The sequence below is a fragment of the Lysobacter claricitrinus genome (genome assembly GCF_045866565.1).
In the GTDB taxonomy this organism is placed as follows: Bacteria; Pseudomonadota; Gammaproteobacteria; order Xanthomonadales; family Xanthomonadaceae; genus Cognatilysobacter; species Cognatilysobacter claricitrinus.
Map to the genome: position 1 here is coordinate 162330 of NZ_BAAFZV010000002.1, position 55036 is coordinate 217365.

General features: G+C 68.1%; 53 protein-coding genes and 9 tRNA genes (2 of these 62 only partly in view). 32 read left to right on the forward strand and 30 right to left on the reverse strand.

What is annotated here, in order from left to right:
* The 8 genes in view from ACKTTN_RS05430 to ACKTTN_RS05465 are tightly spaced (at most 48 nt apart) and all read right to left on the reverse strand, a layout consistent with a single transcriptional unit that may run on beyond the window.
* Positions 1–273, reverse strand: partial view of an HAD-IA family hydrolase gene (locus tag ACKTTN_RS05430; protein WP_407908872.1) — the start only. Its footprint begins 375 nt before the window's first position; the window shows 273 of its 648 coding nt (coding positions 1–273); it begins with the start codon at positions 271–273; the stop codon falls past the left edge of the window.
* Positions 274–310: 37 nt separating this feature from the next.
* Positions 311–1102, reverse strand: a complete 792-nt coding sequence (locus ACKTTN_RS05435) for a M15 family metallopeptidase (protein ID WP_407908873.1) — start codon at positions 1100–1102, stop codon at positions 311–313.
* 9 nt (positions 1103–1111) lie between these two features.
* The gene (locus ACKTTN_RS05440; RefSeq protein WP_407908874.1) at positions 1112–2449 is read right to left on the reverse strand and encodes an alpha/beta hydrolase; all 1338 of its coding nucleotides are present in this window, start codon (positions 2447–2449) and stop codon (positions 1112–1114) included.
* A gap of 1 nt (position 2450) precedes the next feature.
* Positions 2451–2624 carry a DUF4177 domain-containing protein gene (locus ACKTTN_RS05445; RefSeq protein ID WP_407908875.1) on the reverse strand — a complete coding sequence of 58 codons (174 nt, stop codon included), beginning with the start codon at positions 2622–2624 and terminating at the stop codon, positions 2451–2453.
* Positions 2621–2809, reverse strand: a complete 189-nt coding sequence (locus ACKTTN_RS05450; protein WP_407908876.1) for an Arc family DNA binding domain-containing protein — start codon at positions 2807–2809, stop codon at positions 2621–2623. The genes ACKTTN_RS05445 and ACKTTN_RS05450 overlap by 4 nt, the downstream gene beginning before the upstream one ends.
* Positions 2806–3108 (reverse strand): hypothetical protein, encoded by a 303-nt coding sequence (locus ACKTTN_RS05455; protein ID WP_407908877.1) that lies wholly within the window; start codon positions 3106–3108, stop codon positions 2806–2808. The genes ACKTTN_RS05450 and ACKTTN_RS05455 overlap by 4 nt, the downstream gene beginning before the upstream one ends.
* Positions 3108–3971: an SPFH domain-containing protein gene (locus ACKTTN_RS05460; RefSeq protein ID WP_407908878.1), complete on the reverse strand. Its 864-nt coding sequence runs from the start codon at positions 3969–3971 to the stop codon at positions 3108–3110. The genes ACKTTN_RS05455 and ACKTTN_RS05460 overlap by 1 nt, the downstream gene beginning before the upstream one ends.
* A gap of 48 nt (positions 3972–4019) precedes the next feature.
* Positions 4020–5024, reverse strand: coding sequence for a hypothetical protein (locus tag ACKTTN_RS05465; RefSeq protein WP_407908879.1), 1005 nt, complete (start codon positions 5022–5024; stop codon positions 4020–4022).
* A gap of 54 nt (positions 5025–5078) precedes the next feature.
* On the opposite strand from ACKTTN_RS05465, the gene purT reads away from it, so the two are divergent.
* Complete coding sequence (purT, locus tag ACKTTN_RS05470) at positions 5079–6278, forward strand: formate-dependent phosphoribosylglycinamide formyltransferase (RefSeq protein ID WP_407908880.1); 1200 nt, start codon at positions 5079–5081, stop codon at positions 6276–6278.
* A 10-nt stretch (positions 6279–6288) separates the two neighbouring features.
* Positions 6289–6708: a hypothetical protein gene (locus ACKTTN_RS05475; RefSeq protein WP_407908881.1), complete on the forward strand. Its 420-nt coding sequence runs from the start codon at positions 6289–6291 to the stop codon at positions 6706–6708.
* Positions 6709–6720: 12 nt separating this feature from the next.
* On the opposite strand, the gene ACKTTN_RS05480 is transcribed toward ACKTTN_RS05475, so the two are convergent.
* Both ACKTTN_RS05480 and ACKTTN_RS05485 read right to left on the reverse strand, forming a co-directional pair.
* The gene (locus ACKTTN_RS05480; protein WP_407908882.1) at positions 6721–7950 is read right to left on the reverse strand and encodes an endonuclease/exonuclease/phosphatase family protein; all 1230 of its coding nucleotides are present in this window, start codon (positions 7948–7950) and stop codon (positions 6721–6723) included.
* Positions 7947–8690: an arginyltransferase gene (locus ACKTTN_RS05485; protein WP_407908883.1), complete on the reverse strand. Its 744-nt coding sequence runs from the start codon at positions 8688–8690 to the stop codon at positions 7947–7949. Before ACKTTN_RS05485 ends, ACKTTN_RS05480 begins: the two co-directional genes overlap by 4 nt.
* A gap of 125 nt (positions 8691–8815) precedes the next feature.
* On the opposite strand from ACKTTN_RS05485, the gene ACKTTN_RS05490 reads away from it, so the two are divergent.
* Complete coding sequence (locus ACKTTN_RS05490) at positions 8816–9616, forward strand: hypothetical protein (RefSeq protein WP_407908884.1); 801 nt, start codon at positions 8816–8818, stop codon at positions 9614–9616.
* Positions 9617–9730: 114 nt separating this feature from the next.
* Here ACKTTN_RS05490 and ACKTTN_RS05495 read toward each other — a convergent pair whose 3' ends face one another.
* Genes ACKTTN_RS05495 through ACKTTN_RS05505 form a run of 3 tightly spaced genes read right to left on the reverse strand, consistent with a single transcriptional unit; the run spans position 9731 to position 12090 of the window.
* The gene (locus ACKTTN_RS05495) at positions 9731–10555 is read right to left on the reverse strand and encodes a putative signal transducing protein (RefSeq protein ID WP_407908885.1); all 825 of its coding nucleotides are present in this window, start codon (positions 10553–10555) and stop codon (positions 9731–9733) included.
* Positions 10555–11454, reverse strand: coding sequence for an acyl-CoA thioesterase (locus ACKTTN_RS05500; protein WP_407908886.1), 900 nt, complete (start codon positions 11452–11454; stop codon positions 10555–10557). Before ACKTTN_RS05500 ends, ACKTTN_RS05495 begins: the two co-directional genes overlap by 1 nt.
* A 48-nt stretch (positions 11455–11502) precedes the next feature.
* Positions 11503–12090: an N-acetylmuramoyl-L-alanine amidase gene (locus ACKTTN_RS05505; RefSeq protein WP_407910017.1), complete on the reverse strand. Its 588-nt coding sequence runs from the start codon at positions 12088–12090 to the stop codon at positions 11503–11505.
* A gap of 78 nt (positions 12091–12168) precedes the next feature.
* Here ACKTTN_RS05505 and ACKTTN_RS05510 point away from each other — a divergent pair, with 78 nt between their 5' ends.
* The 4 genes from ACKTTN_RS05510 (at position 12169) to ACKTTN_RS05525 (ending at position 16341) form a co-directional block, all read left to right on the forward strand.
* Entirely contained in the window at positions 12169–12666 is a 498-nt protein-coding gene (locus ACKTTN_RS05510; RefSeq protein ID WP_407908887.1) for an MOSC domain-containing protein, read from the forward strand.
* Between the two features lie 55 nt (positions 12667–12721).
* A complete protein-coding gene (locus tag ACKTTN_RS05515; RefSeq protein ID WP_407908888.1) occupies positions 12722–13246 on the forward strand; it encodes a YqiA/YcfP family alpha/beta fold hydrolase in 525 nt (174 codons plus the stop codon).
* Positions 13247–13249: 3 nt separating this feature from the next.
* Positions 13250–15409, forward strand: coding sequence for a bifunctional 23S rRNA (guanine(2069)-N(7))-methyltransferase RlmK/23S rRNA (guanine(2445)-N(2))-methyltransferase RlmL (gene rlmKL, locus ACKTTN_RS05520; protein WP_407908889.1), 2160 nt, complete (start codon positions 13250–13252; stop codon positions 15407–15409).
* A gap of 104 nt (positions 15410–15513) precedes the next feature.
* Positions 15514–16341: a pirin family protein gene (locus tag ACKTTN_RS05525; protein ID WP_407908890.1), complete on the forward strand. Its 828-nt coding sequence runs from the start codon at positions 15514–15516 to the stop codon at positions 16339–16341.
* Positions 16342–16374: 33 nt separating this feature from the next.
* Here ACKTTN_RS05525 and ACKTTN_RS05530 read toward each other — a convergent pair whose 3' ends face one another.
* From ACKTTN_RS05530 to ACKTTN_RS05550, 5 genes are all read right to left on the reverse strand, one after another.
* Positions 16375–16845 carry a hypothetical protein gene (locus ACKTTN_RS05530; protein WP_407908891.1) on the reverse strand — a complete coding sequence of 157 codons (471 nt, stop codon included), beginning with the start codon at positions 16843–16845 and terminating at the stop codon, positions 16375–16377.
* A gap of 171 nt (positions 16846–17016) precedes the next feature.
* Positions 17017–17397, reverse strand: a complete 381-nt coding sequence (locus tag ACKTTN_RS05535; RefSeq protein WP_407908892.1) for a hypothetical protein — start codon at positions 17395–17397, stop codon at positions 17017–17019.
* A 58-nt stretch (positions 17398–17455) separates the two neighbouring features.
* The gene (locus tag ACKTTN_RS05540) at positions 17456–17977 is read right to left on the reverse strand and encodes a SixA phosphatase family protein (protein ID WP_407908893.1); all 522 of its coding nucleotides are present in this window, start codon (positions 17975–17977) and stop codon (positions 17456–17458) included.
* A 75-nt stretch (positions 17978–18052) separates the two neighbouring features.
* On the reverse strand, positions 18053–21550 hold the full coding sequence (gene mfd, locus ACKTTN_RS05545) for a transcription-repair coupling factor (protein WP_407908894.1): 3498 nt from the start codon (positions 21548–21550) through the stop codon (positions 18053–18055).
* A gap of 45 nt (positions 21551–21595) precedes the next feature.
* A complete protein-coding gene (locus tag ACKTTN_RS05550; RefSeq protein ID WP_407908895.1) occupies positions 21596–22135 on the reverse strand; it encodes a GNAT family N-acetyltransferase in 540 nt (179 codons plus the stop codon).
* A gap of 139 nt (positions 22136–22274) precedes the next feature.
* On the opposite strand from ACKTTN_RS05550, the gene chrA reads away from it, so the two are divergent.
* Entirely contained in the window at positions 22275–23528 is a 1254-nt protein-coding gene (chrA, locus tag ACKTTN_RS05555) for a chromate efflux transporter (protein WP_407908896.1), read from the forward strand.
* A gap of 60 nt (positions 23529–23588) precedes the next feature.
* Positions 23589–24518 carry a cation diffusion facilitator family transporter gene (locus tag ACKTTN_RS05560; RefSeq protein ID WP_407908897.1) on the forward strand — a complete coding sequence of 310 codons (930 nt, stop codon included), beginning with the start codon at positions 23589–23591 and terminating at the stop codon, positions 24516–24518.
* Here the strand turns inward: ACKTTN_RS05560 and ACKTTN_RS05565 are convergent, their stop codons facing one another.
* A complete protein-coding gene (locus ACKTTN_RS05565) occupies positions 24519–25385 on the reverse strand; it encodes a 23S rRNA (adenine(2030)-N(6))-methyltransferase RlmJ (RefSeq protein ID WP_407908898.1) in 867 nt (288 codons plus the stop codon).
* A gap of 57 nt (positions 25386–25442) precedes the next feature.
* Between ACKTTN_RS05565 and creB the strand changes: the two genes are divergently transcribed.
* The 3 genes from creB to creD all read left to right on the forward strand — a co-directional run bounded on the left by creB (position 25443) and on the right by creD (position 28963).
* The gene (gene creB / locus ACKTTN_RS05570) at positions 25443–26105 is read left to right on the forward strand and encodes a two-component system response regulator CreB (RefSeq protein ID WP_407908899.1); all 663 of its coding nucleotides are present in this window, start codon (positions 25443–25445) and stop codon (positions 26103–26105) included.
* A gap of 1 nt (position 26106) precedes the next feature.
* Positions 26107–27534 (forward strand): two-component system sensor histidine kinase CreC, encoded by a 1428-nt coding sequence (gene creC, locus ACKTTN_RS05575; protein WP_407908900.1) that lies wholly within the window; start codon positions 26107–26109, stop codon positions 27532–27534.
* An 82-nt stretch (positions 27535–27616) separates the two neighbouring features.
* Positions 27617–28963, forward strand: a complete 1347-nt coding sequence (gene creD / locus ACKTTN_RS05580) for a cell envelope integrity protein CreD (RefSeq protein ID WP_407908901.1) — start codon at positions 27617–27619, stop codon at positions 28961–28963.
* 47 nt (positions 28964–29010) lie between these two features.
* On the opposite strand, the gene ppx is transcribed toward creD, so the two are convergent.
* The 5 genes from ppx to ACKTTN_RS05605 all read right to left on the reverse strand — a co-directional run bounded on the left by ppx (position 29011) and on the right by ACKTTN_RS05605 (position 36376).
* A complete protein-coding gene (gene ppx / locus ACKTTN_RS05585) occupies positions 29011–30540 on the reverse strand; it encodes an exopolyphosphatase (protein ID WP_407908902.1) in 1530 nt (509 codons plus the stop codon).
* Positions 30541–30547: 7 nt separating this feature from the next.
* A complete protein-coding gene (gene ppk1 / locus ACKTTN_RS05590) occupies positions 30548–32626 on the reverse strand; it encodes a polyphosphate kinase 1 (RefSeq protein ID WP_407908903.1) in 2079 nt (692 codons plus the stop codon).
* A complete protein-coding gene (gene phoR / locus ACKTTN_RS05595; RefSeq protein ID WP_407908904.1) occupies positions 32623–33957 on the reverse strand; it encodes a phosphate regulon sensor histidine kinase PhoR in 1335 nt (444 codons plus the stop codon). Before phoR ends, ppk1 begins: the two co-directional genes overlap by 4 nt.
* Before the next feature lie 65 nt (positions 33958–34022).
* On the reverse strand, positions 34023–34730 hold the full coding sequence (gene phoB, locus ACKTTN_RS05600; protein WP_407908905.1) for a phosphate regulon transcriptional regulator PhoB: 708 nt from the start codon (positions 34728–34730) through the stop codon (positions 34023–34025).
* Between the two features lie 71 nt (positions 34731–34801).
* On the reverse strand, positions 34802–36376 hold the full coding sequence (locus ACKTTN_RS05605) for a M48 family metalloprotease (RefSeq protein ID WP_456237282.1): 1575 nt from the start codon (positions 36374–36376) through the stop codon (positions 34802–34804).
* 203 nt (positions 36377–36579) lie between these two features.
* On the opposite strand from ACKTTN_RS05605, the gene grxC reads away from it, so the two are divergent.
* From grxC to ACKTTN_RS05690, 17 genes are all read left to right on the forward strand, one after another.
* Complete coding sequence (grxC, locus tag ACKTTN_RS05610; RefSeq protein WP_407908906.1) at positions 36580–36846, forward strand: glutaredoxin 3; 267 nt, start codon at positions 36580–36582, stop codon at positions 36844–36846.
* Positions 36843–37232, forward strand: a complete 390-nt coding sequence (locus ACKTTN_RS05615; RefSeq protein WP_407908907.1) for a carboxymuconolactone decarboxylase family protein — start codon at positions 36843–36845, stop codon at positions 37230–37232. The genes grxC and ACKTTN_RS05615 overlap by 4 nt, the downstream gene beginning before the upstream one ends.
* Positions 37233–37354: 122 nt before the next feature.
* Positions 37355–38362 carry an isocitrate dehydrogenase gene (locus ACKTTN_RS05620; RefSeq protein ID WP_407908908.1) on the forward strand — a complete coding sequence of 336 codons (1008 nt, stop codon included), beginning with the start codon at positions 37355–37357 and terminating at the stop codon, positions 38360–38362.
* A gap of 121 nt (positions 38363–38483) precedes the next feature.
* A tRNA-Pro gene (locus tag ACKTTN_RS05625) sits at positions 38484–38560 on the forward strand.
* A 42-nt stretch (positions 38561–38602) separates the two neighbouring features.
* Positions 38603–38679: transfer RNA gene (locus ACKTTN_RS05630), tRNA-Arg, on the forward strand.
* A gap of 109 nt (positions 38680–38788) precedes the next feature.
* Positions 38789–38865, forward strand: a tRNA-His gene (locus ACKTTN_RS05635).
* Between the two features lie 50 nt (positions 38866–38915).
* Positions 38916–38991 (forward strand) — tRNA-Lys (locus ACKTTN_RS05640).
* 63 nt (positions 38992–39054) lie between these two features.
* Positions 39055–39139 (forward strand) — tRNA-Leu (locus ACKTTN_RS05645).
* A gap of 327 nt (positions 39140–39466) precedes the next feature.
* Positions 39467–40765 (forward strand): trigger factor, encoded by a 1299-nt coding sequence (gene tig, locus ACKTTN_RS05650; RefSeq protein ID WP_407908909.1) that lies wholly within the window; start codon positions 39467–39469, stop codon positions 40763–40765.
* Between the two features lie 72 nt (positions 40766–40837).
* Complete coding sequence (gene clpP, locus ACKTTN_RS05655; RefSeq protein WP_407908910.1) at positions 40838–41464, forward strand: ATP-dependent Clp endopeptidase proteolytic subunit ClpP; 627 nt, start codon at positions 40838–40840, stop codon at positions 41462–41464.
* 151 nt (positions 41465–41615) lie between these two features.
* Positions 41616–42905, forward strand: a complete 1290-nt coding sequence (gene clpX / locus ACKTTN_RS05660) for an ATP-dependent Clp protease ATP-binding subunit ClpX (RefSeq protein WP_407908911.1) — start codon at positions 41616–41618, stop codon at positions 42903–42905.
* Positions 42906–43247: 342 nt separating this feature from the next.
* Positions 43248–45677, forward strand: a complete 2430-nt coding sequence (gene lon / locus ACKTTN_RS05665; RefSeq protein WP_407908912.1) for an endopeptidase La — start codon at positions 43248–43250, stop codon at positions 45675–45677.
* A 216-nt stretch (positions 45678–45893) separates the two neighbouring features.
* Positions 45894–46166 carry an HU family DNA-binding protein gene (locus ACKTTN_RS05670; RefSeq protein ID WP_407908913.1) on the forward strand — a complete coding sequence of 91 codons (273 nt, stop codon included), beginning with the start codon at positions 45894–45896 and terminating at the stop codon, positions 46164–46166.
* A gap of 38 nt (positions 46167–46204) precedes the next feature.
* Positions 46205–46279 (forward strand) — tRNA-Val (locus ACKTTN_RS05675).
* 33 nt (positions 46280–46312) lie between these two features.
* Positions 46313–46389 (forward strand) — tRNA-Asp (locus tag ACKTTN_RS05680).
* A gap of 101 nt (positions 46390–46490) precedes the next feature.
* Positions 46491–46567, forward strand: a tRNA-Asp gene (locus ACKTTN_RS05685).
* Positions 46568–46691: 124 nt separating this feature from the next.
* Entirely contained in the window at positions 46692–48665 is a 1974-nt protein-coding gene (locus ACKTTN_RS05690; protein ID WP_407908914.1) for a peptidyl-prolyl cis-trans isomerase, read from the forward strand.
* A gap of 146 nt (positions 48666–48811) precedes the next feature.
* On the opposite strand, the gene ACKTTN_RS05695 is transcribed toward ACKTTN_RS05690, so the two are convergent.
* From ACKTTN_RS05695 to gloB, 3 genes are all read right to left on the reverse strand, one after another.
* Positions 48812–49606 carry an enoyl-ACP reductase FabI gene (locus tag ACKTTN_RS05695; RefSeq protein WP_407908915.1) on the reverse strand — a complete coding sequence of 265 codons (795 nt, stop codon included), beginning with the start codon at positions 49604–49606 and terminating at the stop codon, positions 48812–48814.
* Positions 49607–49676: 70 nt separating this feature from the next.
* Positions 49677–50837, reverse strand: coding sequence for a lytic transglycosylase domain-containing protein (locus ACKTTN_RS05700; protein ID WP_407908916.1), 1161 nt, complete (start codon positions 50835–50837; stop codon positions 49677–49679).
* Positions 50834–51616, reverse strand: coding sequence for a hydroxyacylglutathione hydrolase (gene gloB, locus ACKTTN_RS05705; protein ID WP_407908917.1), 783 nt, complete (start codon positions 51614–51616; stop codon positions 50834–50836). The genes ACKTTN_RS05700 and gloB overlap by 4 nt, the downstream gene beginning before the upstream one ends.
* Positions 51617–51912: 296 nt before the next feature.
* On the opposite strand from gloB, the gene rnhA reads away from it, so the two are divergent.
* Entirely contained in the window at positions 51913–52383 is a 471-nt protein-coding gene (rnhA, locus tag ACKTTN_RS05710) for a ribonuclease HI (RefSeq protein ID WP_407908918.1), read from the forward strand.
* A 76-nt stretch (positions 52384–52459) separates the two neighbouring features.
* Entirely contained in the window at positions 52460–53200 is a 741-nt protein-coding gene (gene dnaQ / locus ACKTTN_RS05715; protein WP_407908919.1) for a DNA polymerase III subunit epsilon, read from the forward strand.
* 1 nt (position 53201) lies between these two features.
* On the opposite strand, the gene ACKTTN_RS05720 is transcribed toward dnaQ, so the two are convergent.
* Together ACKTTN_RS05720 and ACKTTN_RS05725 are read right to left on the reverse strand one after the other, a co-directional pair.
* Complete coding sequence (locus ACKTTN_RS05720) at positions 53202–53906, reverse strand: PP2C family protein-serine/threonine phosphatase (RefSeq protein ID WP_407908920.1); 705 nt, start codon at positions 53904–53906, stop codon at positions 53202–53204.
* A gap of 324 nt (positions 53907–54230) precedes the next feature.
* Positions 54231–54321 (reverse strand) — tRNA-Ser (locus tag ACKTTN_RS05725).
* A gap of 114 nt (positions 54322–54435) precedes the next feature.
* Here ACKTTN_RS05725 and ACKTTN_RS05730 point away from each other — a divergent pair.
* On the forward strand, positions 54436–54840 hold the full coding sequence (locus ACKTTN_RS05730; protein WP_407908921.1) for a DUF6165 family protein: 405 nt from the start codon (positions 54436–54438) through the stop codon (positions 54838–54840).
* A gap of 6 nt (positions 54841–54846) precedes the next feature.
* Here the strand turns inward: ACKTTN_RS05730 and ACKTTN_RS05735 are convergent, their stop codons facing one another.
* Positions 54847–55036 carry the 3' end of a glycosyltransferase family 9 protein gene (locus ACKTTN_RS05735; protein WP_407908922.1) on the reverse strand. Its footprint extends 866 nt past the window's final position, so 190 of the gene's 1056 nt are visible here — the last part of the coding sequence; its start codon lies beyond the right edge, outside the window — the gene reads right to left on this strand; its stop codon occupies positions 54847–54849.

Sequence of the window (55036 nt, forward strand, 5' to 3'; positions counted from 1 at the left end):
CGCGAACATCGGCGCGTTAATCGGCGTGCTGTCGAACGCGTCGATCAGCAGGCGGATGTCGACATCGCGGCCGAGGCGTTCGCACACCGCAGGCCAGACCGATGCATGCGTCGCGCGTCCGTAGAGCAGGTCGTCGTTGAACGGTGCAAACGCGGCCCAGATCTCCGCGGCCGGCAGCGCGAGCGCCGCTGACAGCGACGCGACGGTGGTGAACGATCCGGACGGATGCGTCGTCAGTACGCCGTCGAAATCGAACAGCACGGCGCGGATCATGCTGCGGGTTTCGCGGTCTGCCCCGAAATCACGCGCATCAGCCGCGATGACGCCAGTGCCACGGCTCGTAGACGATGCCGTGCGGGTTGTCGCGCGGATAGCTCATGACGAACCCGTACGCGCCGGCGTTGCGTTGCAGCCAGTCGAAGGCGGCGCTGCGTTCGAACGATTCTTCGGCTGGTGGCTCACCGGGCGCGGAAATGTCGAGCGCGCGGCCCGAGTGATGCTCGCTGTAGCCCGGGGCCGCGTTGACGGTGAGGATCTCGTCGACCGTCTGGCCGCGCGCGAGTTTGCGATCGAAGATGCCGAGCTGGTAGTCGTGGCTGCGATAGCCCGAGATCGCCTCGAGCACGATGCCGTCGCGTTGCGCGGCGTCGTGCAGGTTGCGCCACGCGCGCGCCGCTGCCGGCCGCAGCCAGAGCGCGCGGCGGTAGCGGTCGAACCCTGCGAACGACAGCGCGGCGGGTTCGGCGACCAACTCCAGGCCTGTGCGTTCGCCGTAGGCGTCGGCGTCGAGGCCGAGCGCCTCCAGTCGATGTGCGATACGCGCGAGCGGCAGGTCGCGATCGTCGACATGGTGCGTGCGGGCCGACGACGCGAGGGCCTGCAACGCGGCGTCGACACCTGCTTCGCGTCGCCAGTTCCATGCGAGCGGCGCGATGCCGGCTGCGGACGATGCGGCGAGGAAGCGGCCGTCGCGCTTGCGGCGCAGCACGTGCGTCGCGCCCGCCAGCGCACGCGCATCGGCGTTCGAGCGCGCGCGCAGCAGGTGCGCGGGCCAGACCTCGATGTCGGGCGTGTTGACGAGGACGTTCGGCCGCGTGCGCATGTGGGCAGGTTAGCGGGCCGTGGCCGCCGCCGTCACCGCGTGCCGCGCGGCGATCCACGCGGCGACGTCGGCCAGCAGCTGCGCGTCGACGTGCCCCGCCGTCTGGTAATCCTGCGGGGTCGCCGCGCCGCTGCCGGCGATGGCGAGGTGGTTGAGCGCGGGATAGAAGTGCAGCGTGGCGCGCGGATCCGCGCCGAATGCCGATTGCCACAACGACCAGTCGGTGGCGGTCACCTGGAAGTCCCGGCCGCCCTGCAACAGCAGCATCGGCAGCTTCGAGGCGCGCGCATCGGCCAGCGGATCGATCGCGTCGATGGAGCGCCAGTACGCGGCGGGCAAGCCGAGCGGGGTGTCCTCGGCTGCGAGCGCGCCGCCCGATCGTACCGTGGCGATCAGCGCGTCGATGCGTGCGATCGCCGCCTTGTCGTCGTCGCTGAGAACGCCGTCGAGACTGGCGAGGTAGCGGTTCTGTTCGGGCAGCAGGTCGAGCAGGCGTCGCGCCGGCGAGGCCAGCATGATCACGCCGGCCGCCTGCCCCGAGCGCGCGGCGATGCGCGGCGCGAGCATCGCGCCCTGGCTGTGGCCGAGCACGAACACGCGCGACGGATCGATTCCCGGCTGCGCGCGCAGCATGGCGATCGCAGCGACGGCGTCGTCGGTCGTTTCGTCGTCGACGCTGAAGTCGTGGCCCGCGAACGCTTCGGGATGCGCATGCGTGCGCTTCTCGTAGCGCAGCACGGCGACGCCTCGCGCGGCGAGGCCGCGGGCGAGGTCGAGGAACGGGCGGTTCGCGCCGATCGTCTCGTCGCGGTCCTGCGGCCCGGAGCCATGCACCAGCACGACGGCGGGGAACGGGCCCGCACCGCGCGGCATCGCCAGCGTCGCGGGCAGCGCGCTCGCGCCCGTGCCGATCGCCGCTTCGCGCTCGACGTACGGCGCGTCGGCAGGCGGGGCGGCCGCCGGCGCGGGCGCTGCCGGCTGCACGAAGAAGCCCTTGACCTCGCCGTCGGCGCCGACCGCGACCTGCGCGAGCATTTCCGCGCCATCGCGATGCAGCGGGATGGTCACGACGGTGGCGCCTTCGACGGCGCGCACCTGCGGAACGCCGCGTCCGCGCGCGGCCGGCAGCGACTGCCAGACGCCGGCCAGGCGGTCGACCGGCACCGCCTGCCGCATCGCCGCGTCGAAGAACGCCTCGGCGGATTCATAGCTGCCGGCGTCGAGGCGGTCGAGCAGCTGCAGGGCCACGTCGGTGGGCGGCGGCGCGGCGCGCGCACCGGTTGCGGCGGTGGCGGCGATCAGCAGCACGATGGCCACGGCAGCGAAGGATTTCGTCGACGTCCGCATGTCAGATTTCCCTCTTGAGGTAGAGCCAGCAGTAGATGCCGACCTGCACGGCGTTGACGAGCTCCCAGCCCGCCTGTCCGTGTTGCGCGAGTGCTGCTTCCACGTCGGCTGTGCGCGCGCCGAACAATCTCGGCTTCACCTGCACGACCTTGTACGACCAGCGTCGACCGCTCATGTCTCGTCGCCCTCCGCGGGCGTGGAATCGCCGGGCTTGGGCAGCCGGCCGGCCTTGCGCAGGGCGTCGCGCAGCACGTATTCGATCTGGGCGTTGAGGCTGCGCAGCTCGTCGTCGGACCAGCGCTGCACCGCCGCCAGCACCTCGGCGTTGATGCGCAGCGGGTAGGCCTTTTTCTCGCTCACCGGCGACGCCCGCGCAGCACGGCGACCAGCATCGCGATCGCCAGTGCGTTGACTGCGAGCGCGATGCCGAGCGCCACGATGACGATGCGGTTGACGTCGCTGCGGGCCCACAACATCGCGGCGGCGCCGACCAGCATCGTGCAGCCGACGACGCGCATGAATCGCACGAGCACCGCGGCCAGGTGCGACTCGCGCTCGTCCGGATCGCGCCGCTGCGCACTGCGCGCCAGCGATTGCGCGATCAGGAATGCCGGCACGCTGGTCAGCGCGAAAGCGAGCGCGATGGCCGAGCCGTCCATCAGTAGATCGAGCCCGCATTGACGATCGGCTGCGTGCCGCGTTCACCGCACAGCACGACCAGCAGGTTGCTGACCATCTGCGCCTTGCGCTCCTCGTCCAGGTGCACGACGCCGTTCTTCTCGAGCTCGGCGAGCGCCATCTGCACCATGCCTACCGCACCGGCGACGATGCGCGTGCGTGCCGCGATGATCGCGTTCGCCTGCTGGCGCTGCAGCATGGCCTGGGCGATTTCCGGCGCGTAGGCGAGGTGGCTGATGCGCGCGTCGACCACCTGCACACCGGCATCGGCGAGGCGTTCGGCCAGTTCCTCGGCAAGGTGCTTGCTGATCTCCGCGGCGTGGCTGCGCAGCGCGAGCTGCCCTTCCTCGTGCTGGTCGTACGGATAGCTCGTCGCCATCGCACGCAGTGCCGATTCGGCCTGGATGTGCACGAAGCTTTCGTAGTCGTTGACGTTGAACACGGCTTCGGCGGTGTCGGCGACCTGCCAGACGATCACCGCCGCGATCTCGATGGGCGAACCATCGAGTTCGTTGACCTTGAGCTTGCCGCTCTCGAAGTTGCGAACGCGCAGGCTCACCTTCTTCTTCGAATAGAAGGGGTTGTTCCAGCGCAGGCCGTTCTTGTGGTCGCTGCCGACGTAACGGCCGAACAGGCTCAGCACCGCGGCCTGGTTGGGCTCGAGCATGTAGAGGCCGAACAGGCAGAGGAACAGCACGGCGCCGATCAGCACGGCGATCATGACGCGCGTGGGCGGGCCCTCGGCGGCGGCCTGCAGGAAGAACGCACCGTCGGCGAGGCCGGCAACCAGCAGCGCGAGCAGGACCGGGATACCGGGCAGCGAACGGGCTTGGATCTCTTTCATGGATGTTCCCTCAGTGGTGAGGAAACGATATCAGATCGATATCACACGCTAACGCCGCTCGTCGGCATCCGCGTCGACGTCGATCCGGTACAGCGGCGCGGGCACGAATTCGCCCGTGGTGAAGACATGGCGGCCGTCGCGGTCCCAGCCCATGGCCTCGGCCTGCGGCAGCCAGGGGAGAGTCAGCACCCGCGGCGGATGCGCGACCGCGCGCGCCCAGTCCTCGTCGGGGGCGCGCTTGTAGACCAGCAGGTAGCGGTAGGTCAGCACCGCAAGCCGAAGTCCGTCGGGCGAGACGCTGGCCGCGGTGACCTGCGCCGACAGCGGCGCGCGCTCGTCAGTGCCGCTCTGCGGCGCGAGCGCGGCGGGCATGCGCAGGCGGGCGATGCGTTCGGCGACGGCGGGCGGGTCGACCTGCGGATGCAACGGCAGGCGGAACAACTCGGGCGGCTGGCGACGCTTGGAGATCAGCAGCACCTCGCCGCGGCTCACGTCGACCGCCACGGCCTCGCAGTCGCGTGGACCGTCGGGCCAGCGGAACACGATCGACCACGCCGGCTTCAGCCGCGCGTTCTCGAGCTTCGCCGGCTCCTCGATCACGTGCAGCTGCAGGGTGCGACGTAGGCCGCCGTTGTCGCCGGTGTCGGCCAGCATCAGGTAGTCGCGGCCCTGCTGGCGGAACGCAGCGATGTCTTCCCAGTCGGTCTTGGGCACGCCTTCCACGCGGAACGTGGCCTTGCGCCCGCCGTCGCGATCCACCGCGAACAGGCGCGGCGGATTGCCGCCGTCGTCGTGCATCCACAGCGTGTCGGCATGGCGGTTCGACACCGCGAGCCCGCTGATCTCGCTCAGCTGCGAGTCCAGCATCAGCCCGCTCACGCGCGCATCGCCGTCGACGGGCGCCCGCGAGCAGCTCGCAAGCACGATCGCCAGCGCGCAGGCGAGGCCGCCGCGCAGTCGGATGGGCAGCCCCGGTCGACGCATGCGCACAGGATCGCATGCGCGTCGCCGGTGATCGACCATGCGACGCGCACGCAGTGGTGCGTGGGTCATGCCGTCGATGCGGTCGACGCCTAGACTGTGCACCTTCCGCAGGACGCACCCGCCATGCCCACGATCGGAACACCGCTGTCTCCCTACGCCACGCGCGTGCTGCTGCTGGGCTCGGGCGAGCTGGGCAAGGAGGTCGCGATCGAGCTGCAGCGCCTGGGCTGCGAGGTCATCGCCGCCGACCGCTATGCCGATGCGCCGGCGATGCAGGTGGCGCATCGCAGCCATGTGCTGGACATGCTCGACGCCGACGCCATCCGCGCGCTGATCGATCTCGAGAAGCCGCACCTGGTGGTGCCGGAGATCGAGGCGATCCACACGCCGACGCTGGTCGAGCTGGAGCTGCATTACCAGCAGGACGGCACGCCCACGCGCATCATCCCGACCGCGCGCGCGGCATGGCTGACGATGGATCGCGAGGGCATCCGCCGCCTCGCCGCCGAAACGCTGGAGCTGCCGACCTCGCCGTACCGCTTCGTCGACACCTACGAGGAGTACGTCGACGCGATCGCGGCGGTCGGCCTGCCGTGCGTGGTGAAGCCGGTGATGTCGTCGTCAGGCAAGGGCCAGTCGACGGTGCACGTCGAGGGCGAGGTCGAGAAGGCGTGGGAGTACGCGCAGACCGGCGGCCGCGCCGGCGCGGGACGCGTCATCGTCGAGGGCTTCGTCGACTTCGACTACGAGATCACGCTGCTCACTGTGCGCCACGTGGGCGGCACCACGTTCTGCGCGCCGGTCGGCCACCTGCAGCGCGATGGCGACTATCGCGAAAGCTGGATGCCGCAGGCGATGAGCACGCGCGCGCTGGCGACGGCGCAGCGCATCGCGCGTGCGATCACCGACGAACTCGGCGGCTGGGGCCTGTTCGGCGTCGAGCTGTTCGTGCGCGGCGACGATGTGTGGTTCAGCGAGGTATCGCCACGCCCGCACGACACCGGCCTGGTGACGCTGATCTCGCAGGATCTCTCCGAGTTCGCGCTGCATGCCCGCGCGATCCTCGGCCTGCCGATTCCCGCGATCCGCGAATACGGTGCCGCGGCGTCGTGCGCGGTGCTCGCGGAAGGGCACGGCGTTCCCGTGTTCTCGAACCTCGGCGACGCGTTGTCGCATCCTGATACCGCGCTTCGACTGTTCGGCAAGCCGCGCGTGGCCGGACAGCGCCGCGTAGCCGTCACGCTGGCTCTCGGCGCCGACGTGGAGGATGCGCGCGAACGTGCGCGGCAGTCGGCCGCGGCGTTGAACATCGACCTGAAATGAGGACGCCTGCATGACCGAGCACACCAGCGGCTACGCCGTTTTTCTCTTCGAGCAGGCGTGGGAAGCGCTCGGCGACGGCATCAAGCCCTACGTGCAGGACGGCCCGGCGGGAAAGCACATCCGCTGCCACGTGGTCGACACCGGCGGCGCGTTCGTCGAGATGACGCTGCCTGCGAAGAACGAGCGTGGCGACGATGCCGAGATGGAGCTCATGATCCCGATGTCGATGGTGCGCATGATCGTGTCCATCCACAGCGACATCGCGTTCGGATTCGCGCGTGATCGCGAACCGCGCGCGAATGCGTTGCCGGTGGTCGGCCCGGACGCGCCGGCGCCGAAGGAGCCCTCGACCGCGATGCCGCACGCCGCGCAGCCGTCGGGTGCGAACGCGTCGGTCGACGACGATCGCCGGCGCCCGCCGGAAGGCTGAGGCGTTCGCGGGTCAGCGCGGCGCGAGGTCGAGCCAGACGAGATGGTGGTCGCTGGCGTCGAGCAGTTCGCTGCCCGGCGCGCCGGCCTTCGGCCAGAACATGCCGCCACCGCGCACGGGCAGGTCGTTCGACGGCAGCACGTAGTCCAGGCGCAGCGTGCCGGCCTCGGGGCCGAAGTCGCCGGTGTGGGTGGTCGTATCGCCCTTGCGTGCGAAGCCGTAGTGCGCCGCGCGTTCGGGGCCGCCTTCGCTGGTCGGCGGCACGCGGCCGTTGACGCGCGCATGGTTCACCAGCTGCAGGATCGCGCCGGGTTCGCCGTCGCCATCGACCGGATCGGCGTTGTGGTCGCCGAGGATCACGAACGAGGCGTTTTGCGCGAGCCCGCCGCAATGGCCGCGGTCGTCGCAGAGCCATGGTTTGTCGCCGGGCGACACGTAGTCCGCCCATAAGCGGATCTCGTCGTAGTTGCGCAGGCCGTTGCGGTTCTCGGGGCCGTCGAACACCGGTGGCGTCGGGTGCGCGGCGAGCACGTGGATGCGACCGAGCGGCGTGCGGATCGGCACGTCCCAATGCGACTTCGACGACAGCGGGAACTTCGCCCACGCGGCTGCCGAATACCACGGCTCGCCCGTCTTCGGATCACGCGGTGCGCGTGCGTCCGGCAGGTTCTTCCAGAGGAAATGCTGGAAGGTGCGGACGTCATTCGTATCGATCGGGTAGCGCGACAGCACGAGCATGCCGTACTGGCCCGGGTGCAGTCCGAAGCCCCACGAATCGTTGCCTGCGCTGCGCCCTTCGCCCCCCACGACGCCGTTGCGGTCGAGATCGAATCCGCTCGGCACGCCCGTGTTGACGGGTGCGAGATAGCGATAGGTATACGTCAGTGCGTCGCCACCACCGGGCTGCGCGACGCCGAGATACCGTTGCTGGAACAGGTCGGCCGCGCGATACGCATCGTCGTAGTCGAACTCGTTGAGCAGCACGATGTCGGGCCGCACGCGTTGCAGCACCGCGGCGACCTTGCGCGCATTCGCGTCACCGCTCTCGAGTCGCTCGATGAGCCCGTTTGCGCGGTCGTCATTGAGCGACGTGTTGTACGTGGCGATGCGCAGCGCGGCGGCGCCGTTCGCACGGATGTCGTGCGCCCACTGGTCGCGGTCTCCCTGCACACGGACGCGCACGCAGGAGGCAAGCACAAGCAGCGCCGCGATCAGCAGCGCGGCAGTCAGGAGTCGGGTCATGGCGTCTCGTCGGGAAAGGCCAGCCACTGGCGGCCGTCGAAGGCTTCGAGCGGGCGGAAGTGCTGCTTGTAATCCATCTTGCGATGGCCCGCGATCCAGTAGCCGAGATACAGGTGCGCGCGGCCTTCCTCGGCCGCCCACTGCAGCTGGCGCAGGATCGCGTAGTTGCCGAGCCCGCGATCGGCATGCGCGGGGTCGTAGAAGGTGTAGACCGCCGACAACGCATCGGGCGTCATGTCGGTGACGGCGACGGCGAGCAATGTGTGGTCGGGCGTCGACGTGCGGAATTCCAGGAAACGCGTGCGGCTCCAGCGGCCGACGAGGAACTGGTCGAACTCCGGTGCGCCGTGGCCGTCCATGCCGCCGCCGGCGTGGCGCGTCGACAGGTAGGCGCGATACAGGTCGAGATGTTCCTCGGTGCGCTCGGCCGGGCAGATGCGCATGACGAGATCGGCGTTGCGACGGAGCGTCTTGCGCTGCGTGCGGTTGCGATGGAAGCCGGCCACCGGGATTCGCACCGGCGTGCAGGCGCGGCACGACGCGCAATGCGGGCGGTAGACGATGTCGCCGGAGCGGCGGAAGCCCCAGCCGAGCGCGAGTGCGTACCAGTCGGGAAGGCGGGGGTCGCGCGGATCGAGCACGAGGTCGCGCGCCTGCCGGTCCGGCCAGTAGCCGCAGTCGTGCAGGCCTGTGTGGAACAGGCGGAGATCCTCGCCCTCGCGCGCCGGGGTGTTGCCCATGGCCGCAGCATACCGCCCGTTGCGGCTGGCCCGCGGCTGAACACGCGCGCGTTCACGTCAACCGCGTCCGCGGCCGGGCGTTTCCCCTGCATCGGCGGCAACGCCTGGCACCCGGAGTAACGCACGTGAAGCACACCCAGATCCTCGCCCTCGCTGTCGCCTCGGTCCTCGCCGCCGGTGCGGCGTACGCAGCCCAGCCGACGACCGCGTCGACGACCGCCACCGCCGGCGCGCGCACCCATGCCCGCATCGACGCCAACGGCGATGGCGTGATCGATCGCACCGAAGCCGCCGCGCGCCCGGGCTTCGCGGCCAGATTCGATCAGCTCGACAAGAACAAGGACGGTCGCATCGACGCCTCCGAGCGCCCGCAGCATGACGGCATGCGCGGTGGCCATGAGGGCGGCTGGAAGAGGATCGACGCCAACAACGACGGCGTGATCGATCGCGCCGAAGCGGCCAAGATGCCGCGCTTCGCCGAGCACTTCGACCAGCTCGACAAGAACAAGGACGGCCGGATCGACGCGTCCGAGCGTCCGCAGCGCGATGGCATGCGCGAAGGTCACGGGGACGGCTGGAAGCGGCTCGACGCCAACAGCGACGGCGCGATCGACCGCACCGAAGCGGCCAAGATCCCGCAGCTGTCGCAGAAGTTCGACCAGCTCGACGCCAACCACGACGGCCGCATCGACGCGAACGAGCGCCCGAAGCACGAAGGTCGCGGCGGCCTCGCGAAGCTCGACGCCGACAAGGACGGCCGACTGAGCCGCGCCGAAGCCGGCAGCTCGCCGTTCGCGTCGAAGTTCGACGAGATGGACGCCAACCACGACGGCTTCGTCGACCGCAACGAGATGCGCGGCGCGTTCAAGCGCATGCATCCGGAGCGCGCGAACGGCGTCGGCTCGGGCGGCACCGGCAAGTCCTGATTTCCCCAACCTGCACGACTTGGCCCGCGTTCTCCGACGCGGGCCAATTTTTTTCGGCGTTTGCGAGAGCGATCGGCGCAATGTCGGGATGCGACGTCGCGCGGCGCGAATCGGTTACGGCGCGACGACCTTCAGCGTCTTCGTCACCTGCCACTCGCCGTTGACGCGACGCACTTCCAGCGTCTTGTACTTGGCCCACATGCGGTGGTGGTAGGCGCTGTATTCGATCGTGCCGGCGTCGGGCGAGGTCGGCCGGAAATGATCGACGTCGACCATCGTCGCCTTGTTCTTCGACGGCGGATGCACGGAGCCGATGTTCTCGTCCGCGATGCGCTGGCAATGCGATGCCGGCACGATGGTCAGCCCCGCACGCGGACGCAGGACATCGCGCACTTCGCGCGGCGCGTCGCGATGATCGACCGCGATGCACGCGACGGGCGTGTCGACGCCCGGCAGCTCCTTCGCGAGCACGGCCTGTGCGACCGGGATCAGCGTGGCGGCGACGTGGCCGTCGAACGGACCGCTCGCCAGCGCGGGCGGCGCCGGTGTGCGACCCGCGCGGAAGAACGCCATCACCACCACGATCACGATGCCGAACAGCAGCGCGACCTTGACCTTGGTCGCGCGTCGCTGCGCCGGCGTGCGCGTGGTTTCGTCGCCGAATTCGGAGCGGAAGCTGAGCTTGGCGTCGCTGGGGCGCGTCGAGTCGAGCAGGCCGGCGTCGCGCAGGATCTCGCGTGCGCGTCCGCTGTCTTCCGATCGAACCACCCACACCGCTGGCCGTGCCGCTTCGCCCTGGTCGCGATAACTCACCGTCGAGCGGCGCCCGCCCTTGTACGAGCGGCCGTCGGTGATGCGTACTTCAATGTCCGCCTCGCGCAACAGCGCGGCGACGCGTTCGACGTTCTCGAGCCGCGCGCTGGAAAAGACCTGGCGCATCAGCCGACCATCGGGCCGCGGGCGGCCTTGTCGTCGAGCACGCGGATCATGCCTTCCTGCGCGGTGCTGGCGACGAGCCGGCCCTGGCGGTCGTAGATCATGCCGCGCGCAAGGCCACGCGCGCCCTGCGCGCTGGGGCTGTCGATCGAATACAGCAGCCAGTCGTCCGCGCGGAACGGGCGGTGGAACCACAGCGCGTGGTCCAGCGAGGCCATCTGCACGTTCGGCTGGTAATAGCTGATGCCGTGCGGGAACGTCGCGGTACCGAGCAGGTGGAAATCGGACGCGTACGTCAGCAGTGCGCGATGCAGTTCGGGTTCGTCGCCCACCTTCTCGCTCAGGCGGAACCATACCTGCTGGTAAGGCGGGCGCTTGGGCGGACGCAGCTCGTCGCGCGGATACACGTGGCGGAACTCGAACGGCCCCTGCCGCGACAGCCAGCGCTGCACCTTGGTCGGCAGGCGCGCGAGCACTTCCGGCGGCACCGCGTGGTCGTGTTCGACGTCTTCCGGCTGTGGCACTTCGGGCATCGACAGCTGGTGCTCGTTGCCTTCTTCCTCGTGCTGGAACGACGCGGCGAGGAACAGGATCGGCTGGCCGTGCTGGATCGCGGTCACGCGGCGGACCGAGAAGCTGCCGCCGTCACGCGTGCGGTCGACCATGTAGAGGATCGGTGCTTCGATGTCGCCGGCGCGCAGGAAGTAGGCGTGCAGCGAATGCGCGGCGCGCGGGTCCTTGGCGGAGTCCATCGTGTTCTGTGCGGCGGCCAGGCCCTGGCCGAGCACCTGCCCGCCGAAGACGTACTTGGTGCCGATGTCGCGGCTCTGGCCGCGGAACACGTTGTCTTCGAGGCGTTCGACCGCGAGCAGGTCGACCAGCTCGGAAACCGGGGAGGTCATGCGCGGAAAATCCTTGCGGAACGGCCGCGAAGTATACCGGCCGGTGTTTTACGGCCCGGCGGCGGGCACGTTCAGGCGCTGCAGCGGCACCTCGGCCAGCACGTGGTCCCAGGGGAACAGCGGGCCGGGGTCGCGCTTTCGATGCACCTGCCGGGTCGGGTCGTCCGTGGCTTCGACCATCGTGGTGTCGAGGTCCTCGTGCCCGGCGATGAATCGCAGCGCAGGGTGCCGGGCGACGAGCCGCTTCAGCAGCGCTACCAGCGTATCGATCTGCGCCGGCGTGTAGGGCTCGGTCATCGCCTGGTGGTCGGCGTCGAGCCAGCGCGGGTAGCGGCCGGTGTTCACCAGTTCGATGCCGATCGAGCGCGGGTTGTAGCCGCGCGTGTGGTTGGCCACGCGATCCGTCGATACGTACTGGTGCAGCGAGCCGTCGCGGTCGATGTAGAAGTGCCCGCTGTTGCCGGTGCCGCTGCCTTCGTAGAGCACCTTTTCGCCGAACATGCGCGATTCGGCGAGCGTTGGCACTTCGGTGCAATGGATGACGACGAGGTCGACCTGCGACAGCGGCCGCGCGGCAAGGCGGGACTCGTAGGGCAGGGGATCGACGTCGATGGGCAGGGGCGGGAGGTCGGGCAGCATGCGGCGATGCTAACCGCTGGCGGCCGGCGGGCCGCGTACGCATTCGACGTCACGGGTCGACGCTACGATCCGGGCATGAACCGCTTTCCCGATCGCTCGATGCTCGGCGCGCTGATGGCCCGTTTTCCGCGCGAGGGCCGCGTGGAATGGCTGGGCGTGCGGCCCGCGCGCGATGCGCCGGTGCTGGCGCGTGACGTCGTCGAGGCCGTGGCCGACAAGGGCCTCGTCGGCGACCGCTACGCCGGCGGCAGCGGCAAGCGCGGCGTCACCCTGCTGCAGGCCGAGCATCTGCCGGTGATCGCCGGCCTCGCGGGCGTCGATGCGATCGACCCTTCGCTGCTGCGTCGCAATGTCGTGGTCAGCGGACTCCCGGTGATCGCGCTCAAGGGCCGGCGTTTCCGCATCGGCGACGTCGTGCTCGAAGGCACCGGACCCTGCGACCCGTGCTCGAAGATGGAAGCGGCGCTGGGCGAGGGCGGCTACAACGCGATGCGCGGCCACGGCGGGCTGTGCGCGCGCATCGTCGAAGGCGGCGCAATCCGCCTCGGCGACGCCGTCATCGCGCTCGACTGACACGCCCGGTGCACGGACCGGCGACAATGGCGGTCTTTCTCGGCTCGGCCCCCGCATGCGCGGACACTGCATCCTCTCCCACGGCTTCGAAAGCGGCCCCGACGCCACCAAGGTGACGGCGCTGGCCGACGTCGCCGCGCGCCTGGGCTTCACGCACGAGCGACCGGACTACACGGATCTCGACGCCATGCGCCACGTCAGCCCGCTCGGCGACGTGGCCGCGCGCGTCGAGCGCCTGCGCGATCGCGTGCGCGACGCGGCGCAGCGCGGGCTCGTCGTGCTGGCGGGTTCGAGCCTGGGTGCATGGGTCAGCGGGCGGGTGTCGCAGGAGTTCGACATCGCCGGCCTGTTCCTGATGGCGCCGCCGATCCGTCTCGACGCGCAACATCCGCTCGAAGCCGCGCACGTACCGACCTCGATCATCCACGGCTGGGACGACGAACTGATTCCCGCCGACGACGTGATCGCGTGGTCCCACAAGCGCCGCGCCACGCTGCTGCTGGTCGACGACGCGCACCGGCTGTCCAACCATGTCGAGGCCAGCGCGAACGCGTTCGCCGCGCTGCTCGCGAGGCTCTGACCGATGCGTTTTTTCGCCAGCTGCGGCAAGGGCCTGGAGTACCTGCTCGTCGACGAGCTGCTAGCGCTCGGCTGTGCGCACGCTACCGCGACCGTTGCCGGTGCGAACGTCGAAGGCACGCCGATCGATGCGCAACGCGCGGTGATGTGGTCGCGGCTCGCCAGCCGCATCCTGTGGCCGATCGCCGAGTTCGACTGCGCCGACGAGCACGCGTTGTATGCCGGTGCATCCGCCGTCGACTGGACGCAGCACGTTCCGCCACGCGCGACCATCGCGATCGATGCGCATGTGAGCGGCAGCGGCCTGACCCACGCGCAGTACGCGGCGCAGCGCGTGAAGGACGCGATCGTCGACACGCTGCGCGCGAAGACGGGCGCGCGTCCGGACGTCGATCTCGAGGCGCCGGACGTCCGCATCAGCCTCGTCGTGCGAAAGGGCCGCGCGATCCTGTCGATCGACCTGTCGGGCGCGCCGATGCATCGACGCGGCTGGCGTCGCAAGCAGGTCGATGCACCGCTGAAGGAAAACCTCGCCGCCGCCGTGCTGATGCGCGGGCGCTGGATGGAGGCGTATCGCGAGGGCGGTGCGCTTCTCGACCCGATGTGCGGCAGCGGCACGCTGATGATCGAAGGCGCGCTGATGGCCGCCGACGTCGCGCCCGGACTGCTGCGCCATGGCGACGATGTGCCGACGCGCTGGCCCGGTTTCGACACGGGCACGTGGAAGGATGTGTGCGTCGATGCGATCCGTCGCGAAGCGGAAGGTCGCGCCGCGCTACGCCACGTATTTTTCGGCCGCGACATCGATCCGCTGGCCGTTCGTGCCGCGCGCGACAACGCGATCACGGCGGGGCTTGTCGACATGATCGATTGGCAGGCGGCCGACGTGCGCGATCTCGCGTCGACGTTGCCGCCCGAAACTGCCGCAGGCACCGGCGTCGTGGTTTGCAATCCGCCTTACGACGCGCGCCTCGAAGCGGATCCCGCGCTCTATCGCGCGCTCGGCGACGCACTGCGTCGCACCCTGCCGACATGGCGTGCAAGCCTGCTCTGCGGCGATGAATCGCTCGCGCGATCGACTGGCCTGCGTGCGAAGAAGACGTACCGCATGTTCAACGGCGCGATCGAGACGGTGCTGCTCACGGTCGACCCCATCGGCCCTGCGCGCGATGCGGCGAATGTCCAGCCGCCGACCGCGTTGTCGCCCGGCGCCGAGATGGTCGCCAATCGACTGCGCAAGAACCTGCGCAAGCTGAAATCCTGGCGCGAGCGCGAAGGCATCACCTGCTTCCGCGCCTACGATGCCGACCTGCCGGAATACTCGGCGGCGATCGACGTCTACACCACCGACGAACGCGAACCGCGCACGTTCCTGCACGTGCAGGAATACGCCGCGCCGGCCGACATTCCGGAAGCCGATACGCGTCGTCGTCGCAATGAACTTCTGAACGCCGCGCGCGAGGTGTTCGCGGTGCCGCGCGACAACGTCGCACTGAAGACGCGCGAGCGTGGCAAGGGCGGCAGCAAGTACGGGCACTTCGATCGTCGCGGCGAGTTCGTTGTCGTGCGCGAGGGTCGCGCGCACCTGCGCGTGAACCTGTTCGACTACCTCGATACCGGCCTGTTCCTCGATCACCGGCCGCTGCGCCTGCGGATCGCCGAAGATGCACGCGACGCGCGCTTCCTCAATCTCTTCGCCTACACCGGTGCGGCGACCGTGCACGCGGCGCTGGGCGGCGCGCGCTCGACGACGACGGTCGACCTGTCATCGACCTATCTGCAGTGGTGTGCGGACAACCTGCAGGAGAGCGGTGTCGGCGGTTCGCGCCACCGGCTGGTGCAGGCCGACGCCATCGCGTGGCTGGAAGGCGACACCGGACAATACGACCTCGTGTTCTGCGACCCGCCGACGTTCTCGAACTCCAAGCGCGCGAACGACTTCGACGTGCAGGCCTCGCACGTGCGCCTGTTGCGTGCGGCGGTCGCACGCCTGGCGCCGGGTGGCGTGCTGTATTTCTCCAACAACTACCGCCGCTTCAAGCTGGACGAGGCGCAGGTGTCGGTCTTCGCGAATGTCGAGGACATCAGCGCCAGCACCATTCCGCCTGATTTCGAGCGCGACGCGCGCATCCACCGCTGCTGGCGCATCACCGCGCGCGACTGACCCGGGCTGGCGTCACGGATGGAACGAAACGTGCGCTCCGTGCCCACTTCGGTTTGCCGGTCGCGCCGCCATGCTTTCCGGCATCGAATCGCTGGAGGTCGCCCATGTCCCGTCCCGCCCGTGTTACCCGCCTCGCGACCGGCATGCCGGCGTCGGACGGCGCTGGCGTCAAGCTCACGCGCGTGATCGGTACGCCGCAGCTCGATCATCTCGATCCGTTCCTGATGCTCGACGAGTTCGGCACCGACCAGCCGCAGGACTACCTCGCCGGCTTCCCGGACCACCCGCATCGCGGCTTCGAGACCGTCACCTACATGCTCGACGGGCGCATGCGCCACCGCGACAACCACGGCAACGAAGGCGTGCTGGTGCCCGGCAGCGTGCAGTGGATGACCGCGGGGCGCGGGCTGGTGCACTCGGAGATGCCCGAGCAGCAGGAAGGCCGCATGCGCGGTTTCCAGCTGTGGGTGAACCTGCCGGCGCGCGACAAGATGGGCGAGCCGAAGTACCAGGAATTCGCGCCCGAGCGCATTCCGGTCGCGCAACCTGCTGCCGGCGTATCGGTAAAGGTGATCGCCGGCGAGGTCGATGGTTCGGTCGGGCCGATCGCGCAGCCGGCCACGTCGCCCGTCTATCTCGACATCGCGCTCGATGCAGGTGCGTCGTGGACGTACGAACTGCCCGAAGGCCACGCCGGCTTCGTGTACGTGTTCGAAGGCGATGCGAGCGTCGGCGGACAGCTCGTGCGCACGAAGCAACTCGGTGTGCTCGACGGCGGAAGCGTCGGATTCGAGGCGACTGGCGCGGCGCGCGTGCTGCTCATCGCGGGTCGACCCTTGCGCGAACCTGTCGCGCGCTACGGCCCTTTCGTGATGAACACGCGCGCGGAACTCGAGCAGGCCTTCGCGGATTACCAGGCCGGCCGCTTCTGAAATAACGGCCGGGCGCGTGCCCGGCCGTCGCCGTTACTTGCTCGTCAGCTGCGCGCCGCCGCCGGTGCCGAACCGCAGCGTGCTGCTCTGTGCGATCGCCTTCGCCAGATCGTCGTTCGACTTGGCCTGGATCCACAGATACGCGACGCGGCCGTCGGCGAGCGAGATCGCTGTCTCGCGTGCCTGCACGTCCGGCTGGCCCGCGAGTTCGCTGCGATACCAGTAGGTGTCGCGGCCGTCGATCTTCACTTCCTCGGCGCGATCGCCGCGATTCGGTTTGAACGGCGTCTGCGCGGCCAGGTACAGGCCGAACGCCTCGCTCCCGTCCGCGCGCATGGCGCGGCAGAACTGCGTGCCGCCTGCGGTTTTTGTTTCCCAGGTAAGGCCGCTGTCGGCGGGCAGCGTCGGGCAGGTCGTCGTGGCCTGTGCGTGCGCGTAGCCCCCCATCGCGAGCAGCGTGAAGCCGATCGTTGCGCGAATGGTCTTGACCATGATGTTCCCCATGCGTATCGCGGCGACGGCCGCGACCACAGCCCGAACATAGTCCGTTCCAAAGCGCTTGACAAATGATCTCTATTCAGGCTTGCGATGTCCCCGCCTGTCATGTCGCGGCGCGTCAAAAAAAGACGCGCCGCGTCACGTAAACACGGCGCGCCTCGGGTTTTTCCGGCGGAATCAGCGGCGATCGACGCGCACGGTGGCGTTGGGCGGCGATGCGAAATCCAGCGTGACCAGGGTCAGGCGCCAGGTCGCGTCGAGATCCGCCGTGGGCGACTTGGCCGAATCGAGCACCACGTCGTGCGACATGCCGCCCATCGAATGGCGGAAGCCGACGATCGCGGTTCCGGCCTGGATGCACTGCACGTTCGGCGGGCAGCGCGAATCGCTGTTGACGTCGACGTAGGTGAGTGTCGAGGCGTCGGGCAGGGTGATCGTCTCGCCCTTGGCGAGCGTCACCGGGGTTCCGGCGGCGACGGTGTGGCCGCCGCCCGCACCGGCGGACGCGCAGCCGGCGAGCAGGAGCAGGGGAAGGAACGCACTGGCGAGACGGGGCATCGGCGACTCCGGTCGAAGGGGACCCACCGAGCCTAGCCGGCCGTATGTCGTGGCGAGTTCACGGCTCGCGGCGGTCGTCCACCGTGGCGCGCCCGTCCGGCAGTACGCGGATGGTGATGCGGCGGCCGTATTCGCTATCGGCGGTCGGGCCGATGTCGCAGCTGCACAGCGCCTGCGCGAGCGCCGGGATGGTGTTGCTGTGGCCGACGACCAGCACCGTGCCGGTGGGATTCGCGCTGCGCAGCGCGCCGGCGAAATCCGCGGCCGGGCGCGCGGCGTCGTAGGTCGCCACGGCCAGGTGGTGCGCGGCGGCGATCGGTGCGGCCGTCTGCTGCGTGCGACGGTAGCCGCTGGCGTAGACGGCGGTGAGGGGTGTGTCGCGCAGGCGCGAGACCAGTTTGTCGACGCGCTTGCGGCCGGCCTGCGACAGCGACGGATCGCGCGGGTCGTCGTCGGCCTTTTCGGCGTGGCGGATCAGCACGAACGTGGTGCCGGGCTCGACGTCGGTGCGCGCGGTCGCGCACGCGCCGGGCAGCGCCAGCATGGACAACGCGACGAGCCGCAGGAACAGGCTGCGCATGGCGACGGTTTCCCCCAACCGGAATCCACGCATCACAGCGCGCCCGCGGGTGACGCGCATGTGCAGCTGGTCATGTCAGCGCGCGGCCAGCGTGATCAGCAGCCCGCGCGCGGCGGCGATGCGTTGCGCCGGCTCCGGCAGCTCGAGCTTCAGCTTCAGCTTGTCGGGGCCGTCCATCCTGTAGAGCTTGGGCTGGCCCTGGATGAGCCGGATCACCGCCATCGGATCGACGTTCGGCTTTTCGACGAACTGCACGCGCCCGTTCGACTCGCCCAGTTCCAGCTTGCGGATGCCCAGCCGCGTCGCGTCCAGCTTGAGTTCGGCGATCGCGAACAGGTTCTTCGCCGCATCCGGCAGCAGGCCGAACCGATCGATCATCTCGACCTGCAACTCGCGCAGCTCATCGACGTTCTTCGCGCTGCTGATGCGCTTGTAGAGTGTCAGGCGCGTGTGCACGTCCGGCAGGTAGTCGTCGGGAATGAGCGCCGGCACGTGCAGTTCGACGTCGGCGCCACGCGCTTCGGCCATGTCGACATCTGGCAGCTTGCCCTGGCGGATCGAACGCACCGCGCGCTCCAGCAGTTCGGTGTACAGGCTGAAGCCGACCTCCGTCATCTGCCCGCTCTGCTCTTCGCCGAGCAGCTCGCCCGCGCCGCGGATCTCGAGGTCGTGCGTCGCCAAGGTGAACCCGGCGCCGAGTTCGTCCATCGCGCTGATCGCGTCGAGGCGCTTGCGTGCGTCGTCGGTGATCGCCTTGCGATCGGGGATGACGAGGTAGGCATAGGCGCGGTGGTGCGAGCGGCCGACGCGCCCACGCAGCTGGTGCAGCTGCGCCAGGCCGAACTTGTCGGCGCGGTTGATGATGATGGTGTTCGCGTTGGGGATGTCGATGCCCGACTCGATGATCGTCGTCGACAGCAGCACGTTGAAGCGCTGCTTGTGGAAGTCGAGCATGACCTTTTCGAGCTCGCGCTCCGGCATCTGCCCGTGCGCGACGCCGATGCGCGCGTCGGGCACGAGTTCCTGCAGCTGGCGCTGCATGCGGCCGATGGACTCCACGTCGTTGTGCAGGAAGTAGACCTGGCCGCCGCGCGACAGCTCGCGCTGGAAGGCTTCGCGCAGCTGCGCGTCGTCCCAAGGCACCACGAATGTCTGCACCGCGAGGCGATGCGCGGGCGGCGTGGCGATGATCGACAGATCGCGCAGGCCGGCCATCGCCATGTTGAGCGTGCGGGGGATCGGCGTCGCCGTCAGCGTGAGCAGGTGCACGTTCGCGCGCAGCGCCTTCAGCGCCTCCTTCTGCCGCACGCCGAAGCGTTGCTCTTCGTCGACGATGACGAGGCCGAGGTCCTTGAACTTCACGTCCGGCTGCAGCAGGCGATGCGTGCCGACGATGACGTCGATGGTGCCTTCGGCAACCTTCTCCAGCTCCGCGGCGATCTCCTTCTTCGACTTGAAGCGGCTCAGCACTTCGACGCGGATCGGCCAGTCGGCGAAGCGGTCGCGGAAGTTGCGGTAGTGCTGCTCGGCCAGCAGCGTCGTCGGCACGAGCAGTGCGACCTGCTTGCCGCCCGCAGCCGCGGTGAACGCCGCGCGCACCGCGACTTCGGTCTTGCCGAAGCCGACGTCGCCGCAGACCACGCGGTCCATTGGCTGGCTCGACTGCAGGTCGCGTACGACCGCGCTGATCGCCGATGCCTGGTCCGGCGTTTCCTCGAACGGGAACGCGGCGGCGAACGGTTCGTACATGGTGCGGTCGACGTCGATCGCGAGCCCGGCGCGCGCCTGCCGCTTGGCCTGGATTTCGAGCAGTTCGGCGGCGACGTCGCGAACCTTCTCGGCCGCCTTCTTCTTCGCCTTCTGCCACTGCTCGCCACCGAGCGAATGCAGCGGCGCGGTTTCTTCCGACGCGCCGGAGTAACGATTGATCAGGTGCAGCTGCGCGACCGGTACGTACAGACGGTCGCCCTTGGCGTATTCGATGTCGAGGAATTCGCCGGGCGTGCCGCCGACGTCGAGCGTCACCAGCCCGCGATAGCGGCCGACACCGTGATCTTCGTGGACGATCGGCGCGCCTTCGGTGAGCTCGCCGAGGTCGCGGATGATCGCTTCCGGCTCGCGACCGACGCGCTTGCGACGCCGCGGCTGCGACGCGCGCTCCGGGAACAGTTGGCGTTCGGTGAGGACGGTGAAGGTCGGCGTCGAGATCGCGAAGCCGTCGTCGAGCGGGGCGACGGCGATCGCGACGAGCTTGTCGTGCGGCGTCGGCGCCGCCGGGCCGCGTTCGTAGAACGTCGTCCAGTCGGGCAGAACGGTCGGTGCGAGGCCGACCGCGTCGAACAGTTCAAGCAACGCTTCCCGACGGCCCGCGCTGTCGGCGGCGATCAGTACGTCGCCCGGATACGCGGCGAGGAACGATTTCAGCGAATCGGCCGCGGCGGGATCGCGTGGCGCGAGCGGCAGCGGCATCGCCGGCTGGTCGCCCAGCGCCTGCGCGCGGTCGAGCTGCGCGTGGTTCGCGCCGCAGACTTCGATACGCGAGGTTTCGTTGAACACGCCGCGCAACGCATCGGGCGACAGGTACAGCTCCGACGGCGGCAGCACCGGGCGTTCGACGTCGTGGCGACGCTGTTCGTAGCGATCGCCGGTCTGCGCCCAGAACTGGTCGGCGGCCTCGAAGCTGCCTTCGGTGACGATCGGCAGCACGCCGCGGTCGAGATAGTCGAACAGCGTGGCCGTGTCGTCGAAGAACAGCGGCAGGTAGTACTCGACGCCGCTGGGCGCGAGGCCCGATTTCAGGTCCTGGTAGAGCGAGCTGCGGCGCGTGTCGACGTCGAAACGTTCGCGCAGGCGTTCCAGTGCGCCCTTGAGCGCGGCGTCGTCCAGCGGCAACTCGCGGCCCGGCAGCAGATGGATGCGCTCCATCTTCTCCAGCGAGCGCTGCGATTCGGGATCGAACACGCGGATGGTGTCGATCTCGTCGTCGAGCATTTCGATGCGGAACGGCTGGTCGGCACCCATCGGATAGACGTCGAGCAGGCCGCCGCGCACGGCGAAATCGCCGGGGTCGAGCACCTGCGGCACGTGGCGGTAGCCCGCGGCTTCGAGGCGACGCTTCTCCGAGTCGAGATCCAGCCGCTGGCCGACGCGAACGTCGAAGCTGCCGCCGACCACGTGCCTGGGCGGCGCGAGGCGCTGCATGAGCGTCTGCACCGGCAGCACCACCACGCCCCGCTTGAGGTGGGGCAGCCGATGCAACGTCGCCAGGCGCTGGCTGACGATGTCGGGGTGCGGGCTGAACGCGTCGTAGGGCAGCGTTTCCCAGTCGGGGAACGCGAGCACCGGCGTGTCGCCATCGACACCGGCACGCGGGCCGAGCAGCGTGCGCAGGTCGCCCTCGAGCTGGTGCGCAGTCTGGTTGTCGCGGGTGATTGCGAGCAACGGGGCGTCGTGTGCGGTCGCCGTGGCGGCGATGTGGAAGGCGAGCGCGGACGGCGAGAGCGGCGCGCGCCACCAGGCGCGCTGCTGGCCGGCTTTCGGCAGCGGCGGAACGGGAAGGAGAGGGGTCGACATGAGGCGCGCGATTCTACTGAAGCGCGTCGCACGCCCTGAGTACGGTCATCGGCGCGGCAGGTCCAGCGCCACCCGCACCAGCGACGGATCGCGTCCGGCGTCGGCCTTGTGGAAGCCCAGCGACTCGGCCAGCCCGATCACGTCGGCGTCCTGCGGCAGTTCGCCGCGAAGCGTCGCCAGCCCGCGACTGCGCGCCCACTTGGCCACGCGGGTCAGCAGGTAGCGGCGCATGCCCATGCCGGCGACGAAGCGGCTGACGAGGATGCTGAAGTCGCCTTCTTTCCCCGCAGCGTCGGTCTGCACGTGGGCGATCGCGCCGATGAGGGCTTCGCCGGGGGAGTCGAGGTCGGTGGCGACCAGGGTGAACTCGGTGCGCGGGTTCGGCCGCGCCAGGCGTTCGGCGTCGGAGGCCGACAAGTCGTCGCTGCGGGCCAGTCCCGCCCGCGCCGCGTCCGGTTCGAGGAGCGCAAACCCCGCACGCAGCGGCTCGGCGTCCTCCGGGCGGATGGGACGGATCAGCACCTCACGGCCGTTCGGAAGACGATGGCGTTCGTGCCAGGGCGGGAGACGGTCGCGCGCTGCCATCGCTGGATCGTTCCAGAATGCGCGTGAGCCTTCCGTCGTCTGGAGCCCGCGTGACCCAACCGCAGTCGAACCAGCGACAGTCAGCGCGCGGCGGCCCGGCGACCAGCGTGCCACCGCGCGACCACTGCCGCTTCGCTGCATGAGCGACGCTCCCGCGCGCCCGACGTTCCGCGCCGCGTTGCGGTTCTGGCTGCTGCTGGGCTGCATCAGCTTCGGCGGCCCCGCCGGGCAGATCGCGATCATGCATGCCGAGCTGGTCGACCGCCGGCGCTGGATCGACGAGACCACGTTCACCCGCGCGCTCGACGTCTGCATGCTGCTGCCCGGCCCGGAAGCGATGCAGCTGGCGACATGGATCGGTTGGCGCCTGCACGGATTGCGCGGCGGGCTGGTCGCCGGCGCGCTGTTCGTGCTGCCGGCATCGCTGCTGCTGGCGGCGCTGTCGTGGATGTATTTCGCGGGACAGTCGCTGCCGGCCACGGCAGGCATCGTGTTCGGCCTGCAGGCATCGGTGCTGGGGCTGCTCGCGTCGGCGCTCGAGCGCCTCGGGCGTCGCGTGCTGAAGACGGTGACCGCGCGACTGCTCGCACTCGGTGCGCTGATCGCGGTGGCGGTCGCGCACGTCGCGTTCCCGTGGGTGATGCTGGCGGCGGCGCTCATCGGATGGGCGACGCAGCGCCGGTGCCATCCCGATGTAGCGCCAGTCGACGTGGGAGCATCGCCGTCGATCGCGCGCAGCGCCGGGGTGTTCGCGATGCTGGCGACGGCGTGGCTGGCCCCGCTCGTGGCGCTCGCGGCGTGGCTCGGTCGCGGCAGCACGAGCGTCGCCGTCGGCGCGTTCCTGTCGCGCGCCGCGTTGTTCACCTTCGGCGGCGCGTACGCCGTATTGCCGTACGTGGCGGGGCAGGCGGTCGACACCTACGGCTGGCTGTCGACCGACCGCATGATGGCGGGCCTCGCGCTGGCCGAAACCACGCCGGGCCCGCTGATCCTCGTGCTCGAGTACGTCGGCTTCGCAGCGGGCTGGGCGCATCCGGACCTGCCGTCGACCACGGCGTCGGCATTCCTTGCCGCGGCGGTCGCGGTGTGGGCGACGTTCCTGCCGAGTTTCCTGCTGGTGCTGACGCTCGCGCCGTGGGTCGACCGCATCGGCCGATGGCGGCCCGCGGCGGCCGCGTTGTCGGGCATTACTGCCGCGGTGGTTGGCGTGATCGCGCAACTGGCGCTGTGGTTCGGCGCCACGCTGCTCACGCGCGTCGATGCCGCGCACGCGGTGGCCGCGATCGCACTGGCCGCGGGCGTTTTCGTCGGCGCCCGACGCAGCTTGCCGGTCTACGTGCTCGTGCCCACCTGCGGTGTGCTCGGCGTTGTGATCGACACGATCCTGCGCTGATGCGCGGTGCATGCACGGCCGATTGGTAGACTCGCCGGCCTATCTGAACCGGGACGATCCATGGCTGGCGGCGATTCCACCCGCGCGATCTTCTTCGCGCTAGGCGCGAACCTCGCGATTGCAGCGGCGAAAGGCGTCGCGGCGTTCTTCACCGGCTCGAGCGCGATGCTCGCCGAGACCGTGCATTCGCTGGCCGACTGCGGCAACCAGGTGCTGCTGCTGGTCGGCGTCCGCCAGTCGCAGAAACCGCCGTCGCCGAACTATCCGCTGGGCTACGGCAAGGCCATCTACTTCTGGTCGTTCCTGGTCGCGGTGATGCTGTTCACCATCGGCGGCATGTTTTCGCTGTACGAGGGCATCCACAAGCTGTCGAACCCCGAGCCCGTGCGGCAATGGTGGTGGGCTGCCGGCGTGCTCACGTTCGGCGTGATCGCCGAGGGCATCTCGATGCGCGCCTGCATGCAGGAAGTGAACAAGGCACGCGGTGGACGCTCGCTGGCGCAATGGTTCCGCGAGACGCGCCAGGGCGAGCTGCTGGTGATCTTCGGCGAGGACCTCGCGGCGCTGGCGGGCCTCGTGCTCGCGCTGGTCGCGGTGATGCTGTCGGTCGTCACCGGCAATCCGATCTGGGACGCGGTCGGCACGATCGCGATCGGCGTGCTGCTGATCGTCGTCGCGGTGATGGTCGGCATCGGCATCAAGGCCATGCTGATCGGCCAGAGCATGGACCCGCTGCGCGAACGCGAACTCTGCGACTACCTGAAGGCACGGCCCGAGATCGAGCGCGTGCTCAACCTCATCACCGTGCAGCTCGGCAACCACGCGGTCGTGTCGGTGCAGGCGCAGATGCGCGAGGCGGGCAGCGCGACGGCGATGGTCCACGCCATCAACACCGTCGAGCGCGAAATGAAGGCGACGTTCCCCGAGGTGCGCTGGAGCTTCTTCGAGCCCGACCTGCCGGACAAGTCGGGCGCGGCGGTCAACGACTGATCAGGCCGGCGCCTTGAACCATTCGACGCGCCACGCCGCGCCGGTCGGCTCGCCGAGCACATCGGCGAGCACCGGTAACAGCTCGCGCATGCGCTGGTCGAACCGGTAAGGCGCATTGAGCAGCAACAGGCCGCTGCCGTTCATGCGCAGCGGCGAGTCGTCCGGCCGCACCAGCAGCTCGGCCACCATCACCGACTTCGCCGGCATCGTCGCCATCGAGCGGTAGGCGCGCTGCAACGCGCGCCGCTGCTTGATCGGATACCACAACGCGTACGTGCCCTGCGGCCAGCGTTCGAGTGCGTCGCGCAGCGCGCGCAGCGCGGTCTCGAACTCCTGCAGCTGCGCTTCGAACGGCGGATCGATCAGCACCAGCCCGCGACCGAAGCGTTCCTCGCCGATGCGCGGCGGAAGAAGGGCGTGCATCGCGCCGTAGCCGTCGCGCGCGTGCACGGCGACGCGCGCATCTCCGGCCATCGCGGACTTCAGCGCGTCCGCTTCTTCGGGCTGCAGCTCGCAGCAGGTGATGCGGTCCTGCGCGCGCAGCGCGTGCGTGAGCAGCCACGGCGAGCCGGGGTAGGCGTTCGGCCCATGCGCGTTGCGGCAGGCGGTGATCGCATCGACATACGCGCGCAGCGGCGCCGGTTCGGTGCCCGGTTGCAGGCGGTCGATTCCGCCGACGCCGCCGGACGCCTCACCCGTGCGCTTCGCCTGCGCCGCATCGAGGTAATACAGGCCGCGACCGGCGTGGGTATCCAGCGCGAACAGGGGCGCGGGCTTGGCGACGAGGGCGTCGCACAGCGCGAGCAGCGCGGCGTGCTTGAGGACGTCGGCGTGGTTGCCGGCGTGGAAGGCGTGGCGATAGTTCATGCCGGATAGGGTACGCGGGTAGGCGGTGGCACACTGGCGGCCGAATCGGAGGGGCACATGGGGCGGATCCTGCTGGTCGAAGACGAGAGCGCGATCGCACGGACGGTGGAGTTCGCGCTGCGCGAGGACGGCTTCGAGGTCGAGCACGCGCTCACCGGCGGCGACGCGCTGCGCCTGGCTGCCGCGGGCACGCACGATCTCGCCATCCTCGACGTCGGCCTGCCCGACATCGGCGGCTTCGCGCTGTGCCGCGAACTGCGCCGTGGCCGCGACCTGCCGGTGATCTTCCTCACCGCGCGCGACGCCGAGGCCGATCGCGTGCTGGGTTTCGAGATCGGCGCGGACGACTACGTCGCCAAACCGTTCTCGCCGCGCGAACTGGTCGCGCGCGTGCGCGCCGTGTTGCGCCGCAGCCGGGGCGCCGCGCCGACCGGCGGATTCGCGCATGACGCCGAAGGTCATCGCGTGAGCTGGCGCGGTCGTGTACTGGACCTGACACGCTACGAATACGGCCTGCTCGCCGCGCTTTTGCAGCGGCCCGGCGCGATCCTGACCCGCGCACAGTTGATGGACCGCGTCTGGGGCACCGACAGCGATAGCACCGACCGCACCGTCGACACGCACATCAAGACGCTGCGGGCGAAGCTGCGCGACGTCGATCCGGATGCCGACCCGATCCGCACCCAACGCGGCCTCGGCTACTCGCTGCACGTCGACTGACATGCGCATCGGCCTGCGCATCTTCCTCGGCTACTTCGCGATCGTCGCGCTGGCCGGGTTGCTTGTGACGAAGGTATTCGTCGCGCAGGTGAAGCCCGGCGTTCGCCAGGCGATGGAAGACACGCTGGTCGACACCGCGAACGTGCTCGCGGAACTCGCGGCCGATGATCTTGCGTCCGGCCATATCGCCGACGGCCGTTTCGCGCAGCACGTGCGTGCACTGCGCGGCCGTGATCCGGGCGCGGCGATCTGGGGCTTCTCCAAGCGCGCGGCGACCTACCGCATATACGTCACCGACGCGCACGGCATCGTGGTGTTCGACAGCACCGGTCGCGATGTCGGGCGGGATTATTCCAAGTGGAACGACGTCTACCGCACGCTGCACGGCCAGTACGGCGCGCGGTCGACCGCGGAAAACCCGAAAGATCCGTATTCGACGGTGATGCACGTCGCCGCGCCTGTGCGTGATGCGCAGGGTGCGTTGATTGGCGTGCTCACCGTCGCCAAGCCCAATCGCGCGTTGCAGCCGTTCATCGATCGCAGCCAGACCATTATCACGCGCTGGGGGGCGGTGCTGCTGGGTGTCGCGTTGATGACCGGGCTCGCCGCGGCATGGTGGCTGTCGAACCAGCTCGGGCTGTTGCGGCGTTACGCGCAGTCGGTCACTGCGGGCGAACGCGCGACGCTGCCATCGACCGCCGGCGAATTCGCCGAGCTCGGACATGCGCTGGAAACCATGCGCACCAAGCTCGAAGGCAAGCAGTACGTCGAGCAGTACGTGCATTCGCTGACGCACGAGATGAAGAGCCCGCTTGCGGCGATCCGCGCGAGTGCGGAGCTGCTGGAACAACCACTGGCGGACGTCGATCGCGCTCAGTTCGTCGCCGGCATTCGCGCGCAGAGCGATCGCATGGCGCAGATGATCGACAAGCTGCTCGCGCTTGCGGCGGTCGAGCATCGGCAGACGCTGGAGTCGCCGCAACCGGTGGACATCCGGGCGCTCGTCGACGACGTGCTCGCCGACTGCCGCGAGCGGTTGCGCGCGCGCGGGCAGGCGATCAACGCGACTGTCGCTTCGGATCTCCCGCATCCGCCGGGTGACGCATTCCTTTTGCGCCAGGCGCTGTCCAACCTCGTCGAGAACGCGTCGGATTTCGCGCCCGACGCCAGCGTCATCGAACTGCGCGTCGACCACGATGGCAACGACGTCGTGCTGCGCGTGCTCGACCGCGGCGCAGGTGTGCCGGACTACGCGAGTGGCCGCGTCTTCGAGCGTTTCTATTCGCTGCCGCGTCCGGGTGGCGCCAGCCGAAGCAGCGGGCTCGGGCTGTGTTTCGTCGCCGAGGTGGCCGACCTGCACGGTGGCCGCGCCTCGCTGCGCAATCGCGCAGGTGGCGGCGCCGAAGCCCGCATCGACCTGCCGGCCTGACTTCATACCCGCTTCACCGTCCGGCCATCGCCGGCGCACGGCCGCGCGCCAGGCTCGTCGCACCTTCATACGGATGGGCGACATGCGCATCGGATTCAAACTGGTGCTAGTAGCGGTGATGACGGTCCTGATCCTCATCCCGCTGGCGATGGTCAACGGACTCATCGGGGAGCGGGAGCGTTATCGCGACCAGGCGGTGACCGACATCGGCAACATGTACGGCGGTCGACAGACGCTCGTGGGCCCGGTGCTCACCGTGCCGTATTCGGAAATGGCGGACGTCGAGGAAACCGGGCGCGACGGCATCGTGCGCACGGTGCGCAAGCGCCAGTCGTTCGAATGGACGTTCTTCCCGACGCGCCTGGACGCGACCGGTCCGCTGGTCCCCGCGACCCGGAAACGCGGCCTGTACCGGGTGCCGGTGTACGAGTGGAACGGCGTCGTCACCGCCGATTTCGAGGTGCAGATTCCAACGGATGCTGCCGACACCGACCGCATCATCGGCACGCCCGTGCTCGGCTATGCGCTCTCCGACGTGCGCGGCCTGCACGGCACGCCGCGCGTGCGCATCGACGGTCGCGACGTCGCGCTGCAGGAGGGCGCGGGCGCGCGTGACGACGCCGGCATGCACGCGACGCTGGCGACACCCGCGCCCGGGGCGCGGTTTTCGCTGACATCGCGGCTGGACGTGCAGCTGGCGGGCACGCAGTCGCTGGCCTTCGTTCCGGTCGGCAAGCGCAACACAATCGACATCCATTCGACATGGCCGCACCCGAGCTTCCAGGGGCTGTCGCCGTGGCGTAGCGACGTATCGAACGCGGGCTTCAAGGCGCAGTGGCAGGTGGCGTCGATCGCCACCGATGCGCAGCGCCAGTACTACGCACGGCAGGCGGCCAACGTACGTGCGATCTCGAACACCATCGTCGATGGCGGCGCATTGCCGACGCTCGGCGTCGTGCTCGACGATCCGGTCGATGCCTACACCATGGCCGACCGCGCGACGAAGTACGGCGTGCTGTTCGTCGCGATCACGTTCGTCGGCTTCTTCATGTTCGAAGTGATCCGGCAGTTGCCGATCCATCCCATCCAGTACGGGCTGGTCGGCCTCGCGCTGGTGATCTTCTTCCTGCTGCTGGTCAGCCTCAGCGAGCACATTCCGTTCCCGACGGCGTACGTGATCGCGAGCGCGGCCTGCATCGGGTTGATCGGCTTCTACCTGAGCGCGGTCTTGCGCAGCGCACTGCGAGGCACCGCGTTCGCGGTGATGCTGGGCCTTCTCTACGCCGCGCTTTACGGGTTGCTGATATCCGAAGACAACGCGCTGGTGCTCGGCTCCGTGTTGCTGTTCGCGATCCTTGCCGCGGTGATGGTGGCGACGCGGCGGCTCGACTGGTACCGCGTCGGTTCGACCACACCACGGACGGCATGAGGGACGTGCGTCGGGGCGCGACGATGCGAGTCGTCGCGCCTTCGTCGTCAGCGTGCGTCGATCACCAGTTCGACGCCGAGGCCACCGAAGTAGTCCTGCTCCGAGCGCACATCGGCCTTCAACAGCGGCCGACTCTCGAACCATGGGCGCGACAGCGTCAACGTCAGCAACTCGCCTTCGGCACGTGCGGCGAGTTGCGGGATCGGTTCGGCGTCATGCCCGCGATGCAGCACAACCGCGACCCGCAGCAACGCGGCGAGGTGCCGGGCCGAGGCCAGGAGGCGATCGGGCAGGGCGTCGAAATCGCTCTTGTGCAGGCGACGGCGATGCGTGCGCACCAGTGCGGCAAGGAACTGCTGCTGCTGTTGCGAGAAACCGGAGATATCCGAGTTCTCGATCACGTAGGCGCCGTGCAGGTGGTACTTGCTGTGCGCGATGGTGAGGCCGAGTTCATGCAGGCGCGCCGCACGCGCCAGCATCAGGCGGTCGTCGCCGTCCAGCGACCAGTCGCCCGCGACCTGGTCGAACAGCCGCATCGCGGTGTCCTCGACGCGTTGCGCCTGCGCGCGATCGATGCCGTAGCGCTCCATCAGCGCGATCACCGACGCCTCGCGCGGATCGTCCGAGCCGCCGCGGCCGATCATGTCGTACAGGATGCCTTCGCGCATCGCCGCCTTGCTGACGGCCACGCGCGTCAGGCCGAGCGCGTCGAACGCGGCCTCCATGACCAGCAGACCGCCGGCGATGATCGCCTGGCGATCCGCGGACAGACCCGGCAGTTCGATGTCCTCGATGCGTTCGGACTGCAGCAGGCGGTCGCGCACCTGTGGCAATGCTTCGGCGGTGATCGCGCCCTTGGTCAGCTTCATGGCCGCGCAGATTTCGCCGATCGCTTTCGCGGTGCCCGACGAGCCGAGCGCCTCGTCCCAGCCCAGCGAGCGATACGTGCCGGCGAACTGCTGCAGCTCGGCGCTGACCGCCGCGACACCGACGCGCCACGCCTTGCGCGAAAGTTTGCCGTCGGCGAAGAATCGGCGCGTGGTGGCGATCGCGCCGACCTGCACGCTTTCGCGTTCGATCGCCTCGAACCCGCTGCCGATGATGAATTCGGTCGAGCCGCCACCGATGTCGATGACGAGCCGAAGATGCCCCGTCTTGGGCGGCTGCTCGTGCGCCACGCCGAGATAGATCAGGCGCGCTTCTTCGCGGCCCGCCACGACTTCGATGGGATGGCCGAGCGCGCTTTCCGCCGGTGCGAGGAAGGCCTGCGGCATCGCGAGGCGGCGCACGGTGTTGGTGGCGATGGCGCGCATGTGCTGCGGCGGGATGTCGCGCACGCGCTGGCCGAAACGCGCCAGACATTCCAGCGCGCGTTCGCGCACCGGCGCGGACAGGCCGCCGGCAGCGTCGAGGCCTTCGGCGAGCCGCACGGTCTCCTTGATGCGGTCGACGATGCGGAGCTGGCCGAGCACGTAACTCGCCACCACCATGTGGAAGCTGTTCGAACCGAGATCGACCGCGGCCAGCAGGTCGCCGTCCTGCAGCGGAAGCCGCGCCGTGTGCAGCAGGCCATTCATGGGTGCATCACCCGCAGAACTTCGACAGCAGCTTGGCCTGCGCCGAATGCGGCGGCTCGCCGTCCTCAGGCAGCACGCGTGCATAGCGACCGTCGGCGTGAAGTTCCCACGCGTTGCAGTTGTCGGCGAGATAGTTTTCCAGCGCTTCGGCGAACACGCGTCGCGATACGCGCGGATCGACGATGACGAAACCGGTTTCGACGCGACGCAGCAGGTTGCGCTCCAGCCAATCGGCGCTGCCGCAGAGCAGTTCCGGCTCGCCGCCGTTCTCGAACCAGTAGACGCGCGAATGTTCGAGGAACCGCCCGACGATCGAGCGCACGCGAATGTTGTCGGACACGCCGGGAACGCCGGGACGCAGCGAACACGCGCCGCGCACGATCAGGTCGATGCGCACGCCGGCCTGCGACGCCTTGTACAGCTCGCGGATGACCTGCGGCTCGTTGAGCGCGTTCATCTTGGCGATGATTCGCGCGGGCTTTCCGGCGCGCGCGTTGCGCGCCTCGCGCTCGATGCGCATCAGCATGCCGCTGTGCAGCGTGAACGGTGCCTGCAACATGCGGCGCAGCTCCAGCGACGGCGCAAGGCCCGAGATCTGCTGGAACATCAGGTGCACGTCGTGGCCGATGTCGGCGTCGGCGGTCATCAGGCCGATGTCGGTGTACGCACGTGCCGTGCCCGGGTGGTAATTGCCGGTGCCCAGGTGCACGTAGCGCGCCAGCTTGCTGCCCTCGCGCCGCACGATCAGCATCATCTTTGCGTGCGTCTTGTAGCCCACCACGCCGTACACGACCTGCACGCCCGCAGCCTGCAGGCGATCGGCAAGACCGAGGTTCGCTTCCTCGTCGAAACGTGCGCGAAGTTCGACGACGACGGTGACGTCCTTGCCGTTGCGGGCGGCCTGGATCAGGTGCTCGACGATCTGCGAATCCTTGCCGGCGCGATACAGCGTCTGCTTGATCGCAAGCACGTGCGGATCTTCCGCCGCCTGCCGCAGCAGTTCGAGCACCGGCATGAAGGAATCGAACGGGTGGTGCAGGACGACGTCGCGCGCCGCGATCGTCTCGAACATCGACTCCACGCCCGGCAGGATGCGCGGCGTGAACGGCGGGAACTTCAGATCCGGCCGGCGCACGAGGTCGTACACCTGGATCGCACGGTTGAGGTTCACCGGACCGTTGATGCGGTAGACCGCGGACTCGTCGAGTTCGAAGTTCTGCAGCAGCAGGCCGACGATGTCATCCGGGCACTGCTCGGCGATTTCCAGCCGCACCGCACGCATGTAGCCGCGGCCGAGCAGCTCGTCGCGCAGTGCCAGCGCGAGGTTCTCGACTTCTTCCTCGTCGACCAGCAGCTCGGAATTGCGGGTGACGCGGAACTGGTACGCGCCCTTCACGGTCATGCCGGGGAACAGCTCGTCCACGAACGCCGACAGCATGGCCGACAGGAACACGAAATCGGTCGGGCCGCCCGACACCGCCTCCGGCAACTGGATGATGCGCGGCAACGAGCGCGGTGCACGCACGATGGCGAGGTGGCCGGCACGGCCGAATGCGTCGCGACCGTCGAGCACGACGACGATGTTCAGCGATTTGTTGAGGATCTTCGGAAACGGATGCGCGGGATCGAGTCCCAGCGGCGACAGCACCGGCAGGATCTCGTCGCGAAAATGCGCACGCAGCCATGCGGACTGGTCGTCCGTCCACGCGTCGCGATGCAAGACGCGCACGCCGGCGTTGGCCAGTGCCGGACGCAGTACGTCGTTCCAGCATTCGTACTGCGACTTGACCAGATCCGCCGCGCGTTCGTGGATGCGCGCGAGCGTTGCGGACGGCACCAGGCCATCGGGCCCTGCAGCGAGGCCGAGCTCCTGTGCATGCTGCAGCGTGCCGGCACGGATCTCGAAGAACTCGTCGAGGTTGGTGCAGCTGATGCACAGGTAACGCAGGCGCTCGAGCAGCGGCACGGCGTCGTCCTGCGCCTGCGCGAGAACGCGGAAGTTGAAGTCGAGTTGCGAAAGCTCGCGGTTGAAGTACAGCGCCGGATCACGCAGCAGGTCGTCGGAGACGTCGGTTTCGGCATTCATGCGATCTGCTCCAGCGGCTGCCGCCCGCGCACGCGCGCCGCGCCGAAATGACAGGAAAACGTGCTGCCCACGCCCACTTCGCTGCGGATGTCGAGCCGCGCCTGGTGGAGGTTGAGCACGTGCTTGACGATCGAAAGCCCCAGCCCGGTGCCGCCGCTCTCGCGCGAGCGGCTGGTCGACACGCGATAGAAGCGTTCGGTGATGCGTGGAAGGTGTGCGGCGGGAATACCGTAACCGGTGTCGGTGACCGACAGCATCACGCCATCCGCACCGTCGATGTCGCGCTCGCTTTCCCAGCCGATGCGGATGCGACCGCCAGCCGGCGTGTAGCGCACCGCATTGGCGACGAGGTTGGAAAACGCGCTGTGCAGTTCCTTGGGCGAGCCGTAAAGGTCGACATCCGCGCGGTCGTCGACGTCGATCTCGTGGCGGTTCTGGCTGAGCGCCAGCGCTTCGCGGCGAAGTGCGGCGAGCATGCCCGCCATCGGAATCACTTCCTCGGTCGGCAGTTCGGCGCGCGATTCGAGCCGCGACAGCGTGAGCAGGTCTTCGACGAGCTGCGTCATGCGCGATGACTGGCGCTGCATTTCCGCGACCATCGGCGCCCATTCAGGCTGGTCGGCCGGGTCGAGCATGTCGAGGTAGCCATGCAGCACGGTCAGTGGCGTGCGTAGTTCGTGCGAGACATTCGCGACGAAATCGCGACGCACCTGCTCGAGCTGCAGCAGCCGGCTGACGTCGCGCGCCACCAGCAGCCACAGCTCGTCGGAGTAGGGCAGCAGGCGCAGGCTGAGCGTCACGTTGCCGTTGAGAGGCGAGCCGATCTCGAGCGGTTCCGCGTGGCGACCGCGTGCCAGCCACGATGCAAGTGGCAACGCGGGCAGGCTTTCGACGATGGAGCGATCGACGTCGCCCGGATAGCGCAGGCCGAGCAGCGTGGTGCCGGCTTCGTTGAACCACACCACGCGCTGGGTGTCGCGCTCGACCACGATCACCGCGTCGGGCAACACCGTCGCCGCGGCGCGGTATGCGCGCAGCATGCCGACCAGCCTGCGCTTGCGGACGCGCGCGCTGCCCTGCCGGCTGTGCAGCAGGCGCTCGATCTCGCCATAGATGTCGGCCGATGCATCGGGGCGCGCGTGGCGCCCCGCGGTGAGTCGCGCGACCAGCCCGGCGACGCGCCACATCTGCCAGCCGATCGCCGCGATGGCGCCTATGGCCAGGCCCAGCGCGGGGCGTTGCGCGATCGCGCCGCACAGAAGCCCGGCACCGGTCGGGATCGCGACCAGTCCGAGCGTGCGCAACCAGGCGGATCGGGCGCTGGACGTCATGCCGCGCAGTCTAAACGGCGGCGGCCGCCCGCCGGCCGCGGAATACGTCGTCAAGACCGCAGTACTCAGATTTCGGGCGAGGCGGAGAACCGGTAACCCGCGCCACGCACGGTCTGCACCATGCCGTCGAGCCCGTACGGCTCGAGGGTCTTGCGCAGGCGGCGGATGTGCACGTCGATCGTGCGTTCCTCGACGTAGACCGAACCGCCCCACACATGATCGAGCAGCTGCGAGCGCGAGTAGACACGGTCGGGATGCGTCATGAAGAAGTGCAGCAGGCGGTATTCGGTCGGGCCGATCTGCACCGGCTGCTCGCCGGCATCGGTGCGCGCGAGCACGCGATGCGCCGCGCCGTCGATGCGCAGCGTGCCCACGGTGATCGAGCCGTCCTCGTCGTCCTCGCGCGTGCGGCGGAGCACGGCGCGGATGCGGGCCAACAACTCGCGCGCGGAAAAAGGCTTGACGACGTAGTCGTCGACGCCGGCTTCGAGCCCGCCGACGCGATCGTTCTCCTCGCCGCGCGCGGTGAGCATGATGATCGGCACTTCGCGGGTCAGTGTTTCGCGCCGCCAGCGGCGGGCGAGGTCGAGACCGCTGGTGCCGGGCAGCATCCAGTCGAGCAGGATCAGGTCCGGCACGCGATCGGCGATGGCTTCCTGCGCCTGGCGCGCATCACCCGCGTGCACGGGGTCGAACTCGCCCTTGCGCAGGGCGAAGGCGACCATGTCGCGAATCGCGGGTTCGTCTTCGACGATCAGGATGCGCTTGTGCACTCGGCCACCGGGGTCCTTCGGATGACCGCACTACACTACCGTTTGGTTACACACCCGTGACAGCGCCGGCGTCAGCGCTTGAGATCCTCGTCGCGGATGCCCTGCCGCTTGAGCTCCAGCACCGTCGGCGTGATCTCGGCGATGCGCGCGTCGATGCGCGAGCGGGCGTAGTAGTCGAGGTCGCCGCGCTTCTTGAGGTTGTTGAGCTGGGCCAGCGCCAGTTCCGGGCGGCCACTCAGGTACGCCGCTTCGGCGTGCGCCTCGCCGGCACGCACCGGATCGCCGGCCAGTTCGCTCGCGCGCGCGAAGGTGCGCTGGAACAGCGGATCGTCCGAAAGCGTGGCCATCAGCGGCCGCAGGATGGCCTGTGCGCGCTTGCCGGCAGCCGCATTGCCGCGCTCGGCCAGCACCTTGGCGTAGGTGAGAACGATCGCGCGGCTGGTCGGTGCTTTTTTCACCAGCGCTTCGAAGCGGGCGTCGGCCGACGTGCCGTCGCCGGTTGCCGCTTCCGCCTCCGCGAGCGCGAGTTGCGGCCACACGTCGGCAGGGCGCTGGTTGGCGACGGTGGTCAGAAGCGGCAGCGCGGTCTTCGGCTGGCCGGCCTGCAGGTAGGCGACGGCCAGGCCGTACTGTTCCGGCGCGTTCAGAGCACGCGCATGGCGCAGCCCGTCGTATTCGTGGATCGCTTCCGCGGGCGTCGGCGCGCTCATCACGCGAAGGCGCTCGCGCGCGTAGTCGAACAGGCCGGTCGGGCCGGTGCCGGTGCTGGCGTCGACGCGGAGGCCGCCCGGGAGTAGCGGATTGTCGGTCGCGAACGTGGCGCCGTAATTGGGCTGCTCGCGCAGGCGTTCGGCGCGGTCCTTGGCTTCTGTGATGCGCGACAGCGTGACCGGGTGGCTGCGCAGGTAGTCGGGCGACTCGTCGCCGTACGCGCTGGCTTCGTTGGTGCGCGAGCGCGTCTGCAGCTTCTCGAAGAAATCGGCCATGCCGCGCGGGTCGAAATGGCTGCGCGCGAGCACCTGCATGCCGACGCGGTCGGCCTCGGCTTCGCTGGCCCGCGTGTAGTTGATCGCGCGCTGCTCGGCCAGTCCCATCGCTGCGACCATAGCGGCCTGCGCGGCATCGTCCGACGAATTGCCGTGCGCCTGCTGGGCGACGACGATGGCGCCGAGCATCGCCAGCAGCGTCGGCAGCTGATCCTGCTTCTGTCGCTCGACGGCGCGCAGCACGTGCTGCTGCGTGATGTGCGAGATCTCGTGGGCGAGCACGCCGGCGACTTCGTCCTCGCGATCGGCGGCAAGCACCAGTCCCGAGTTGACGCCGACGTAGCCGCCGAGCGTCGCGAACGCATTGATCTGCCGCTCGCGCAGCATGAAGAACGTGTACGTCCGCTTGTTGTCGTCGCTGGCGCCGGCGAGGCGGTGGCCGAGCGTGTCGAGCCAGCTGTCGATCAGCGGGTCTTCGAGCACGTAGTCCATGTGCCGTAACTGCGCGAGCGTCATCGCGCCGTAATACGACTCCTGCGCCGGCGTGATGAGTTCGCCTGCGGACGAACCGATGTCGGGCAGGCGGCCTTGTTGCGCAGCGACGGGCGCGACGCCGACGACGGCGACCAGGGCGGCGGTCAGGAGCGAAATACGACGCAAGCGGAATTCCCCATGGCGCGCGACGGTGCCGCCTCGCATCGCGAGCATGCCGCGACGGCGGCCGTCAGGCGTGAATCGTCTGTTAAGTGCGACGTTCGACCGCATTGCCGCTGGATCGTTCCATCGCTGTGTTCCAGCGCCGGGGCTGGAAATGGCCGTTCCCGGCGTCCATAGTCCCCCGCGATTCCCGCGGGAGAGCCGTCTTGAGCAGCGCCAACATCGTCATCTACAGCACCGCCGTCTGCCCGTATTGCGTGGCCGCGAAGAACTTCCTGCAGAGCAAGGGCCAGACCTGGACCGAAGTGCGCATCGACCTCGACGCCACCGAACGTCAGAAGATGGTCGCGGCCACCGGCCGCACCAGCGTGCCGCAGATCTTCATCAACGACACGCACGTCGGCGGCTACGACGACATGATCGCGCTGCATCGCAAGGGCGGGCTCCAACCGCTGCTCGAGGGCCGCGCATGAGCGCCCAGAACGAGAAGGACCGCGTCGCCGAGTTCACCGCGTTCCGCAAGCGCATGAACGAGCGGATCCTCGCCGAGCCCAACCAGGTCGTACGCCGCTTCTTCGCGCTCGACACCCAGACCTACCAGGCCGGCGCGCTCGACCTGAAGACCAAGGAGCTGCTGGGCCTGGTCGCGTCGATGGTGCTGCGCTGCGACGACTGCATCAGCTACCACGTCGCCCAGTGCAAGGAAGCCGGCGTCGATCGCGACGAGATGTTCGAGGCGTTTTCGGTCGGGCTGGTGGTCGGCGGTTCGATCGTCATCCCGCACCTGCGCCGCGCGGTCGATTTCCTCGACCGTCTGGAGCAGGGTGAGTCCGCGCCGGCCGCGCACGACCACGGCTGACCGCGTCGCCACCGCCGCTTCGAGACCAAGGCCCGGGCGCTGAACCCGGGCCTTCGGCATAATGGGCGGCTCAATTCGGCGCCGTACAGCCACGTTCGGCCGCCATTTCCCGGAAATCAGAAATGACGCAAACGATCACGGTCATCCGCGGCGACGGCATCGGCCCGGAAATCATGGACGCCACCCTCAAGGTTCTCGATTCGATGAACCTCGGCCTGTCCTACGAGTTCGCCGACGCGGGCCTCGTCGCCTACGAGAAGACCGGCGAGCTGCTGCCGGCGGCGACGATGGATTCGATCCGCAAGAACCGCATCGCGCTGAAGAGCCCGCTGACCACGCCGGTCGGCGAAGGCTTCTCGTCGATCAACGTCGAGCTGCGCAAGCGCTTCGACCTGTACGCGAACGTGCGCCCCGCGATCTCGTTCCCGAACACCAAGTCGCGCTTCGGTAGCGGCGTCGACCTGATCACCGTCCGCGAGAACACCGAGGGCGCGTACATCGGCGAAGGCCAGTCGGTGTCGGAAGACGGCGAAACCGCCGTGCTGACGCAGAAGGTCACGCGTCGCGGTTCCGAGCGCATCGTGCGCTACGCGTTCGAACTCGCACGCCGCACCGGCCGAAAGAAGGTCACGGTGGTGCACAAGGCGAACATCCTGAAGTCGACGTCGGGCCTGTTCCTCAAGACCGCCCGCATCGTCGCGCAGGAATACACCGACATCGAGTGCAACGAGATGATCGTGGACAACTGCTGCATGCAGCTGGTCATGAAGCCGGAGCAGTTCGACGTCATCGTCACCACGAACCTCTTTGGCGACATCATTTCCGACCTGTGCGCGGGCCTGGTCGGCGGCCTCGGCCTCGCGCCCGGCGCGAACATCGGCACCGACGCGGCGATCTTCGAAGCCGTGCACGGCACTGCGCCCGACATCGCGGGGCAGGGCAAGGCGAACCCGTGCGCGCTGCTGCTGGGCGCAGCTCAGATGCTTGACCACCTCGGCAAGTGCGCGGACGCCGAGCGCCTGCGCAAGGCCATTGTCGCCACGCTCGAAGCTAAGGATTCGCTGACGCCGGATCTCGGCGGCACGGGCACCACGACGACGTTCGCCGAGGCGATCACGCGACGCCTGTGATGCACGTGGCCGCAGCGCGGTTGATGCCTTGCGCCGCGGCCGCTTTTTCATTGACAGGGACCGGCCGGCAGCAGAGAATGCCCACCCTTTCGCGGCGCTGGCGCGCGACGGAAGTACCGGCCGGGGCATAGCGCAGTCTGGTAGCGCATCTGGTTTGGGACCAGAGGGTCGGGGGTTCGAATCCCTCTGCCCCGACCACCCGGCCTGGCCGGACCTGCTCACGGAGTTTGCTCGGGATACGCGCCCGTAGCTCAACCGGATAGAGCACCGGCCTTCTAAGCCGGTGGTTGCAGGTTCGATTCCTGCCGGGCGCGCCACGCAGTGATGAATGAAATCGAGTGCGTGCGGTGATGTTCGCCGCCGCACACTGAGATACTGAAATGCCGGTGTGCTGTTGCTCTTGGGCAGCCCGCCACAGGTTCTACGGTGGCTGTAGCTCAGCTGGTTAGAGTACTGGATTGTGATTCCAGATGTCGGGGGTTCGAGTCCCCTCAGCCACCCCAGTTTGTTTTCGCGGTTGTGTCTTTCGCGATAGCTGTTAAAATTGCAGCGCGGGCCGTTAGCTCAGTTGGTAGAGCAGTTGACTCTTAATCAATAGGTCCAAGGTTCGAATCCTTGACGGCCCACCATCTTGAAAGCACCCGGTTCGCCGGGTGCTTTTTTCTTTTGCGGCAGAGCCTTTGGCCGCATGCGCGAAAGTGGCGGAATTGGTAGACGCACTGGATTTAGGTTCCAGCGCCGCAAGGCGTGCGGGTTCGAGTCCCGCCTTTCGCACCACGCCGTACGGAAACGTCGCTTGCGGCATTGACTACGCGCCGTCGCGCGCGGAGTGACGCGCTTGCCGTGATTCGACGGTTGCGGGTCACGGTTGCCACCCACGAAGGCGTCAGGTCGCAACTCGTGCCGGCGCGATCGAACCCGCAACCGCCGGGTAAGCGACCCGTCCGGCGCCCGACGCGAGGCGCCACCGCGCCCCAGCTGGCGCGCCCCCGCCCGATCCGCCAAACTATCCCGTTCTTACCTTGACGGCCGGTGTAACCGCCTGCCGTCCCGAACCGTCAGTCAGATACGTGCCGTGGCGGAGCCGCGGTCGCAGGAGTGGATATGCAAGTTTCGGTCGAATCCGTCGGCAACCTCGAGCGCCGCATGACCCTCAGCCTCCCGGCCGACCAGCTCGACTCGGCGGTCGAGGCGCGCCTGCGCGAGATCGCGCGCACTGCCAAGCTCAAGGGCTTCCGCCCGGGCAAGGTGCCGGCGAAGGTGATCGAGCAGCGCTACGGCTCGCAGGTCCGCTCCGAGATCCTCGATCGCATGCTGGGCGACAGCTTCCGCAGCGCCGTTAGCGACAACAAGCTGCAGATCGCCGGCCAGCCGCGCATCGAGCCGTCGACCGGCGATGACGGCCAGATCGCGTTCGTCGCGAACTTCGAAGTCGTGCCGGACTTCGGCGACATCGACGTCGCCAAGCTCAACGTCATCCGCCACACCGCGGACGTCAGCGACGCCGACATCGACACGATGATCGAGAACCTGCGCATGCAGCGTCGCACGTGGCAGAACGTCGATCGCGGCGCGCTTGTCGGCGATCTCGTCGAGTTCGAAACGTGGTCGCAGGCCGGTGACCAGCGCGTTCCGGCGGAAGGCGTCGAGCACGGTGCCGACGTGATCGGCTCGGGCATGATGTTCGAGACGATCGAACAGCAGCTCACCGGCATGAAGGCAGGCGAGAGCAAGGCGTTCGACGTCGACTTCCCGGCCGACTGGCGCGTCACCGAGTTCGCCGGCCGCACGGTGAAGGTCAACGTCAACGTGGGTCGCGTCGCCGAGCCGGTGCTGCCTGAAATCGACGCCGACTTCATCCGCAGCTTCGGGGTGAAGAGCGGTGATCCGGAGCATTTCCGCACCGAGATCCGCAGCAACCTCGAGCGCGAGCTCAAGGGTGCGCTGATGAACCGCCTGCGTCGCGAAGTCGGCGACCAGCTGATCGCGGCGTACGAGCACGTCGAGCTTCCGCCGCGCCTGGTCGAGAACGAATCGCGCGCGATCGCCGCGCAGGCGCTCGACAACGCGCGTCGCCAGGGCCACCAGGGCGACCTGCCGGACGGTATGGTCGAGCAGATGCTGGACCCGGCGCGCAAGCGCGTGCTGGTCGGCCTGCTCGTCGGCGAGATCGCGCGTCGCAACGACCTCCGCCTCGACGCGCGCCGCGTGAACGAGACGATGCGTCTCATCGCGTCCACCTACGAAGAGCCGCAGCAGGTCATCGAGCTCTACCGCAACGACCAGAACCTCATGCAGAGCCTGCAGAACCGCGTGATGGAAGAGCAGGTGATCGACTGGATCGCGGAACGCGCCCAGCACACGGAACAGTCGCTGAGTTTTGCGGAAGCGATCCGCCAGTAAGGCCTTGTGTCGCGGTCCGGCCGGCCCCACCCTTGGCCGGACCGCATACACAGCTGAGAGATCGACGGACCCATGGACAATCGCCCCCACGCCCTGAATCTCGTACCGATGGTGGTCGAACAGACCAGCCGCGGTGAGCGCGCGTACGACATCTATTCGCGCCTGCTCAAGGAGCGGGTGATCTTCCTGGTCGGTCCGATCGACGACCACATGGCGAACGTGATCGTGGCGCAGATGCTCTTCCTCGAGGCCGAAAACCCCGAGAAGGACATCAACCTCTACATCAACTCGCCGGGTGGCGTGGTCACCGCCGGCATGGCGATCTACGACACCATGCAGTACATCAAGCCCGACGTGAGCACGATCTGCGTCGGCCAGGCCGCGTCGATGGGCGCGCTGCTGCTGGCGTCGGGCGCGGCCGGCAAGCGTTTCGCGCTGCCGAACTCGCGCGTGATGATCCACCAGCCGCTGGGCGGCTTCCAGGGGCAGGCGTCGGACATCGACATCCACGCCCGGGAGATCCTGACCCTGCGTCAGCGCCTGAACGAGATCCTGGCCAAGCACACCGGCCAGCCGATCGAGACGATCGCCCGCGACACCGAGCGCGACAACTTCAAGAGCGCCCAGGCGTCGAAGGAATACGGTCTGGTCGACCAAGTGCTCGAGCGTCGCCCGGACGAGTCGATCCAGGCAACCTGAGGATTCGTCCGCACCCCGTGCGGACCGCCTTCACATCCCCCGGAAATGCCACCGTCCCGGGCCCGTTAGGGCCTCGGGACGCTGTGCTATCCTCGGGCCGCCATTCAGCGGTGTGCTTCCACACTGCGATTCAAGGTAAGCCAGGCAGAACATGAGCGACGACCGACAGGGCCGCACGGGCGAAAGCAGCAAGATCCTCTACTGCTCGTTCTGCGGGAAGAGCCAGCACGAGGTGCGCAAGCTCATCGCCGGCCCGAGCGTGTTCATCTGCGATGAATGCGTCGAACTGTGCAACGACATCATCCGCGAGGAGCTCCAGGAGAAGGCGCAGTCCACGCGCAGCCATCTCCCGAAGCCGAAGGAGATCCTCGACGTCCTCGACCAGTACGTGATCGGGCAGTCGCGCGCCAAGCGCACGCTCGCCGTCGCGGTCTACAACCATTACAAGCGCATCGAGAGCCGTCAGCGCAACGACGACGTCGAGCTCGCGAAGTCGAACATCCTGCTGGTCGGCCCGACCGGCTCGGGCAAGACGCTGCTCGCCGAAACGCTCGCGCGCCTGCTCAACGTGCCGTTCACCATGGCCGATGCGACGACGCTGACCGAAGCCGGTTACGTCGGCGAGGACGTCGAGAACATCATCCAGAAGCTGCTGCAGAAGTGCGACTACGACGTCGAGAAGGCGCAGCAGGGCATCGTCTACATCGACGAGATCGACAAGATCTCGCGCAAGTCGGACAACCCGTCGATCACGCGTGACGTGTCGGGCGAGGGAGTGCAGCAGGCGCTGCTGAAGCTCATCGAAGGCACGGTCGCCAGCGTGCCGCCGCAGGGCGGCCGCAAGCACCCGCAGCAGGAGTTCCTGCAGGTCGACACGCGCAACATTCTCTTCATCGTGGGTGGCGCGTTCGCGGGCCTCGACAAGATCATCCAGCAGCGCAGCACGGATTCCAGCGGCATCGGTTTCGGCGCGAAGGTGAAGAGCTCGGAGCGCAAGGCCGAGATCGGCAAGGTGCTGGCGGAAGTCGAGCCGGAAGACCTGATCAAGTTTGGCCTGATCCCCGAGTTCGTCGGCCGCCTGCCGGTGATCGCGACGCTCGAGGAGCTCGACGAACCGGCGCTGGTGAAGATCCTCACCGAGCCCAAGAACGCCATCACCAAGCAGTTCAAGAAGCTGTTCGAGATGGAAGGCGTCGAGCTCGAGTTCCGCGCGGACGCGCTGTCGGCGATCGCGAAGAAGGCGCTCAAGCGCAAGACCGGTGCGCGCGGCTTGCGCACGATCGTCGAGCAGGTGCTGCTCGACACGATGTACGAGCTGCCGTCGCAGGAAAACGTCAGCAAGGTGGTCGTCGACGAGACGGTGATCGAGCACAAGGCCGAGCCGTACCTGATCTACCAGACGCCGCCAGCGCCCCAGGCGAAGGCCGCATCCGGCGAGTGACCGGACCAGCAGCAGCGGTACACGGACGGGCGGCCCAGCGGGTCGCCCGTCTGCGTTCTGGCGGCCGTATTCCCGCGCGCGGCCGCGTCGTCGCAAGCAAGGCGCGCGCGATTGCGCGTGAAGGCGCATCGTCACGACACACGCGCGCCGCATCGCGCGCCGGAGTGTTGCTGCTGCTGGCAGGCCGTCCTCACGAATCAGCAACTTGCGGGGCGCTTCGGCGTGGTATGACGCTTGCAACACCCCTGTCGAGCCCCATTAAGGGCGTAAGCGTGATCCTCCACGCACCTTTTTCGGCACCGGTCTCATGCTGACCGGAGTCACGACCCCGGGAGCAATTCAATGACCGAATCCACCGCCCGCGAGAACCTGGACCTGGCGGTCCTGCCGCTCCGCGACGTTGTGGTTTTTCCCCACATGGTCATTCCGCTGTTCGTGGGGCGCGAAAAATCCATCCGTGCGCTGGACTACGCGATGGAGTCCGACAAGCGCATCCTGCTTGTCGCGCAGAAGTCCGCGGACGTCGACGATCCGTCGGGAAGCGATCTGTATTCGGTCGGCACGCTCGCGCATGTATTGCAGCTGCTGAAATTGCCCGACGGCACGATCAAGGTGCTGGTCGAAGGCGTGTCGCGTGCGCGCGTCGACAAGGTCACGGAACGCGATGGCGCGCTGCTCGGCCGTGCGCGCGTGATCGAACCGGAAGGCGATCGCGACGAGCGCGAGCTCGAAGCCGTCACGCGCACGTTGCTCGGACTGTTCGAGCAGTACGTGAAGTCGAATCGCAAGCTGCCGCCGGAATTGATGCAGACACTGTCGGGCATCGACGAGCCCGGTCGTCTGGCAGACACGATCGCGGCGCACTTGTCGGTGCGCATTTCCGAGAAGCAACGACTGCTCGAAGCTAACGGTATTGGCGCGCGACTAGAGATGCTCGTCGGCTTCGTCGATGGCGAGATCGACGTGCAGCAGCTCGAGAAGCGCATCCGTGGCCGCGTGAAGTCGCAGATGGAGCGCAGCCAGCGCGAGTACTACCTCAACGAACAGATGAAGGCGATCCAGAAGGAACTGGGTGAGCTGGACGATGCGCCGAACGATATCGACGAGCTGACGCGCAAGATCGCGGAAGCCGGCATGCCGAAGGAAGTCGAAGCGAAGGCAAAGGCCGAACTCAACAAACTCAAGCAGATGTCGCCGATGTCGGCCGAATCGGCTGTCGTTCGCAACTATCTTGACTGGCTGCTCGGTGTGCCGTGGAAGAAGCGCACCAAGGTCCGCAAGGAACTGAAGGTCGCGCAGGAAGTGCTCGACGCCGATCACTTCGGCCTGGAAAAGGTCAAGGAACGCATCCTGGAGTACCTCGCGGTGCAGACGCGCGTGCAGAAGATGCGCGGGCCCATCCTGTGCCTCGTCGGCCCGCCCGGCGTGGGCAAGACGTCGCTCGGCCAGTCGATCGCGAAGGCGACGAACCGCAAGTTCGTGCGCATGTCGCTGGGCGGCGTGCGCGATGAGGCGGAGATCCGTGGGCATCGCCGCACGTATGTCGGTTCGATGCCGGGCCGAATCGTGCAGAACCTCAACAAGGTCGGCAGCAAGAACCCGCTTTTCGTCCTGGATGAAATCGACAAGATGGCCATGGATTTCCGTGGCGATCCGTCCGCTGCGCTGCTCGAAGTGCTCGATCCGGAGCAGAACAGCGCGTTCAACGACCACTACCTTGAAGTCGATCTCGACCTGTCGGAAGTGATGTTCGTCGCGACGTCGAACTCGCTGAACATCCCTGGCCCGCTGCTCGATCGCATGGAGGTCATCCGCATTCCGGGTTACACGGAAGAGGAGAAGCTCAACATCGCCGAGCGTTACCTGCTGCCCAAGCAGGTCAAGGCGAACGGCCTGCGCGAGGACGAGATCAAGGTCACCGAAGACGCGCTGCGCGACACCGTGCGCTACTACACGCGCGAGTCGGGCGTGCGAAACCTTGAGCGCCAGGTTGCGAAGATGTGCCGCAAGGTGGTTAAGGAACTCGCGCTCGCCGGTGCGAAGGTTCGCAAGGGGCCGATGCTCATCAACACCAAGAACCTCGAGAAGTATCTCGGTGTTCGCCAGTACGACTTCGGTCGTGCCGAAGAGCAGAGTGAAGTCGGTCTGGTGACCGGTCTCGCGTGGACGCAGGTCGGCGGCGATCTCATGCAGATCGAAGCCGCGCTTGCACCGGGCAAGGGCGCGATGCTGCTTACCGGCCAGCTCGGCGACGTGATGAAGGAATCGGCATCGGCCGCGTTGTCGGTCGTGCGTGGTCGCGCGGAACAGCTGGGCATCGACATCGACTTCCTCACCAAGCACGACCTGCACGTCCACGTACCGGAAGGCGCGGTGCCGAAGGACGGCCCGTCGGCCGGTATCGCGATGGTGACGGCGCTGGTGTCGCTGCTCACGCGTAATCCGATCAAGGCCGATGTGGCGATGACGGGCGAGATCACGCTGCGCGGTCGCGTGCTGGCGATCGGCGGCCTGCGCGAGAAGTTGCTCGCGGCACTGCGCGGCGGCATCAAGACCGTGATCATTCCCGACGAGAACAAGAAGGATCTCGTCGACATGCCGAAGTCGGTCACCAAGGGCCTGCGGATCGTGCCGGTGAAGTGGATCGACGAGGTCCTGGATGTCGCACTGGAGCATCCGGTCACGCCCGCTGCCGCGCCTACGCCCGTGCCCGAAGAGATGCCGGTGCTGGAGCCGCCCGTCGCCAGTACGCCAGTGGAAGTGACGCACTGAGACAGCGGTAACGGACATTGGTCGTGAGCCGGAAAGCCGCGTCGTTACTGGCTTTCCGGCTTGCGCCTGTCGCGAGCGCGCTGGTATAACGAGCGCCGTCCGCGTCATCGCCCGGTGAAGGGCATCGCGGCAAGGTCGAACAGGGGACTCTGCCGGTCAGGGGTTTGTCCGGTTCTCAGTACATCTGCGGCTTCGCGCCGCCCACGGAGTAGAAGAATGAACAAAGCCGATTTTGTTGCGGCCGTCGCTGACGCCGCCGAACTGTCGCGCACGGAAGCTGCGAATGCTGTCGATGCGATGGTCAGCGTCATCACCAAGACCCTCAAGAAGGGCGACACCGTGACCCTCGTTGGCTTCGGCACGTTCGAGGTGCGCAAGCGCGCTGCACGCCAGGGTCGCAACCCGAAGACGGGTGAGACGATCAAGATCGCGGCTTCGAAGAATCCGGCGTTCAAGGCTGGCAAGGCCCTTAAGGACGCTGTAAACTAAACAGCTCGCCCGCCAGCGCGATTGTGGCTGGTAAGACCGGGTGCTTAGCTCAGTGGTAGAGCGTCTCCTTTACACGGAGAGGGTCGGGGGTTCGAAACCCTCAGCACCCACCACATAGCGGCCCGGCAGGCGAAAAGTTTGAACGCGGAGCGGTAGTTCAGTCGGTTAGAATGCTGGCCTGTCACGCCGGAGGTCGCGGGTTCGAGTCCCGTCCGCTCCGCCATGTTTTTCCGAAGGCGCCGCTCGCGGCGCCTTCGTTTTCCGGATCGCGCCGCCGGGCGAATTTCGCGAACGATGCGGGCAGCTTCGGTTGTCGTTTCAAATGGAGCGGTAGTTCAGTCGGTTAGAATGCTGGCCTGTCACGCCGGAGGTCGCGGGTTCGAGTCCCGTCCGCTCCGCCATCTTCGAAAAGCGCCGGAAACGGCGCTTTTCTTTTGCCCGAAGGCCTGCAAAGCCCGGGCGTCGCGCGTGCATGGCGCATGCAAGCGGCTACACTGTCGGGCTTCGCCCAACGCCGTATCCGCAATGCTGCAGACCCTTCGCGACAAGACTTCCGGCTGGTTCGCTACCGTGGTGCTCGGCCTGCTCGTGGTGCCGTTCGCCTTCGTCGGCGTACAGGACTACTTCCGCCAGTCGCATGAGATGCCGGTCGCTTCGATCAGCGCACCGCCGACGTGGTGGGCGGGCGCTCCGTCGTTCTGGCCGGTGTCGATGCTGTGGCAGCACGAAGACGTCAACCAGCGCGATTTCCGCGAGCGCTTCGAGCAGGAGCGCCAGGCCGCGCGTCAGGAACAGGGCGCGCAATTTGACGCGCGCGAGTTCGAGAGCGCCGCGAGTAAGCGCAAGGTGCTCGACGATCTCATCGACGAGCGCACGCAGTCGTTGTGGGCCAAGCGCCAGGGCATCGTCGTCAGCAATGCGATGGTGCAGCAGGAAATCATGGCGATCCCGGCGTTTCAGGCGAACGGCAAGTTCGACATGCAGCAGTACCGGCTCGCGCTCCGCAATCTGAACCCGCCGCGCAACGAGAGGCAGTTCGAGCAGCTCATCCGTGACGGTCTGGCGCAGACGTTGATGCGTTCGACGGTCGGCGCGTCCGCGTTCGCTACGCCGGCCGAAATCGACCGCATGGTGGCGTTGCTCGGCGAGCGTCGCGACCTCTCGATGATCGAGATCCCCGCGCCGGCGCCCGATGGCGCGCCGGTCACCGACGCTGAAATCAAGGCCTGGTACGGCGCGCACGGCAACCAGTACCGCGCGCCCGAGACGGTGACGCTCGAGTACGTGGACCTCGATGCCGCGACGCTCCCCGCGCCGGTGATCGACGAGGCGGCGCTCCGCCAGCACTACGAGCAGGAAAAGTCGCGTTTCGTCGCGCCCGAGCAGCGCCAGGCATCGCACATCCTGATCAGCGTGCCGGCGGGTGCGAGCGCGGCGGTCGAGAAGGCCGCGAAGGACAAGGCGACGCAGATCGCCGCGCAGGCGCATGCGCCGGGCGCGGACTTTGCCGCTTTGGCGCGCGCCAACAGCGATGACACCGGTTCCAAGGCCGCGGGTGGTGATCTTGGCTTCGTCGCCAAGGGCGCGCTCGCGCCGGCATTCGAAAAGGCGTTGTTCGCCATGCAGCCGGGACAGGTCAGTGATCCGGTGCGCACCGAGTTCGGTTGGCACGTCATCCAGCTGCGCCAGATCCAGCAGGGCAACCAGGAAACCTTCGAGCAGGCGCGCGCGACCCTCGAGAAGGAGCTGGCCGACACGGCCCGCGAGCGCCAGTTCAACGAAACGACGTCGAAGATCGTCGACGCCGTGCTCAAGAATCCGTCGTCCCTGGGCCCGGCCGCGCGAGCGGTGGGCGTGCCGCTGCTGACGAGCGATCCGATCGCGCGCGGGCAGTCGTCGATGGGCGTGCTCGCGAATCCGATGGTGCAACGCACCGCGTTCTCGGAGTCGGCGATCGGGCAGGGCATGGTCTCCGACCCGATCGACGTGGGCACCAACCACAGCGTGCTGCTGCGCGTGACCGCGCATTCCGCTGCGCGCCAGCTCACGCTCGCCGAAGTGCGCAATCGCGTGATCGCCGCGATCCAGGCCGACCGCCTGATCAAGACCGCCCAGCGACGTGCCGATGGCGTGCTCGCGCAGGTGCGGGCCGGACAGGCTCTGGCGCAGGTCGCCGCTGCGCAGGGGCTGCCCGAGCCGAAGCCGGTCATCGGCGTGCCGCGTAGTGCGCAGGTCGGCGCGCCCGGCGTCACCGACGCCTTCTTCGCGGCCTACGCGCCCAAGGGCAAGGTCGCTGCCGGCTCGAAGGTGCTGCCGGACGGCCGTGCGCTCGTGTTCGTTGTCGATGCGATCAAGCCCGGCACTGCCGCGGACGCCGGTGGCGACGTATCCACGCTGGGCCGCCAGATCGCCCAGCTGCATGGCCTCGTCGACTTCGAGGCGGCGGTTCGCGCGCTGCGTCGCGGTTACAAGATCGAGGTCAACGAGTCGAATCTGTAAGTCGACGCGTCGGTGTGTCCCGGACGGCCCGCGCATGCGGGCCGTTCGCGTTCGCGGGCGCCGCTCGTTCGGGTTACGCACGCGCATAAAAAAGCCCGGTCGGAACCGGGCTTTTTCGTGCGACGTATTAATAAGAATCGCGACAGTCAGTCGTCGTCGCCGATGCCGGTCATGCCGAGGATGTTGTAGCCCGAATCCACGTACGTGACTTCGCCGGTAATGCCCGCCGCCAGGTCCGAACAGAGGAACGCCGCGGTGTTGCCGACGTCCTCGATGGTGACCACGCGGCGCATCGGCGCATAGGTCTCGAAGTGGTGGAGCATCTTGCGGAAGTTGGCGATGCCCGCGGCCGCGAGCGTCTTGATCGGACCGGCGGAGATCGCGTTGACGCGCGTGCCTTCCGGGCCGAGGTTGAGCGCGAGGTAGCGGACCGTCGCTTCCAGGCTCGCCTTGGCAACGCCCATGACGTTGTAGTTCGCCAGTGCGCGCTCGGCGCCGAGGTAGCTCAGCGTCAGCACGGAGCCGTTGCGGCCGGCCATCATCGGACGCGCCGCCTTGGCGAGCGCCGCCAGCGAGTACGCCGAGATGTCGTGGGCAACCGCGAAGTTCTCGCGGGTTAGGCCGTCGAGGAACTCGCCCTCGATGGCTTCGCGCGGGGCGTAGGCGATGCAGTGGACGAGGATGTCGAAACCGTCCCAACGCTTGCCGAGCTGCTCGAAGCACTGCGCGATCTGCTCGTCGGAGGTGACGTCGAGCGGAAGGACGATGTCGCTGCCGTATTCGGCGGCGGCCGACTCGACGCGCGACTTGAGCTTGTCGTTCTGGTAGGTCAGCGCCAGCTCGGCGCCTTCGCGACGCATCGCCTCGGCGATGCCGGTCGCGATCGAGCGCTGGCTCGCGATGCCCGTGATCAGTGCGCGCTTGCCCTGCAGGAAACCCATGTGCTCTCCGTTCTGGCGCCCGCCAGACGGCGGGCGGGCGCCGTAGTGTGCCCGCGGTCGCGTCGCGAGGCTACTTCGCGGCGAGCGAGTCGACCGCCAGCACCATGCCCGGTGCGATCAGCTTGCCCGCTTGCAGGCCGTTGAGGCTGAGCAGGTCGGCCACCGACACCTTGTAGCGGCGGGCGATCGTCCAGAGGTTGTCGCCGACGGCGACGGTGTGCCTGCGCGGCGCGTTGGAGTTCGCCACGACGGCGTTGGTCGCCGCGATCACCGGTGCAGCAATGGCTGCGGATGCGTCCGGCGCCTGCAGCGCCGTGTCGCTCGTGCCGACGGCCGCGAGCGGAGCGGACCCCGTTGCAGTGCCGGTGCCGACCGACGACGTCGACGGCGTGCCCATGGCAACGGCTGCGACGTCGGGCGTCAGGATGGCCGGGATCGGCAGGCCAGCGATCAGCGGCGCTGCCGGTTCCGGCTTGTCCGGCACCATCGCGACCATCGTGCTGGATACCGGCGTCGGGCCGAGGCTGCGGATCGGGCGATCCAGCGCGGCGAGGAAGCGCGGCTGCTGCTGCGCCTGTGCGATGACGCACGAGATCGCGTGCAACTTGTCGTCGTAGGACGTGGTGATGCCCGAAAGGCCAGCGAGCGTCTGCGGGTTGGCCGAGCGCGGCGTCTGCCCGGCGCGCTTGATCGCGCCGAATACGCGGTACTCGCCCGCGTTGTAGGCCATCACCGCGAGGCGCCAGTTGCCGCCGAACATGCCGTGCAGCGTCTTCAGGTACCGGACCGCGGCCTTGGTCGAATCGACCGGCGACATGCGGCCGTCGTAGCCGGCGCGCATCGGTACGTCGTGGTTGCGCGCGGTCGTGCCGATCATCTGCCAGAGGCCGGCCGGGCCCGCGCCACTGCGAGCGTTCGGCTTGTAGCCGCTCTCGACGAACGGGATCAGCGCGTACTCGCTCGGAAGATGCGCGGCGCGAACCGATTCGACGACATGGCCGAACAGCTCGAGCGTGTTGGAGTCGCGGTCGGCGAGGCGTTGCGGCGCGTGCGCGAACTGCTTGGTCCAGCGCGACGGTTCGGTCGGGCACGTGGGTTCGGCAAGGCCGGCGCGGAAATGGTCGAACACTTCGCGACCGTTGCGCGTTTCGGCGGCATGGGCGCACGTGGTGGCCAGGCCGAGTGCGGCCGCGAGCGCCAGTGCGCTCGTCTTATTAATAGTAGTGGTCATGCTGCGAACCCGTCCTTCCACGCACGGAGCGTGGCAAAGGTCTCGACGCGGTCGGCCGGCGCGCGGCCGAGGCGGCGCGTGGCGGCATCGATGACCGCGGGCTGGTCGCAGCGCAGGAACGGGTTGCATGCCAGTTCGTCGCCGAGGGTGCTCGGCAGCGTGGGCTGTTGGGCGTCGCGCATGGTCTTGGCCTCCTTCATGCGACGCCGGAGCGCCGCGTTGTCGGGATCGACCACCGCCGCAAATGCGGCATTGGCCAGCGTGTACTCGTGCCCGCAGCAGACCCGGGTTTCGGGTGGTAGCGCCGCGAGCCTCCCCAGCGAGGTCTCCATCTGGGCCGCATCGCCTTCGAACAGGCGGCCACAGCCCAGGCTGAAGAGCGTGTCGCCGCAGAACAGGACCGGATCGCTGCCGGCCGTCTCGACGAAGAAAGCGATGTGCGTGCGCGTGTGCCCGGGGACGTGCAGCACGCGGATGGACCAGTCGTCGACTTCGAACGCGGCCCCGTCGGCGGGGCGATTCATCGTCAGATCGACGCGGTCGTCGTCGGGTCCGTAGACCGGGGTGCCCTGCCAGCGCTGGAGAATCGGCGCGGCGCCACTGACGTGGTCGGCGTGGTGGTGCGTCAGAAGGATCGCGGCCGGCGCGAAATCCTCGTTGTTGGCGGCGTCGAACACCGGGTCGGCTTCGCTGGGATCGACCACCAGCGCTCGGCCCTGATCGTTGCGAAACAACCAGATGTAGTTGTCGACGCGCGCAGGCAGCGGCTGCAATCGCATTGGCAAGTACCTCCGTCGGTTAGTGCCACCTCAGCGTGATGCCTCCTGAATACGCTGAACGGCTGCGGTGCTGGTCCCGAAGAAGCGGCGACCTTGCCGACGGCCGCCGGCCGCGTCAACCCGCGGTGACCGTGACGACCGCCTCTCACCGGCCGGAGACCTTGAGCAATCGGACCTAAATGACTGATTCCCCGGCGGCGATGAGCGTACGGTCGCGTACGGTCGGGCTCCGACGAGCGGTCGGGCCAAGGGGCCGTGCACAATGGCGGATGCGCGAAATTCCGATGAACAAGTAGATGAATGAGCTCAAGGCCGTCCAGATCCATACCGACGGCGCCTGCCTCGGAAACCCCGGCCCCGGCGGCTGGGGGGCGCTGCTGCGTTACAAGGGCCGCGAGCGCGAGCTTTCCGGCGGCGAAGCGGCGACGACGAACAACCGCATGGAGCTGATGGCGGCGATCCGCGCACTGGAGACGCTGACCGAAGCGTGTGCAATCGATCTCTACACCGACTCGCAATATGTGCGGCAGGGCATCACCGAATGGATGCCCGGCTGGGTGCGGCGCAATTGGAAGACGGCGGGCGGCGATCCGGTCAAGAACCGCGACCTGTGGGAACGCCTGCATGCAGCGACGCAGCGACATCGCATTGCATGGCACTGGGTCAAAGGCCACAGTGGCGATCCGGACAACGAGCGCGTCGATGGCCTCGCACGTGCGCAGGCGCTCGCGATCAAGCAGGGCGGGACGGCGTCGATCGAAACGTGACGTTCGCGCCGGTCGCGCATCACCATCTGCGACGCGCCCCGGCTACGCTTACGCGCAACGACGTCCGGACTTCTCGATGCGCCAGGTCATTCTCGACACCGAAACCACCGGCCTGAGCTGGGAACGCGGTTGCCGCGTGGTCGAAATCGGATGCGTGGAGTTCATGGAGCGCCGTCCGACCGGTCGCACCTTCCATCGCTACCTCAATCCGGATTGCGATTTCGAGCCGGGTGCATCCGAAGTCACCGGACTTACGCTCGAGTTCCTCGCCGACAAGCCGCGCTTCGCCGACGTCATCGAGGAATTCCTCGAGTTCATCGACGGCGCCGAGCTGGTCATCCACAACGCGACGTTCGACGTCGGCTTCCTCGACAACGAGCTTCGCCGGTGCGGCGCGCACCACGGCAGCATCGGCGCGCGATGCCGCGTCGAGGACACGTTGCTGCTCGCGCGCAAGCGCTTTCCCGGGCAGCGCAATTCGCTGGACGCGTTGTGCCGACGACTCGGTGTCGACAATGCGCATCGGCAGTTGCACGGCGCATTGCTCGACGCGCAACTGCTGGCCGAGGTCTATATCGGGCTGACGTCGGGACAGACAGATCTCGGATTCGCCGAAGCTGTCGCGGAATCCTCGGGCGACACGCTTCCGTTCGAAATCGACCTGGGGCGCCCGCGTCCGCGCGTCGGCGTCTCGGAGGAGGAGCTTGCGGCGCACGAATCGCGTCTTGCCGTGTTGCGCAAGAAGGCGGGTAGTGCGGTGTGGGACCGGCTGACGGAACCGGCGACGGACGACGACGGCGCGTTCGCGCCGGCGTGAATCATGCGCGGCGGATCAGGACCGCCGTGATGTTGTCGGAGCCGCCGCCGTCGAGCGCCGCGGCGACCAGGGTCTCCGCGCATTCCTGCGCGCTGCAGTCGAGGCGTGCGAGCACCTTCGCAATCGCGCGATCATCGACTTCTTCGGTGAGTCCGTCCGAGCACAGCAGCAGCTGCATGCCGGCGCGCAATTCGCCCGTCATGGTCTCGACGTTGAGGCTGCGCGGATCGGTCACGCCCAACGCCTGCGTCACCACGTTGCGATGCGGGTGGCTGCGCGCCTGTTCCTGCGTCAGCGCGCCGTTGGCGATCAGTTCCTGTACGTAGCTGTGGTCCTGCGACAACTGCAGCAACTGGCCCTCGCGCCACAGATAGACGCGACTGTCGCCGACCCATGCGACTTCGAATCGCTCGCCCTTGATGCGCGCGGCGACAACGGTGGTGCCCATCGGCAGCGCGTCGTTGCGACGGCGCGACATCGCGATGATGTCTTCGTCGGCGATGCGGATCGCCTGCGCGAGCGGCGTGCCGTCGCGAACCTCGCGGACGATGGTTTCGCGCGCGAGCGCGCTCGCGACTTCGCCGTATTCGTGACCGCCCATGCCGTCGGCCACCAGCCACAGGCCGAGCTCGCCGTCGGCGTAGTAGGTGTCCTCGTTGAGTTCGCGACGCAATCCTGCGTGGGTCAGATGTCCGTATTCGATCATTGGGTCATGCGAAGGCGGTGGCCCGTCGAATCATCGGCGTGACTGCGCTGGAGGGCAAGGCGGGGAAACACCTACCGTGTATGGCGGTGTTTCGCGGCCGGTGCGGGTGCGGTTTGACGTGGGGGTTTGTCGGGCGGGCGCGTCTTGGCGCCTCGGGCGGGATGGCTGCGAGCCATCCTTAGCTCCGCAGCCGCGCGTCGCGCGGGCGTCCGTCCGCCGTCCAAATCGGCTGCTCTGCGATCTGTCGAACCGGGCGGCCTTTCGAACGCCCTCCCGCTCGCCGGATACGAAAAAGGCCCCCTTTCGGGAGCCTTTTTCTGTATCTGGCGGAGAGGGTGGGATTCGAACCCACGTTACGGCGAAACCGTAAACCGGATTTCGAATCCGGCGCATTCGACCACTCTGCCACCTCTCCGTGGTCCCCACCGGCTGACCGGCGGGGCGCGAATGATACGGCGGCGGCGGGGCGGCCGACAAGGGCGACCGTGTCACGGGTTTACACTGTCGCCCCCTGAATTCGAGGCTGCCCATGTCCGAGATCCTCGTGCCGGTGTCGTTCGGCGAGCTGCTCGACAAGATCGCGATCCTGCAGATCAAGTCCGAGCGCATGAAGGACGAAGCCAAGCTCGCCAACGTCCGCAAGGAGCTGTCGGCGCTGGAGAAGACGTGGATGGCGCATCCCGCCGCCGGGCACGACATCGTCCGCCTGCGTGCCGAGCTCAAGGCGGTCAACGAGCGCCTGTGGGTGATCGAGGACGACATCCGCGTCCAGGAAAAGCAGCAGCTGTTCGACGCCGAGTTCATCCGCCTGGCGCGCGCGGTCTATTTCGAGAACGACGAACGCGCCCGCATCAAGAAGGACATCAACCTCGCGCTGGGCTCGTCCTACGTCGAGGAGAAGTCGTACGAGGATTACCGGCAGCCATCGGCCTGACCGACGTCAGGCGGTGTCGGCGACGTAGCGCTCGAAGGCTGCGACCGCGTCGTCGACGGTGACGAGGTCCATCACTCCGTCGTATTCGATCTTCGTTCCCCATTTGATTTCGCTCGCGGGCCGCTTCAGATGCTGGCGGGCCGCGTCGTCGTAGCGGTCGACGCAGTAGCGCACGTCGCTGTACGGGCCGCTGCGC

Bases quoted from the DNA above. Each gene is read 5' to 3' on its own strand.
- ACKTTN_RS05435 (WP_407908873.1), bottom strand. From the start codon at position 1,102: ATGCGCACGCGGCCGAACGTCCTCGTCAACACGCCCGACATCGAGGTC.
- ACKTTN_RS05440 (WP_407908874.1), bottom strand. From the start codon at position 2,449: ATGCGGACGTCGACGAAATCCTTCGCTGCCGTGGCCATCGTGCTGCTG.
- ACKTTN_RS05445 (WP_407908875.1), bottom strand. From the start codon at position 2,624: ATGAGCGGTCGACGCTGGTCGTACAAGGTCGTGCAGGTGAAGCCGAGA.
- ACKTTN_RS05455 (WP_407908877.1), bottom strand. From the start codon at position 3,108: ATGGACGGCTCGGCCATCGCGCTCGCTTTCGCGCTGACCAGCGTGCCG.
- ACKTTN_RS05460 (WP_407908878.1), bottom strand. From the start codon at position 3,971: ATGAAAGAGATCCAAGCCCGTTCGCTGCCCGGTATCCCGGTCCTGCTC.
- ACKTTN_RS05465 (WP_407908879.1), bottom strand. From the start codon at position 5,024: ATGACCCACGCACCACTGCGTGCGCGTCGCATGGTCGATCACCGGCGA.
- purT (WP_407908880.1), top strand. From the start codon at position 5,079: ATGCCCACGATCGGAACACCGCTGTCTCCCTACGCCACGCGCGTGCTG.
- ACKTTN_RS05475 (WP_407908881.1), top strand. From the start codon at position 6,289: ATGACCGAGCACACCAGCGGCTACGCCGTTTTTCTCTTCGAGCAGGCG.
- ACKTTN_RS05480 (WP_407908882.1), bottom strand. From the start codon at position 7,950: ATGACCCGACTCCTGACTGCCGCGCTGCTGATCGCGGCGCTGCTTGTG.
- ACKTTN_RS05485 (WP_407908883.1), bottom strand. From the start codon at position 8,690: ATGGGCAACACCCCGGCGCGCGAGGGCGAGGATCTCCGCCTGTTCCAC.
- ACKTTN_RS05495 (WP_407908885.1), bottom strand. From the start codon at position 10,555: ATGCGCCAGGTCTTTTCCAGCGCGCGGCTCGAGAACGTCGAACGCGTC.
- ACKTTN_RS05500 (WP_407908886.1), bottom strand. From the start codon at position 11,454: ATGACCTCCCCGGTTTCCGAGCTGGTCGACCTGCTCGCGGTCGAACGC.
- ACKTTN_RS05510 (WP_407908887.1), top strand. From the start codon at position 12,169: ATGAACCGCTTTCCCGATCGCTCGATGCTCGGCGCGCTGATGGCCCGT.
- ACKTTN_RS05515 (WP_407908888.1), top strand. From the start codon at position 12,722: ATGCGCGGACACTGCATCCTCTCCCACGGCTTCGAAAGCGGCCCCGAC.
- rlmKL (WP_407908889.1), top strand. From the start codon at position 13,250: ATGCGTTTTTTCGCCAGCTGCGGCAAGGGCCTGGAGTACCTGCTCGTC.
- ACKTTN_RS05525 (WP_407908890.1), top strand. From the start codon at position 15,514: ATGTCCCGTCCCGCCCGTGTTACCCGCCTCGCGACCGGCATGCCGGCG.
- ACKTTN_RS05530 (WP_407908891.1), bottom strand. From the start codon at position 16,845: ATGGGGAACATCATGGTCAAGACCATTCGCGCAACGATCGGCTTCACG.
- ACKTTN_RS05535 (WP_407908892.1), bottom strand. From the start codon at position 17,397: ATGCCCCGTCTCGCCAGTGCGTTCCTTCCCCTGCTCCTGCTCGCCGGC.
- ACKTTN_RS05540 (WP_407908893.1), bottom strand. From the start codon at position 17,977: ATGCGCAGCCTGTTCCTGCGGCTCGTCGCGTTGTCCATGCTGGCGCTG.
- mfd (WP_407908894.1), bottom strand. From the start codon at position 21,550: ATGTCGACCCCTCTCCTTCCCGTTCCGCCGCTGCCGAAAGCCGGCCAG.
- ACKTTN_RS05550 (WP_407908895.1), bottom strand. From the start codon at position 22,135: ATGGCAGCGCGCGACCGTCTCCCGCCCTGGCACGAACGCCATCGTCTT.
- chrA (WP_407908896.1), top strand. From the start codon at position 22,275: ATGAGCGACGCTCCCGCGCGCCCGACGTTCCGCGCCGCGTTGCGGTTC.
- ACKTTN_RS05560 (WP_407908897.1), top strand. From the start codon at position 23,589: ATGGCTGGCGGCGATTCCACCCGCGCGATCTTCTTCGCGCTAGGCGCG.
- ACKTTN_RS05565 (WP_407908898.1), bottom strand. From the start codon at position 25,385: ATGAACTATCGCCACGCCTTCCACGCCGGCAACCACGCCGACGTCCTC.
- creB (WP_407908899.1), top strand. From the start codon at position 25,443: ATGGGGCGGATCCTGCTGGTCGAAGACGAGAGCGCGATCGCACGGACG.
- creC (WP_407908900.1), top strand. From the start codon at position 26,107: ATGCGCATCGGCCTGCGCATCTTCCTCGGCTACTTCGCGATCGTCGCG.
- creD (WP_407908901.1), top strand. From the start codon at position 27,617: ATGCGCATCGGATTCAAACTGGTGCTAGTAGCGGTGATGACGGTCCTG.
- ppx (WP_407908902.1), bottom strand. From the start codon at position 30,540: ATGAATGGCCTGCTGCACACGGCGCGGCTTCCGCTGCAGGACGGCGAC.
- ppk1 (WP_407908903.1), bottom strand. From the start codon at position 32,626: ATGAATGCCGAAACCGACGTCTCCGACGACCTGCTGCGTGATCCGGCG.
- phoR (WP_407908904.1), bottom strand. From the start codon at position 33,957: ATGACGTCCAGCGCCCGATCCGCCTGGTTGCGCACGCTCGGACTGGTC.
- ACKTTN_RS05615 (WP_407908907.1), top strand. From the start codon at position 36,843: ATGAGCGCCCAGAACGAGAAGGACCGCGTCGCCGAGTTCACCGCGTTC.
- ACKTTN_RS05620 (WP_407908908.1), top strand. From the start codon at position 37,355: ATGACGCAAACGATCACGGTCATCCGCGGCGACGGCATCGGCCCGGAA.
- tig (WP_407908909.1), top strand. From the start codon at position 39,467: ATGCAAGTTTCGGTCGAATCCGTCGGCAACCTCGAGCGCCGCATGACC.
- clpP (WP_407908910.1), top strand. From the start codon at position 40,838: ATGGACAATCGCCCCCACGCCCTGAATCTCGTACCGATGGTGGTCGAA.
- clpX (WP_407908911.1), top strand. From the start codon at position 41,616: ATGAGCGACGACCGACAGGGCCGCACGGGCGAAAGCAGCAAGATCCTC.
- lon (WP_407908912.1), top strand. From the start codon at position 43,248: ATGACCGAATCCACCGCCCGCGAGAACCTGGACCTGGCGGTCCTGCCG.
- ACKTTN_RS05670 (WP_407908913.1), top strand. From the start codon at position 45,894: ATGAACAAAGCCGATTTTGTTGCGGCCGTCGCTGACGCCGCCGAACTG.
- ACKTTN_RS05690 (WP_407908914.1), top strand. From the start codon at position 46,692: ATGCTGCAGACCCTTCGCGACAAGACTTCCGGCTGGTTCGCTACCGTG.
- ACKTTN_RS05695 (WP_407908915.1), bottom strand. From the start codon at position 49,606: ATGGGTTTCCTGCAGGGCAAGCGCGCACTGATCACGGGCATCGCGAGC.
- ACKTTN_RS05700 (WP_407908916.1), bottom strand. From the start codon at position 50,837: ATGACCACTACTATTAATAAGACGAGCGCACTGGCGCTCGCGGCCGCA.
- gloB (WP_407908917.1), bottom strand. From the start codon at position 51,616: ATGCGATTGCAGCCGCTGCCTGCGCGCGTCGACAACTACATCTGGTTG.
- rnhA (WP_407908918.1), top strand. From the start codon at position 51,913: ATGAATGAGCTCAAGGCCGTCCAGATCCATACCGACGGCGCCTGCCTC.
- dnaQ (WP_407908919.1), top strand. From the start codon at position 52,460: ATGCGCCAGGTCATTCTCGACACCGAAACCACCGGCCTGAGCTGGGAA.
- ACKTTN_RS05720 (WP_407908920.1), bottom strand. From the start codon at position 53,906: ATGATCGAATACGGACATCTGACCCACGCAGGATTGCGTCGCGAACTC.
- ACKTTN_RS05730 (WP_407908921.1), top strand. From the start codon at position 54,436: ATGTCCGAGATCCTCGTGCCGGTGTCGTTCGGCGAGCTGCTCGACAAG.